Origin of the sequence: Pseudomonas schmalbachii, from assembly GCF_017589465.1 — a bacterium.
GTDB lineage: Bacteria > Pseudomonadota > Gammaproteobacteria > Pseudomonadales > Pseudomonadaceae > Pseudomonas > Pseudomonas schmalbachii.
This window is the reverse complement of record NZ_JAELYA010000007.1, coordinates 279457-335022: the sequence shown is the minus strand read 5'-3', so window position 1 is coordinate 335022 and position 55566 is coordinate 279457. Positions and strand designations below refer to the sequence as shown.

At 66.3% G+C, this 55566-nt stretch carries 50 protein-coding genes, 1 tRNA gene, 1 pseudogene and 1 riboswitch (1 of these 53 only partly in view); of the genes and pseudogenes, 15 read left to right on the top strand and 37 right to left on the bottom strand.

Annotated elements, in window-relative coordinates:
- Positions 1 to 202, bottom strand: partial view of an ATP-dependent DNA helicase gene (locus JFY56_RS19045; RefSeq protein WP_208315603.1) — the 5' portion only. It extends 2075 nt beyond the left edge of the window; the window shows 202 of its 2277 coding nt (coding positions 1-202); its start codon is at positions 200 to 202; the stop codon falls past the left edge of the window.
- Entirely contained in the window at positions 199 to 1851 is a 1653-nt protein-coding gene (locus JFY56_RS19040; RefSeq protein ID WP_208315602.1) for a VRR-NUC domain-containing protein, read from the bottom strand. The genes JFY56_RS19045 and JFY56_RS19040 overlap by 4 nt, the downstream gene beginning before the upstream one ends.
- Positions 1852 to 2124: 273 nt before the next feature.
- Here JFY56_RS19040 and JFY56_RS19035 point away from each other — a divergent pair, with 273 nt between their 5' ends.
- Positions 2125 to 3486 carry an alpha/beta hydrolase gene (locus tag JFY56_RS19035; RefSeq protein WP_208315601.1) on the top strand — a complete coding sequence of 454 codons (1362 nt, stop codon included), beginning with the start codon at positions 2125 to 2127 and terminating at the stop codon, positions 3484 to 3486.
- Between the two features lie 184 nt (positions 3487 to 3670).
- Here the strand turns inward: JFY56_RS19035 and JFY56_RS19030 are convergent, their stop codons facing one another.
- From JFY56_RS19030 to JFY56_RS19015, 4 genes are all read right to left on the bottom strand, one after another.
- Positions 3671 to 4120, bottom strand: a complete 450-nt coding sequence (locus JFY56_RS19030; protein WP_208315600.1) for a PaaI family thioesterase — start codon at positions 4118 to 4120, stop codon at positions 3671 to 3673.
- 88 nt (positions 4121 to 4208) lie between these two features.
- Entirely contained in the window at positions 4209 to 5330 is a 1122-nt protein-coding gene (locus JFY56_RS19025; RefSeq protein WP_208315599.1) for a C1 family peptidase, read from the bottom strand.
- A 79-nt stretch (positions 5331 to 5409) separates the two neighbouring features.
- Positions 5410 to 5646 (bottom strand): hypothetical protein, encoded by a 237-nt coding sequence (locus JFY56_RS19020; RefSeq protein WP_208315598.1) that lies wholly within the window; start codon positions 5644 to 5646, stop codon positions 5410 to 5412.
- Between the two features lie 68 nt (positions 5647 to 5714).
- On the bottom strand, positions 5715 to 6482 hold the full coding sequence (locus JFY56_RS19015) for an alpha/beta hydrolase (RefSeq protein WP_208315597.1): 768 nt from the start codon (positions 6480 to 6482) through the stop codon (positions 5715 to 5717).
- Between the two features lie 105 nt (positions 6483 to 6587).
- Between JFY56_RS19015 and JFY56_RS19010 the strand changes: the two genes are divergently transcribed.
- The 3 genes and pseudogenes from JFY56_RS19010 (at position 6588) to JFY56_RS19000 (ending at position 10786) form a co-directional block, all read left to right on the top strand.
- Positions 6588 to 7256 carry an ABC transporter ATP-binding protein gene (locus JFY56_RS19010; RefSeq protein WP_208315596.1) on the top strand — a complete coding sequence of 223 codons (669 nt, stop codon included), beginning with the start codon at positions 6588 to 6590 and terminating at the stop codon, positions 7254 to 7256.
- 1 nt (position 7257) lies between these two features.
- A pseudogene (locus JFY56_RS19005) lies at positions 7258 to 9723 on the top strand (FtsX-like permease family protein).
- Positions 9713 to 10786 (top strand): lipocalin-like domain-containing protein, encoded by a 1074-nt coding sequence (locus tag JFY56_RS19000; RefSeq protein ID WP_208315595.1) that lies wholly within the window; start codon positions 9713 to 9715, stop codon positions 10784 to 10786. The pseudogene JFY56_RS19005 and the gene JFY56_RS19000 overlap by 11 nt, the downstream one beginning before the upstream one ends.
- Positions 10787 to 11167: 381 nt before the next feature.
- Here the strand turns inward: JFY56_RS19000 and JFY56_RS18995 are convergent, their stop codons facing one another.
- From JFY56_RS18995 to JFY56_RS18980, 4 genes are all read right to left on the bottom strand, one after another.
- The gene (locus JFY56_RS18995) at positions 11168 to 11983 is read right to left on the bottom strand and encodes a gamma-glutamyl-gamma-aminobutyrate hydrolase family protein (protein WP_208315594.1); all 816 of its coding nucleotides are present in this window, start codon (positions 11981 to 11983) and stop codon (positions 11168 to 11170) included.
- A gap of 377 nt (positions 11984 to 12360) precedes the next feature.
- Entirely contained in the window at positions 12361 to 12708 is a 348-nt protein-coding gene (locus JFY56_RS18990; RefSeq protein ID WP_208315593.1) for a cupin domain-containing protein, read from the bottom strand.
- Between the two features lie 56 nt (positions 12709 to 12764).
- The gene (locus JFY56_RS18985) at positions 12765 to 14177 is read right to left on the bottom strand and encodes an NAD(P)/FAD-dependent oxidoreductase (protein WP_208315592.1); all 1413 of its coding nucleotides are present in this window, start codon (positions 14175 to 14177) and stop codon (positions 12765 to 12767) included.
- Between the two features lie 95 nt (positions 14178 to 14272).
- On the bottom strand, positions 14273 to 15016 hold the full coding sequence (locus tag JFY56_RS18980; protein ID WP_208315623.1) for a helix-turn-helix domain-containing protein: 744 nt from the start codon (positions 15014 to 15016) through the stop codon (positions 14273 to 14275).
- Positions 15017 to 15277: 261 nt separating this feature from the next.
- On the opposite strand from JFY56_RS18980, the gene JFY56_RS18975 reads away from it, so the two are divergent.
- Positions 15278 to 16372, top strand: a complete 1095-nt coding sequence (locus JFY56_RS18975) for a polyamine ABC transporter substrate-binding protein (protein ID WP_208315591.1) — start codon at positions 15278 to 15280, stop codon at positions 16370 to 16372.
- A 13-nt stretch (positions 16373 to 16385) separates the two neighbouring features.
- Here the strand turns inward: JFY56_RS18975 and JFY56_RS18970 are convergent, their stop codons facing one another.
- Positions 16386 to 17015 carry an START domain-containing protein gene (locus JFY56_RS18970; protein WP_208315590.1) on the bottom strand — a complete coding sequence of 210 codons (630 nt, stop codon included), beginning with the start codon at positions 17013 to 17015 and terminating at the stop codon, positions 16386 to 16388.
- A 412-nt stretch (positions 17016 to 17427) separates the two neighbouring features.
- Between JFY56_RS18970 and JFY56_RS18965 the strand changes: the two genes are divergently transcribed.
- Positions 17428 to 17739, top strand: coding sequence for a DUF4258 domain-containing protein (locus JFY56_RS18965; protein ID WP_208315589.1), 312 nt, complete (start codon positions 17428 to 17430; stop codon positions 17737 to 17739).
- Position 17740: 1 nt separating this feature from the next.
- Complete coding sequence (locus JFY56_RS18960) at positions 17741 to 18172, top strand: helix-turn-helix domain-containing protein (RefSeq protein ID WP_208315588.1); 432 nt, start codon at positions 17741 to 17743, stop codon at positions 18170 to 18172.
- 100 nt (positions 18173 to 18272) lie between these two features.
- Here the strand turns inward: JFY56_RS18960 and JFY56_RS18955 are convergent.
- Positions 18273 to 18346: transfer RNA gene (locus JFY56_RS18955), tRNA-Gly, on the bottom strand.
- Positions 18347 to 18484: 138 nt separating this feature from the next.
- Positions 18485 to 19378 carry an alpha/beta fold hydrolase gene (locus tag JFY56_RS18950; protein WP_208315587.1) on the bottom strand — a complete coding sequence of 298 codons (894 nt, stop codon included), beginning with the start codon at positions 19376 to 19378 and terminating at the stop codon, positions 18485 to 18487.
- Between the two features lie 697 nt (positions 19379 to 20075).
- Here JFY56_RS18950 and JFY56_RS18945 point away from each other — a divergent pair.
- Positions 20076 to 22964 carry an HD domain-containing phosphohydrolase gene (locus JFY56_RS18945; RefSeq protein WP_208315586.1) on the top strand — a complete coding sequence of 963 codons (2889 nt, stop codon included), beginning with the start codon at positions 20076 to 20078 and terminating at the stop codon, positions 22962 to 22964.
- Between the two features lie 137 nt (positions 22965 to 23101).
- On the opposite strand, the gene JFY56_RS18940 is transcribed toward JFY56_RS18945, so the two are convergent.
- From JFY56_RS18940 to JFY56_RS18895, 10 genes are all read right to left on the bottom strand, one after another.
- Complete coding sequence (locus JFY56_RS18940; RefSeq protein WP_208315585.1) at positions 23102 to 23842, bottom strand: murein L,D-transpeptidase catalytic domain family protein; 741 nt, start codon at positions 23840 to 23842, stop codon at positions 23102 to 23104.
- 68 nt (positions 23843 to 23910) lie between these two features.
- Positions 23911 to 24957 carry a L,D-transpeptidase gene (locus JFY56_RS18935; RefSeq protein ID WP_208315584.1) on the bottom strand — a complete coding sequence of 349 codons (1047 nt, stop codon included), beginning with the start codon at positions 24955 to 24957 and terminating at the stop codon, positions 23911 to 23913.
- A gap of 257 nt (positions 24958 to 25214) precedes the next feature.
- Positions 25215 to 25910 carry a pseudouridine synthase gene (locus JFY56_RS18930; RefSeq protein WP_208315583.1) on the bottom strand — a complete coding sequence of 232 codons (696 nt, stop codon included), beginning with the start codon at positions 25908 to 25910 and terminating at the stop codon, positions 25215 to 25217.
- Positions 25910 to 26119 carry a cysteine-rich CWC family protein gene (locus JFY56_RS18925; protein WP_208315622.1) on the bottom strand — a complete coding sequence of 70 codons (210 nt, stop codon included), beginning with the start codon at positions 26117 to 26119 and terminating at the stop codon, positions 25910 to 25912. The genes JFY56_RS18930 and JFY56_RS18925 overlap by 1 nt, the downstream gene beginning before the upstream one ends.
- A gap of 176 nt (positions 26120 to 26295) precedes the next feature.
- Positions 26296 to 29982, bottom strand: a complete 3687-nt coding sequence (uca, locus tag JFY56_RS18920; RefSeq protein WP_208315582.1) for an urea carboxylase — start codon at positions 29980 to 29982, stop codon at positions 26296 to 26298.
- A gap of 286 nt (positions 29983 to 30268) precedes the next feature.
- On the bottom strand, positions 30269 to 30904 hold the full coding sequence (locus JFY56_RS18915; RefSeq protein WP_208315581.1) for an urea amidolyase associated protein UAAP2: 636 nt from the start codon (positions 30902 to 30904) through the stop codon (positions 30269 to 30271).
- A 10-nt stretch (positions 30905 to 30914) separates the two neighbouring features.
- Positions 30915 to 31643, bottom strand: coding sequence for an urea amidolyase associated protein UAAP1 (locus tag JFY56_RS18910; RefSeq protein ID WP_208315580.1), 729 nt, complete (start codon positions 31641 to 31643; stop codon positions 30915 to 30917).
- Positions 31644 to 31655: 12 nt separating this feature from the next.
- The gene (locus JFY56_RS18905; protein ID WP_208315579.1) at positions 31656 to 32456 is read right to left on the bottom strand and encodes an ABC transporter ATP-binding protein; all 801 of its coding nucleotides are present in this window, start codon (positions 32454 to 32456) and stop codon (positions 31656 to 31658) included.
- Positions 32453 to 33268, bottom strand: a complete 816-nt coding sequence (locus JFY56_RS18900) for an ABC transporter permease (protein ID WP_208315578.1) — start codon at positions 33266 to 33268, stop codon at positions 32453 to 32455. Before JFY56_RS18900 ends, JFY56_RS18905 begins: the two co-directional genes overlap by 4 nt.
- 177 nt (positions 33269 to 33445) lie before the next feature.
- Positions 33446 to 34510, bottom strand: coding sequence for a putative urea ABC transporter substrate-binding protein (locus JFY56_RS18895; RefSeq protein ID WP_208315577.1), 1065 nt, complete (start codon positions 34508 to 34510; stop codon positions 33446 to 33448).
- A 58-nt stretch (positions 34511 to 34568) separates the two neighbouring features.
- A riboswitch (guanidine-I (ykkC/yxkD leader) is annotated at positions 34569 to 34667 on the bottom strand.
- Between the two features lie 356 nt (positions 34668 to 35023).
- On the opposite strand from JFY56_RS18895, the gene JFY56_RS18890 reads away from it, so the two are divergent.
- Positions 35024 to 35227: a hypothetical protein gene (locus JFY56_RS18890; protein WP_208315576.1), complete on the top strand. Its 204-nt coding sequence runs from the start codon at positions 35024 to 35026 to the stop codon at positions 35225 to 35227.
- A 145-nt stretch (positions 35228 to 35372) separates the two neighbouring features.
- On the opposite strand, the gene mmsB is transcribed toward JFY56_RS18890, so the two are convergent.
- The 5 genes from mmsB to JFY56_RS18865 form a co-directional block, all read right to left on the bottom strand.
- A complete protein-coding gene (gene mmsB, locus JFY56_RS18885; RefSeq protein ID WP_208315575.1) occupies positions 35373 to 36257 on the bottom strand; it encodes a 3-hydroxyisobutyrate dehydrogenase in 885 nt (294 codons plus the stop codon).
- Positions 36258 to 36471: 214 nt separating this feature from the next.
- Positions 36472 to 37575: an enoyl-CoA hydratase/isomerase family protein gene (locus JFY56_RS18880; protein ID WP_208315573.1), complete on the bottom strand. Its 1104-nt coding sequence runs from the start codon at positions 37573 to 37575 to the stop codon at positions 36472 to 36474.
- Positions 37576 to 37591: 16 nt separating this feature from the next.
- Positions 37592 to 38410 carry an enoyl-CoA hydratase gene (locus tag JFY56_RS18875; RefSeq protein WP_208315571.1) on the bottom strand — a complete coding sequence of 273 codons (819 nt, stop codon included), beginning with the start codon at positions 38408 to 38410 and terminating at the stop codon, positions 37592 to 37594.
- A 222-nt stretch (positions 38411 to 38632) separates the two neighbouring features.
- Positions 38633 to 39796: an acyl-CoA dehydrogenase family protein gene (locus JFY56_RS18870; RefSeq protein ID WP_208315570.1), complete on the bottom strand. Its 1164-nt coding sequence runs from the start codon at positions 39794 to 39796 to the stop codon at positions 38633 to 38635.
- Positions 39797 to 39838: 42 nt separating this feature from the next.
- Positions 39839 to 41332, bottom strand: coding sequence for a CoA-acylating methylmalonate-semialdehyde dehydrogenase (locus tag JFY56_RS18865; RefSeq protein WP_208315566.1), 1494 nt, complete (start codon positions 41330 to 41332; stop codon positions 39839 to 39841).
- A gap of 164 nt (positions 41333 to 41496) precedes the next feature.
- On the opposite strand from JFY56_RS18865, the gene JFY56_RS18860 reads away from it, so the two are divergent.
- Positions 41497 to 42378, top strand: coding sequence for an AraC family transcriptional regulator (locus JFY56_RS18860; RefSeq protein ID WP_208315564.1), 882 nt, complete (start codon positions 41497 to 41499; stop codon positions 42376 to 42378).
- Here the strand turns inward: JFY56_RS18860 and JFY56_RS18855 are convergent.
- Entirely contained in the window at positions 42323 to 43240 is a 918-nt protein-coding gene (locus tag JFY56_RS18855) for an HDOD domain-containing protein (RefSeq protein WP_208315562.1), read from the bottom strand. The genes JFY56_RS18860 and JFY56_RS18855 overlap by 56 nt on opposite strands.
- 80 nt (positions 43241 to 43320) lie before the next feature.
- On the opposite strand from JFY56_RS18855, the gene ung reads away from it, so the two are divergent.
- Complete coding sequence (gene ung, locus JFY56_RS18850; protein ID WP_208315560.1) at positions 43321 to 44016, top strand: uracil-DNA glycosylase; 696 nt, start codon at positions 43321 to 43323, stop codon at positions 44014 to 44016.
- A 292-nt stretch (positions 44017 to 44308) separates the two neighbouring features.
- Here ung and JFY56_RS18845 read toward each other — a convergent pair whose 3' ends face one another.
- The 5 genes from JFY56_RS18845 to JFY56_RS18825 are packed head-to-tail and all read right to left on the bottom strand — an operon-like array spanning position 44309 to position 49684.
- Positions 44309 to 45349: an AbrB family transcriptional regulator gene (locus JFY56_RS18845; protein WP_208315558.1), complete on the bottom strand. Its 1041-nt coding sequence runs from the start codon at positions 45347 to 45349 to the stop codon at positions 44309 to 44311.
- Entirely contained in the window at positions 45342 to 46859 is a 1518-nt protein-coding gene (locus JFY56_RS18840) for a tripartite tricarboxylate transporter permease (protein ID WP_208315556.1), read from the bottom strand. Before JFY56_RS18840 ends, JFY56_RS18845 begins: the two co-directional genes overlap by 8 nt.
- Positions 46860 to 46875: 16 nt before the next feature.
- Positions 46876 to 47346 (bottom strand): tripartite tricarboxylate transporter TctB family protein, encoded by a 471-nt coding sequence (locus JFY56_RS18835; protein ID WP_208315554.1) that lies wholly within the window; start codon positions 47344 to 47346, stop codon positions 46876 to 46878.
- Between the two features lie 47 nt (positions 47347 to 47393).
- Complete coding sequence (locus JFY56_RS18830) at positions 47394 to 48371, bottom strand: Bug family tripartite tricarboxylate transporter substrate binding protein (protein ID WP_208315552.1); 978 nt, start codon at positions 48369 to 48371, stop codon at positions 47394 to 47396.
- 26 nt (positions 48372 to 48397) lie between these two features.
- Positions 48398 to 49684 (bottom strand): OprD family porin, encoded by a 1287-nt coding sequence (locus tag JFY56_RS18825; RefSeq protein ID WP_208315550.1) that lies wholly within the window; start codon positions 49682 to 49684, stop codon positions 48398 to 48400.
- 215 nt (positions 49685 to 49899) lie between these two features.
- Between JFY56_RS18825 and JFY56_RS18820 the strand changes: the two genes are divergently transcribed.
- Positions 49900 to 50571 (top strand): response regulator, encoded by a 672-nt coding sequence (locus JFY56_RS18820; RefSeq protein ID WP_208315548.1) that lies wholly within the window; start codon positions 49900 to 49902, stop codon positions 50569 to 50571.
- Positions 50564 to 51976 carry a sensor histidine kinase gene (locus JFY56_RS18815; protein WP_408004434.1) on the top strand — a complete coding sequence of 471 codons (1413 nt, stop codon included), beginning with the start codon at positions 50564 to 50566 and terminating at the stop codon, positions 51974 to 51976. Before JFY56_RS18820 ends, JFY56_RS18815 begins: the two co-directional genes overlap by 8 nt.
- Positions 51977 to 52301: 325 nt before the next feature.
- Here the strand turns inward: JFY56_RS18815 and JFY56_RS18810 are convergent, their stop codons facing one another.
- From JFY56_RS18810 to arsC, 3 genes are read right to left on the bottom strand one after another with little or no spacing between them, the layout of a single operon-like run.
- Positions 52302 to 52721 (bottom strand): DUF2069 domain-containing protein, encoded by a 420-nt coding sequence (locus JFY56_RS18810; RefSeq protein ID WP_208315543.1) that lies wholly within the window; start codon positions 52719 to 52721, stop codon positions 52302 to 52304.
- Positions 52722 to 53318 carry an NAD(P)H:quinone oxidoreductase gene (gene wrbA, locus JFY56_RS18805; RefSeq protein WP_208315541.1) on the bottom strand — a complete coding sequence of 199 codons (597 nt, stop codon included), beginning with the start codon at positions 53316 to 53318 and terminating at the stop codon, positions 52722 to 52724.
- Positions 53315 to 53668 carry an arsenate reductase (glutaredoxin) gene (arsC, locus tag JFY56_RS18800; protein WP_208315539.1) on the bottom strand — a complete coding sequence of 118 codons (354 nt, stop codon included), beginning with the start codon at positions 53666 to 53668 and terminating at the stop codon, positions 53315 to 53317. The genes wrbA and arsC overlap by 4 nt, the downstream gene beginning before the upstream one ends.
- 124 nt (positions 53669 to 53792) lie before the next feature.
- On the opposite strand from arsC, the gene JFY56_RS18795 reads away from it, so the two are divergent.
- The gene (locus JFY56_RS18795; RefSeq protein WP_208315538.1) at positions 53793 to 55022 is read left to right on the top strand and encodes a YihY family inner membrane protein; all 1230 of its coding nucleotides are present in this window, start codon (positions 53793 to 53795) and stop codon (positions 55020 to 55022) included.
- 157 nt (positions 55023 to 55179) lie between these two features.
- Positions 55180 to 55368, top strand: a complete 189-nt coding sequence (locus JFY56_RS18790; protein WP_208315532.1) for a hypothetical protein — start codon at positions 55180 to 55182, stop codon at positions 55366 to 55368.
- The last annotated feature ends 198 nt before the right edge of the window (positions 55369 to 55566 follow it).

Sequence of the window (55566 nt, the reverse complement as noted above, 5' to 3'; positions counted from 1 at the left end):
CGGCGCGGCCGCTCACCAGCAGACCCGGATATTCGCCACGCAGCGGCAGCTCGGAGATGTAGGACTCATCGCGGCGCGAGACCACGGTGGCGTGCCCGGCGATGCCTTCCTGCGCGGTCGGAGCGGGGGTGAAGCGCAGGTCGAGGTCGCCTTCCTTGGCGGTGAATTCGCAGAGTGCGCGCACGGCGATGGCATAGGTCATGGGGCGCTGCCCTCGTCGGCCCAGGTCACGTAACAGACTTCCACCGGCATGCCGTGCTCGGCGCAGAACGCCAGCCAGCGCTTCTGGTTGTCCTGCAGACGGTCGCCCGGGCCCTTCACCTCGATCATCCGGTAGCGCTGCTCGGCCGGCCAGAACTGGATCAGGTCCGGCATGCCGGCGCGGTTGGCCTTGATGTCCAGCAGCAGACGCTCGAACCAGGCCTTCAGATGAACAGCGGGCAGGCAGGCCAGCGCCTGTTCCAGCAGTTCCGCGTCGAGCAGGTCCCAATAGACGAAGGGCGAGACGATGCCGAACTTGTCGTGCCAGGTGCGGCAGATCTTGCTCGCGTATTCGCCGCTGTCGATCAGCGCGAAACTGCTGGCGAACAGCTCGGCGCGGCGCTGGGCGAAGTCGGCGCTGAGCAGGTCCGCCGGGCCGGCATGGAAGGGGTGGAAGAAGGCGCCCGGCAGCGGGGCGAAGATCGCTTCCCAGCAGAGCAGGCCGAACAGGCTGTTGATCAGCGTGTTTTCAACGTAGTGCACCGGCGCCTGGGCTTCGTTCAGATGGTCGCGCACGCACAGCTCGACGCTGGCCTCGCCCATCGGAGGCAGGCACAGGTCGAAGCGTTGTTCCGCCGCTGCCGAAGCGCGTGCCGGCCGGGGCAGTCCGAGCAGGCGATTCAGGCGCACCAGGGCGCGTTCGACCAGTTGCGCTTCTGCCTCGCTTTCCGGCGCGTTCGCCGCCATTTGCGCCAGTTCGTGCGCTTCCTGCAGGCGGGCGAGCCGTTCCAGTACGCGAATCTGCCGTTGCCGCGAGCCGGGAAATACCGTTCGCTGGTAGAGCCGCAGCGACCCTTCCAGCTCGCCTTCGCGCTCCAGTTGCTGGGCGAGGCGGAACAGCAGGCGGGCGTGGCGCGATTGCAGGAAGGGGTTGTCGCTGGCGAACTCGCCGATCAGCCCGACCACCTCGTCCACCGCCAGCCCGGCGGCGAACCGCTCGCCGCAGCGCCACAGGTGCAGGTAGCCGTCGAGGTCGGCGCGATTGCGGAATGCCCGGGAATCGGCGCTGAACGGCACCTGTTCGTAGCGATAGACACCCAGGTCGGCGAGGACGAACTCGGACCAGTCCTGCCGCAGGTTGCCGAAGAACAGCAGGCGCAGGCGGTCGCAGAGGTCGCCGATGACCAGGCTGTAGAGCGGGTCGTCGAGGTCGGGATACCACTCGGCGAAGCTGCGGCTGTGTTCGGCGTGATGGGCCAGAAGTTCGGCCAGGTCGCCTTTTTTCGGTGCAGCGGAGGGCAGTTCGTCGCGGAAGCGCGCGACCAGTTCGTCCTTGCGCAGCAGCGACAGCAGTTCCGCGAAGGCCAGCTCATGCCGGTCGCTGATCCAGCCCAGTTCCAGCAGCGGCGCGGCGGCCCGGCGGGTGCAGCCGATCTCGGCATAGTTCAGCTTGCTGGCGCGGAAGTGCGGCCCCTTGCGCATCACCAGACGCACCAGCAGCGCCTGCGAAGGCTGCTCCAGAGCGAGGAAATCGCCGATGAAATCGCGCTCGTCGGCCAGCAGCAAGGGCTCGTGCCGCTCCTCGATCCAGTCGAGGGCGGTGAGGAAGTTCGTCAGGTAATAGAAGTCGGCGACGGGCGGAAGCGGCATCACGGGCAGGGCACTGTCTCTTTATACAGTGCAAGCATGACCATCGCCGCGCACGACGGCAAGCGCGGTCTGACCGGCGTCTGTCCGGAATGGCCTCGGGCCTGTCGGGAATACCGCCGATATGGCTCTTGGCCCTGACCCGACGGTCCACTAATGTGAGCCCAAGGCCGTACCGTCGTAAGGCCATCGCGTAATTCGGGGAGGCTCCGCAACAACAAACCGCTCTGCATGTTGTGTCTTGATTCATTCGAGTTCACATACCAGGACAAAAAAATGAACAACAAGAAAGTCCGGCAGAATCAGCAAGACCAGAAAGCGGCCTCGGGTACTGCCAGCCCGCAAGCGCCGAACCAGAACGTAGGACTCCCGAAGGTGCTGCGCGCCCGTGAGCCCGATCGCGAAGCGCGGGCCATCCTGCGCATGCTCAACCTTTCACCGCAGGTTTCGCTCGACAGGCTTTCCGTGGACAGCTTCCGCAAGGGCTGGCTGCTCGCCGCGAAGGCGCTTGGACGGCGCATTCCCGTCGCCTCGGTGACCGAACAGGTGATCGTCGGTCCGGGCGGGCCGATGACCCTGCGAATTTTCAAGCCGAGCCATACCGACGAACTGCTGCCCGCCTTCCTCTGGTGCTTCGGCGGCGGCTTCGTCATCGGCGGGCTGGACAGCGCCGATTCGGTCTGCCGCAACATCGCCCACTATGCCGGCTGCATCACCGTCGCCATCAGCTATCGGCTGGCGCCGGAGCACACGATCTCGGCGAGCCGCGAGGACGTGCTGGCGGCGGTCAACTGGATCGCCGAGAACGGCGCCGAACTGGGCATCGACACCACGCGCCTGGCCCTCGGCGGCGACTCCGCCGGCGGCAACCTGACCGCTGCCATCTCGCAGGAATTGCTCCGCCGTGACGGCCCGACGTTGCGCATGCAGGTGATGGTGTATCCCGCCACCGAACTGGTGGAGAAATTCCCGTCCTACGAGGAGAACATCCACGGCCGCTACTTCCTGACTGCCGAAGCGGTGGCCTGGCTCGAAGAGCGGCTGAGCGAGTCGCTCATGACGCTGGACATCGAGGACCCCTGGTATTCCCCGCGTCGCAGTCCCGACCTGCGCGGCCTGCCGCCGGCGGTGATCGTCACCGCGGGCTTCGACCCGATCCGCGACGATGGCCTGGATTACGGCGTGCGTCTGCGCGCTGCCGGCGTGCCGGTGGAGATGCTGCACTACGCCGGGCAATTCCACGGCTTCATCAACTTCGACTCGGTGCTCGGCGCCGCCCGGGATGTGCTGAAACGCATCAGCGAGGCGCTGGTGGCGGCATTCGATGAGGCGCCGGCGGCCGACCGCACCATCGAGATCGCCGATGAGCCTTCGCCGGCCGGTTCGGGCCTGCGTGCCGCGGGAGAGCTGACCACCGCCACCGTGACCGTCTGGGCGGCCACCGTGCGCTGGCGCGACATGCTGCTGCGCATGGCTTCGCCGAGGGCGGCGCGTGCTACCCGGTTGCTGCTGAAACCATGGTCGCTGCCGACTGCGCTGCTCCGGCGCCGGATCAACAGCCGCCTGGATACGCTCAGCGCGCGCCAGACCTATCCACACGCCTGCACCTGCCCAACGAAACAGCGAAAAGCCGCGTAGGTCGTGGCACCGCTGGCGCTCGTAGGTTGGCGCTGAGCTTGCGAAGCCCAACGCTGCCATGGCCAGTGTTGGGCTCCACGTAGGTTGGCGCTGAGCCTGCGAAGCCCAACGGTGCCACCGGCTCGGCAGATGTTGGGCTTCACTTCGTTCAGCGCCAACCTACGTGAAGCCGGCCAGCGCTGGATCAGCAGGCGTTGCTTGGTTTGCCGACGTATTTGAAGATGGCCGAAGCGGTCGCCACCAGGTCGCCCGCCTCGGTGCGGATCTCGCCGTCGCAGAAGGCCAGGGACTTGCCGGCCGAGCGCACCTTGCCGCTGGCCACCAGCACGTTACCGGCGGCGCCGCCCGGGCGCATGAAGTTGGTCTTCAGTTCCACGGTGACGCAGCCGCGGCCATCGCCATGCTGGCGCGTGCTCCAGGCCAGGACAATATCCATCAGCGTCATCAGCACTCCGCCGTGGGCGCTGTCATGGCCGTTCATGTGGAACGGCTTCAGTTCCAGGCGAATGGTCGAGCTTTCTTCGTCGACCAGCGGTACACCGAAGATTCCCAGGTGGGTCAGCAGCGGATCGAGGCCCTGCTGGGGCAATGTGCTGACTTCGTGGTGAGTTGCTGCTGCGCTGCTTTCCGCCATCTTGGCTGTATCCCTGACTGCGAACCGAAGCCTGCATCCTAACGGCGCAGCCGCGCCGGTCAATGCTGCAAAGGGATGAAGCGGGCGATCAGCGAGCGGTGGGCTCCAGCCAGAAGATCGCCTCGGGTTCGTAGAACGTCCGGTCGAGCAGCGGCCGCGCGCCGATCCAGCCGTCGTCGTTGTCTGCCTGCCAGGATGCGCCCCAGGAATTTACGATCTGCAGCGAGTCGCGGCAGCGGCCTTCCTTCGTGCAGACCAGGCGATAGCCGGTGATGACCGCCGTATGCCCGTAACCGCTGGCGCGGCCGTTGACGCTGATCTTGCCGCAGCTCTTCATCGAGGTGGCCCTGAGGTCGTCTTCGGCGCAGAAGTTGATGCCGAGCGGGCGCTTGCTGGCGAGCACTGCGCGGATCTTCGCCAGCAGCCGGTAGTACTCGGACTTGCCGTCCAGCCGGTCCGGGTAGTTGGCGATCCGCCAGCCGCCGACCAGCCGCATGAAGTTGTCCGACGTGCGGCAGACCTGCGGAATCAGCAGGCGGTCGAGGAATTTCGAGTAGCTGTCCTGCGCGAAGGCGGCCGCCAACTCCCGGTCGGAAACGGCGAGATCGTAGCGCCGGCGTATCTCGTGGATGGCATGGTCGATGGCGACGGCTGCGCAGTTGCCGCAGCGGGCGACCATGGGCTGGATTCTGCGGTAGGCCCTCTCGATGGCGCTGATATTGCGGATATCCAGGATTGTGGCGATTCGCCGGCTCTGGATATCGCTGGTCAGGCGCTCGAAGGGGGCGCAGGACTCGCGCACGATGGCGTTGGTGCGGATCGCGCCGTTGTACAGGCTTTCCTCCGGGCTGCCGCCGTAACGCAGGCCGCTGTAGCTGATGCGCTGGGCGCGGTCGGCGTCGTCCGCCGGCTTCCTGCCGAAGCGCGCGAGGTCGAGCACGGAGGCTTTTTCGCTGTCCGGAACGGCGGCGCAGTTGGCCACGTTGCGCGCCGAGCAGTTGGCCTCGTCGATCAGCGTCGCGGCGACGAACGAGTAGCAGAAACCCAGGCCGCCCTGGCTGCGCACGCGCGGCATGTTGTCGATCTGCAGGATGCTGTCGGGCCTGGCGCGGTACTCTCGCGGAATGAGCTCGAAGGTCCCCTCCGCGTGCGCTTCCTGGGCAAGCGGCGCGCAAATGAGGAGCAGGACGAGCCCACGCGCCATCGACATGGATGTACCCACCGGAATCTGGTCGGTATCGCTCAAATTATCACGGCTGATGTGCGGCAGGCGGCGTGCAGACGAGCGTTCACGGGGACTTGCCGCTGCGCTCCGGCTGGTCTTCGGCGTTGCTCTTCAGGCGGGCGTTTTCTTCGCCCAGCAGGCGGTTGAGGATTTCCAGCCGGTTGCCTTCGTCGAGCAGGATTTCGTTGGCGGTTTCAAGGCCGGCCTTCTCGTCCACCAGCCGGTAATAACCCCTGGCCATGGAGAGCATGAGGGCCAGCGCCAGCAGTACCCCCAGCATTCGCAGGATCTTTCGCCACATGTCGCGCAACCTCCGCCGCCACCGTCATGAAGTGTGGCCTATGGCGCATGGCCCCGCCTGCCGGTCGATCAGGGCAGCGCCTGGCCGAGCAGACGCAGGTAGTCGGCGCTGGCGGAAATGTCGTTGTGGCCGCGCCCGGCGATCACTTCCAGCTTCGCCACGCCCGGCTTGAACTGGCGGTAGAGCTTCATGCTGCTCCAGCGCGGGATCACCTCGTCGTGTTCGGCGATCAGCACCAGCGTCGGCACTTCGATGTGCGATACGTAGCGCCAGGACTGGTACTTGTCCTGCAGCAGCCAGCGTATCGGGAGGATCGGGAACTGCTTCTGGCCCAGTTCCTCGATGCTGTTGTACGGGGTGATCAGCACCAGCCGCGCGGCCGGGCGCTGGCTGGCCAGGCTGATCGCCACGCCGCTGCCCAGGCTGCGGCCGACCACGGCGATTTGCGGATGACTGGCGTGGACCAGGTCGAACAGGGTGAGGGCGTCGCGCTGGATCGCCTCCTCGGAGGGCGAGCCGCCGCTGCCGCCGTAGCTGCGGTAGTGCAGCAGGTAGATGGCATGCTCGGGGAAGGCTTCGGCGAAGGAGGGCAGGTTCTGCGACACGTCCTCGGCATTGCCGCCGAAGTAGACCAGCGCCTTCGGCCCGGCGTGCGGGCGTACCGTCACCAGCACCGTGGCATCGGCGGTCGGCAGCGCCATCAGGTTTTCCGCTCCACCGACGGCGCGCGGCTGCGGCAAGTAGATCAGCGAGCGCTGGAAGGCATACAGCGCGATACACAGGCCCAGGTACGCGGCCAGGGCCAGGAGGACGACGGTGGTCACAGTCCTGCGCATCGTCGGCTGCCGTGGCGGGTCTTGGGCATCGTTCCTCTCCTCGGGCGTTGTCTGGCGTATGTCGAGCAATACTAGTCAATGCCGTTATCACGGGATCGCAGGCCGATGCTGAACATCCAGGGGCTATGCAAGAGCTACCCGACGCCGCAGGGACCGCTGCCGGTGCTGCGCGGTGTCGACCTGGAACTGGGCGCGGGGCGCAGCCTGGCGCTGATGGGCGAATCCGGCAGCGGCAAGAGCACGCTGCTGCATCTGGTCGCCGGACTCGACCGCTTCGACGGCGGCAGCATCCATGTCGACGGCCAGTCGCTGGCGGAGTTGCGCGAGCACCAGCTGGCGGCCTGGCGGCGTACGCGGATCGGCCTGGTGTTCCAGCAGTTCAACCTGATCTCCAGCCTGCGCGTCGCCGACAACCTGGCGTTCCAGGCGCGCCTGGCGGAGCGCCACGATCCGCACTGGGAGGCCGAGCTGATACGCCGCCTGGGCCTGGGCGAGTTGCTCGGGCGCTATCCCGAGGAGCTTTCCTGGGGCCAGCAGCAGCGGGTCGCCCTCGGTCGAGCGCTGGCCGCCCGGCCGAGCCTGCTGCTGGCCGACGAACCCACCGGCAGTCTGGACGAGGCGACCAGCGACGAGGTGCTGGACCTGTTGCTGGACCTGCTCGCCGGCAGCTCCACCAGCCTGCTGATGGTCACCCACAGCCCGCGTATGGCCGCGCGCCTGGAGCGTCGCGTGGTGCTGCACAACGGCGTCCTGCTCGAACCGGACGAGGTTTGAGATGCGCCTGTTGCTGCGGACCTTGCGCGGCCTGTGCAGCCACTGGCGGCGGCATCCCGCGCAGTTCTTCAGCGTGCTCACCGGGCTGTGGCTGGCCACCGCGCTGTGGACCGGCGTGCAGGCGCTGAACGCCCAGGCCCGGGACAGCTATGCGCGGGTCGAGCGGCTGCTCGGCGGGGCGGAACAGCAGCAACTGGTCGCCCGCGACGGCGGACTGTTCCCGCAGGACGACTTCATCGAACTGCGCCGCGCCGGCTGGCCGGTCTCGCCGCTGCTGCAGGGCCGGGTGCGCCTGCAGGACAAGGCCGCGCACCGCCTGCAACTGATCGGCATCGAGCCGATGACCCTGCCGGCCGCCTCGGCTCCGGCGGGCTCGACGGTGGAGCGGGACGAGCTGACGCGCTTCCTCGGTCCGCCCGGCCGCACGCTGATCGCCGCCGATACCCTGGCGGATCTCGGCTTCCGTGCCGGTGACCAGCCGCTCGACGAGTCCGGCACGGCGCTGCCGCCGCTGGAGGTGCGCACGCAACTGGCGCCCGGCGTGCTGCTGGTGGACATCGGCGTCGCCCAGCGGTTGCTTGGCGCGCCGCAGCGGTTGTCGGGGATGCTGGTGAGCAAGGATTTCGCCCGGGAGTTGCCGGCGCATCTGGCCGGGCAACTGCAACTGACTCATCGCAGCGAGGCCGCCGACCTGGCCGGCATGACCGACAGCTTCCATCTCAATCTCAGCGCCCTTGGCCTTCTGGCGTTCGTCGTCGGGCTGTTCATCGTCCATTCCGCCATCGGCCTGGCGCTGGAGCAGCGCCGCCCGCTGCTGCGCACCCTGCGCGTGTGCGGGGTGAGCCTGCGGCTGCTGGTCGCCGCGCTCGCCGTGGAGCTTGGCGCGCTGGCGCTGCTCGGCGGGTTGGCTGGGGTGGTCAGCGGCTACTGGCTCGCCGGCCTGCTGCTGCCCGATCTGGCCGGCAGCCTGCGCGGCCTGTACGGCGCCGAGGTGGCCGGACATTTGAGCCTGGATTGACGCTGGTGGCTGGGCGGGCTGGCGATCAGCCTGCTCGGCGCCTTGCTGGCGGGCGCCGGCAGTCTGCTCAGGGCCGCGCGCCTGCCGGTGCTGGCTCTCGCCCAGCCGGAAGCCTGGCATAGGCAACAGGCGCGCTGGCTGCGGCGTCAGGCGTTGCTGGCCGGCGCGTTGGGGTTGCTGGCGCTGATCGCGCTCATGTGGCACAGCCTGCTGGCGGGTTTCGTCCTGCTGGCCGCGCTGCTGCTGGGGGCGGCGCTGCTCTTGCCGCTGTGCCTGGACCGGCTGCTGGAGATTCTGCTGCCGCGTTGCCGCAGGCCGCTCGCACAGTGGTTCGTCGCCGACTGCCGCCAGCAGTTGCCGGGCCTGTCGCTGGCGCTGATGGCCCTGTTGCTGGCGATGGCGGCGAGCATTGGCGTCGGCAGCATGACCGAGGGCTTCCTCCGCACCTTCAGCGACTGGCTGGACCAGCGCCTGGCCGCCGAGCTGTACGTCACGCCGCGCGATCCGCAGCAGTCGCTGGCCATCGGTGACTGGCTGCGCGGGCGAAAGGAAATCGACAGCGTGCTGCCGTCCTGGCGGGTCGAATTGCGTATGGGCGATCGACCGGCGCAGCTCTACGGCATCCTCGACCACCCGGCCTACCGCGCCCACTGGCCGCTGCTGCGCGCCAGTCCCGACGCCTGGGAACGGCTGGCTCGGCAGGAGGCACTGATGCTCAGCGAGCAACTGGCGCGCCGGCTGGACGTGGATCTCGGCGGGCGGGTGACGCTGCCCACTCCGCAAGGGGACTGGAATCTGGAGGTCGCCGGCATCTATGCCGACTACGGCAATCCGAAGGGGCACCTGCTGGTCAATGTGGAGGGATTGAAGCGCCACTGGCCGGGGCTCACGCCGCTCAGCTACAGCCTCTATCTGCCATCCACGGCAACCCCGGCGCTGATGGCGGCGCTGCAGGCGGAATTCCGGCTCGACAGCAGCCGGATCGTCGACCAGGGCGAGCTCAAGTCGTGGTCGACGCGGGTGTTCGAGCGCACCTTCGCCGCCACCACCGCGCTCAACTGGCTGACCCTCGGCGTGGCCGGCGTCGCCCTGTTCATCAGCCTGCTGACCCTCGGTACGGACCGCCTCGCCCAACTGGCGCCGCTCTGGGCGCTGGGCGTGCAGCGCTCGCGGCTGGCGCTGCTCAGCCTCGGCCAGACGCTGCTGCTGGCGTCGATCACCGTGCTGCTGGCGATTCCGCTGGGGCTGCTGCTGGCCTGGTGCCTGGTGGCGCTGATCAATGTGCTGGCGTTCGGCTGGCGCCTGCCGCTGCACATCTTCCCCGGACAGATCGGGCAACTGCTGGGCATGGCGCTGCTGGTCACTCTATTGGCCGCCGCGTGGCCGCTGTGGCGCCTCGGCCGCAGCGTGCCGGCCGACCTGCTGCGGAGCTTCGCCGATGAACGCTAGATGCCGTGCGTTGCTCGCTGGCCTGCTGCTCGCCGGCTGCGATGGCGCGCCGCCGCCGGAGCAGGGCTTCGCCGGGCTGGCCAGCGACCCGGCGAACTTCGCCCAGGCGACGCCGGGCGGGACCATCGTCTTCCCCGCCGACCACGGCGCGCACCCGGACTACCGCATCGAGTGGTGGTACGTGACGGCCAATCTGCGGGACGAGCAGGGGAGGCCGTGGGGCGTGCAGTGGACGCTGTTCCGCAACGCTCTGCAGCCGGGGTCCAGCGAGCCCGGCTGGGACAATCGCAACCTGTGGATGGCCCATGCCGCAGTGACCGGCGCCGATACTCATCGGGTCGCGGAAACCTACGCGCGCGGCGGCATCGGCCAGGCCGGCGTCGAGGCTGCGCCGCTGCGGGCGTGGATCGATGATTGGCACCTGAGCAGCCGCACGGCGGACAACAGCGGACTTGGCGAGCTGGACCTGCATGCCCGCGGTCGCGACTTCAGCTACAGCCTGCGCCTGACCAGCAGCCAGCCGCCGGTGCTGCACGGCGAACGCGGGCTCAGCCGCAAGTCCGGGCAGGGGCAGGCGTCCTGGTACTACAGCCAGCCGTTCTTCCAGGCGCAGGGGGAGATTCGTCTGGGGGACCGCATCTTCAAGGTCCAGGGACCGGCCTGGCTCGACCGCGAGTGGACCAGCCAATACCTGGCGCCGGACCAGCGGGGCTGGGACTGGTTCTCCCTGCACATGGACAGTGGCGACAAGCTGATGCTGTTCCAGCTGCGCCATGCCGATGGCCGCCACTATTTCGCCGGCACCTGGATCAGCGCGTCGGGCCGCACGCGTGTGCTTGGGGAGGGGGATATCGAGATGAAGGTTCTGGAACAGAGCAGCATCGCCGGCCGCCGCCTGCCGACCCGCTGGTCGCTGCGCGTGCCCGTCGAAGGACTGGACATCACCACCACGCCGCTACGCGAGGACGCCTGGATGGGCACGCGCTTCGCCTACTGGGAAGGACCGATCCGCTTCAGCGGCAGCCATGGCGGCGTGGGGTATCTGGAGTTGACGGGGTATTGAGGCAGCGAGGGGAAGAGCCATTCGTAGGATGGGTTGAGCTTGCGATACCCATCATTGCCGAACCCGCATGGGTATCGCTTCGCTCAACCCATCCTACGAAATCACACGCGCCGCCGTACCGTAGGAGCAACTGTCTTGCACCCTGCGTAACTACGTGGATGGGCCAGAACTCACGTAGGTTGGTGCTGAACGCAGTGAAGCCCAACGATGGCGATGTTGGGCTTCGCGCTGCTCAGCGCCAACCTACGGTGGACATTGCCGCCCGGAGCGGGCCATGCCCGCGATCGCGCGCATGGCGCGCTCCTACAGGGGAGCTGTGCTGCTGCAGCCCAAATGAAAAAGCCCGACCAAGGGTCGGGCTCTCTCCAGAACGCTTCTACATCACGCCGCGTTGTTGAACGTCCGCGCCGGCGACTTCTTCAGCACTTGCTGGCGACATGCTTCGCCGAAGGCTTCGAAGATCTTCACCGAATCCGGGTTCTTCGCAGCCTGCCATTCCGGGTGCCACTGCACCGCGAACAGGAACGGCGAAATGCCCGGGGCGTGGATGGCCTCGACCAGGCCGTCTTCCGCACGGGCCAGCGCCTCGATGCCCTTGCCGAGGGTTTTCAGGCCCTGGCCGTGCAGCGAGTTGACGCGAATCTCGTCGGTCTTCAGCAGCTTGTGCAGCCAGGAGTCCTTCAGCAGACGCACGCCATGCACGGCGCTGTACTGCACGTCTACCGGGTCTTCCGGGTTCTCGCGGTGATCGTTGAAGCCCGGCTCGGCATAGAGCTTCTGGTACATGTCGCCGCCCAGCGCCACGTTGATTTCCTGCATGCCGCGGCAGATGCCGAAGATCGGCAGGCCACGCTTGATCGCCGCGTGGATCAGCGGCAGGTCGAACAGGTCGCGATCCCTGTCCTGGGCTTTCTCGGGGGTGAGGTTTTCCTGGCCGTAGAGCGCCGGATCGATGTTGCTGCCGGCGCCGGTGAGGTACACGCCATCGGCCATGTCCAGGTACTGCTCGAGGTCTTCGGTGCCGCAGCAGGTCGGCACCAGGACAGGCACGCATCCGGAGTGTTCGACCAGCGGGACGATGTATTTGTGGGTCATTACCTGGTAGTCGTGACCCTTGCGTTCCTGGCTGCCCATGGACATCAGGACGACGGGTTTGCGGATTTTCTGATTCTTGTTGCCAATGTTGCTGTTGGACATATTTCACCTTGGGACAGGCTCGCCTGTCGTTGTTGTGCAGGCGCGCGCCGCGGCTGCGCTGCCTGGGGTTCCGAGCACTGCCGGGAAGCTGGCGAGAGTGCCGCTCCACGGTCGAAACCTGCCCACAAGCCTGACAGAGCCGTTGGATATGTCAAACGAAATCGGCGGAAAACGTAAAAAATAATGGCCGATAAGGCATGAAGGTTATTATATAACTTATTGATTTTTAATGGATATTTTTGTGTTTTGCGACACCTGTTGGTCCAATATATTGGACGCCTGCCCGGGATGGTGGATTCCGGTTGTTCGATATCGAATACACCCCGAGGCCGATTCCGAACAGGTGGCACGCCTGCGTCAGGCGCGCCACTGCTGCCTCAGTCGCGCAGGATGATCACGTAGGTCTTGCGCACGGTTTCCTGGATATCCCAGACACCCACGCTGTTCTCCGGCAGCAGGAAGGCGTCGCCGGCCTGGAATTCGATGGTCTCGCCGCCGTCCGGGGTGAAGCTGCCGCGACCCTGGATGAAATGGCAGAACTCCTGCTCGACGATCTGCCGCCGCCAGCGGCCGGGCGTGCATTCCCAGATGCCGGTTTCGACGCGATCCGGGCGTTCGATGGCTTCCACGCGGGTCAGCGAAACGGGTTCGCCGAGCGGCACGGCGACCGGGTTGGCCTCGCCGAGCGCGGCGTTGGCGGTGTTCTTCAGGTGAGTGATGTTCATCGGGGACTCCAGGGTGGGATGTTCAACTGCGGCGCGCCGCACGTTCGGAAATTCGATCAGCCGACCATCAGGCCTTCCATGGTCGCGGCCAGCTTCTCCGCCAGGCGGCGGCGCCATAGCGGGCTGCGCGGGTTGGCCAGCACTTCGTCTTCGAACACGAAGCTGCGGATGATCGCGTTGTAGCCGAGCCAGCGGCAGGGCTCCGGTTCCCAGCCGCGCAGGCTGTCCTGCAGCGGGCGGTCGCGGATGACCCAGGGCTGGCGGGTGAGCAGGGTGTCCTGGCCGAGGATCAGGTCGGCCAGGGTGCGGCCGCCGAGGTTGGTCGCGCCGACGCCTTCGCCGCCGTAGCCGCCGGAGAGGGCGATGCCGTTGCGGCGGTCGATCAGCATGTGCGGGTGGAAGCGCCGCGCCATGCCGAGGTTGCCGCCCCAGGTGTGGGTGATGCGGGCGTTCTTCAGCTGCGGGAAGAGTTCGCCGAACAGATAGCGGCGCAGCTCCACTTCGTCGTCGGTCAGGCTGAAGTCGGTGCGCAGCTTGCCGCCGAAGCGATAGCCGCCGCGCGCGCCGAAGGCCAGGCGGTTGTCGAGGGTGCGCTGGCCGTAGGTGACCTGCCGGCTGTTCTCGCTGAAGGCCTGGCCGCGTTCCAGGCCGATCTCCGCCCAGACCGAGTCGGGCAGCGGCTCGGTGGCCACCAGCAGGCTCTGCACCGGCAATTGATAGTTGCCCAGCGGCGGCATGGCGGCGGCGTAGCCTTCCACGGCCGGCACCACCCACTGCGCGCGCAGCTCGCCCTTGTCGGTGCGCAGCAGGCCGGGGCGCCAGTCGGTGACGCGGCTTTTCTCGAACAGCTGCACGCCCAGGCGTTCGACGGTACGCGCCAGGGCGCGGGCCAGCTTGGCCGGCTGGATGGTCGCGCAATGGGGTGTGTTGATCGCTCCGAGCGCGCCGGCGATACGCAGTTGGCCGCCCAGTTCGGCGGGCGACAGCCAGCGGTAGTCGGCTTCGCCCAGGCCTTCGCCATGGAGGTGGGCGAGATACTCGCGCAGCCGCCGCTCCTGCTCGGGATAGCGGGCGGCGCAGTACAGCACGCCGCCCTTGCGGTAGTCGCAGTCGATGCCTTCGTGCTGCAGCACCCGTTCGACTTCATCCGGAATGTCGTGCAGCAGGCCGTAGGATTCGATGCGCTGTTCACGGGGCAGGCCGGCGAGCAGGCGATCCTCGCCGAGCAGATTGCCCATCAGCCAGCCGCCATTGCGCCCCGAAGCGCCGAAGCCTGCGGTTTCCGCCTCGACGATGGCGATCTTCAGGTGCGGTGCGCGGGTCTTCAGGTAATAGGCCGTCCACAGGCCGGTATAGCCCGCGCCGGCGATGGCCACGTCGACGTCCAGCGAGCCTTCCAGGGAAGGGCGCGGGACGAGGTCGTCGTCCAGTTGGTTCATCCACAAGCTGATATGACGCCATGCCGACATGGGCGACTCCGAATTCGGTGGTGGGGAATGTCAGCAAGGCTAGAAGCGCGGCGCGGAACTGTCGTGCGCGCGGGTACGCGGAGAAGAAAGCTAGGTCAGTCCTGCGCCCGCAATTGCCGCATGTACTCGCGCGGCGATTTCCCGGTGTGCTGGCGGAAGCAGCGGTAGAACGCCGAGAGCGAATTGAAGCCGGCGGAGAAGGCCATCTCGTCGATGCGCTCGGGCAGCGGCGGGTGCAGTTGGCCGAGCAGGTGCTGCAGGCGCGTCTGGTTGACGTACTGGTAGAAGCTCAGGCCCATCACTTGGTTGAGCAGGTAGGAAATCTGGTTGCGGGTGTAGCCGGTGGCGCTGGCCACCTGGCTCAGGTCGAGGTCCGGGGCGAGGTAGGGCTGGGCCTTGCGGAAGTAGTCTTCCAGGTCGTTCGCCAGTTGGCTGAGCTGCCGCGCGGAAAGGCCGAGGCGGCTGGTCGCGGTGCGCGAGTCGCCGCTCTGCTGGCGCGTCGCGCTGCCTTCGCGCACCAGCGAGGCGTACTCGTTGATCCGCCAGATCAGGCCGTCGCGCACGGTGATCGCTTCGCTGGAGTGGAACACGGCGAGGCTGCCGCTGAAGGTGATCGCGGTACGGTACTGGATGAAGGCGGTGTCGCCGTCGACGCGGATGCGGTCGATGTGGTCGAGGAATTCGTCCTGCCGGCTGGGCATGGTCGCCTTCACGTAGTCGCGCAGGTCGGCAAGGCCCATCCGCAGGTTCTGGAAGAAGTCGTTGTACTCCACCTCGGGATGGTAGAGCGCGAGCACGGCGTCGAGGTCGCGGCGCTTCCAGCTATGGTGATAGCGCAGGACCACGTTGCGGGTGCTTTCGGTGAGATGGCTGTCCGCCGGCGGGAGATCGTTCGACTGCATGGCTCGTCATGATGCCGCAGAGCGCGGCGCCAGGGTAGGGGAGGCGATTCCTGTCTGCGGACCCGCAGACAACCGGCGCCCCTCCACAGGTCCGGGCAATCCGGTTAAATCTTGCACAACGAGCGGCGACACTCGCCGTTCGACTCGAATGGGCGCGGTCCGACGGGCCGTTCCCGAAAGCAGTCAGGAAGCAGAACAATGAAAACATCCGCCCCGTTGCTCAGTACCCTCGCCATCGCGATCTCCCTTTCCGCCGGCGCCGCCCAGGCCGAAACGGTGAAGATCTACAACTGGTCCGAATACATCGCCCCGGAAACCGTGCCGAACTTCACCAAAGAGACCGGTATTCAGGCGAGCTACGACGTCTACGACAGCAACGAGACGCTGGACGGCAAGCTGATGACCGGCAAGTCCGGCTACGACATCGTGGTGCCGTCCAACCACTTCATGGCCAAGCAGATCCAGGCCGGCGCGCTGAAGAAGCTGGACAAGTCCCAGCTGCCGAACTGGAAGAACCTCAACCCGGTGCTGCTGAAGGCGCTGGAGGTGAACGATCCGGGCAACGAGCACGGCTTCCCCTACCTGTGGGGCACCACCGGCATCGGCTACAACCCGGCCAAGGTCAAGGCGGTACTCGGCGACAACGCACCGCTGGATTCCTGGGACGTGTTCTTCAAGCCGGAGTACATGGAGAAGCTGAGCAAGTGCGGCGTCGCCGTGCTGGACAACGGTCCGGAACTGCTGCCGATCACCCTCAACTACCTGGGCCTGCCGCATCACAGCAAGAGTCCCGAAGACTACAAGAAGGCCGAGGAAGCGCTGGGCAAGGTGCGGCCGTACATCCGCTACTTCCACTCCTCGAAGTACGTCAGCGACCTGGCCAACGGCGAGATCTGCATGGTGGTCGGCTTCTCCGGCGACGTGCTGCAGGCCGCCACCCGCGCCAAGGAAGCCAACAACGGCGTGGAAATCCAGTACTCGACGCCGAAGGAAGGCTCGCCGCTGTGGTTCGACATGGTCGCCATGCCGGCCGACGCCCCGGACGAGAAGGCCGCCTACGCGTTCATGGACTACCTGCTGCGCCCGGATGTGATGGCCGGCATCAGCAACTCGGTGCACTACGCCAACGGCAACCAGGCGGCCGATCCGCTGGTCGACGCGGCAATCAAGGCCGACCCGGCGATCTACCCGCCGCAGGACAAGATGGCCAAGTTGTTCGCCCTCGAAGCCATGCCGCTGAAGATCGACCGCGTGCGCACGCGCATCTGGAACACCATCAAGACCGGCAAGTAAGCCCGCCGCGCGGTCACGGATAGGAGGCCCGGGTGGGTTGCCGCTCCGCCACGGCGCGCAGCGTGCGCAGGGTCTCCATCGGTGCATCGACCACGAAGCTGTTGGACAGCCACGGCGGCACGCTGCCGCCGGGCTCGCCGCGCATCTGGTAGATCACCTCGGTGGTGCCGTTGCTGCGCGGCGACATCGTCCATTGGCCGATCAGCTCCGGCACGCGAATCTGCCCCTGCACCGGCGGCATGTAGCCCGGCACTGCGTTCAGGCTGCGGACCAGTCCGCCATTGTCGGTGCGCTGGGTGTTGACGTGGATGACCATGTCGCGCGAGATGACCGGCCACGGCAGCTGGAGTGTCATGTAGACCCAGGTATCGTCGCCGTCATTCTTCAGCAGGCGCAGTTCCTTGCAGGCGTACAACCACTTGCAGGCGACCCGCAGGTTTTCCTGCAGGTCGTTGAGGGTCTGCACGTCGGCCTTGATATCGATGACGCCACGGAAACTCTTGTACTTCGAGCCGGGCACGTCCTTCAGATAGACCTTGATGCCATCTTCGTTCTTCGCCAGTTGCCAGTCGTCGGCAACCGCTCCCCCGCAAATCCCCATGCTTGCGACGAGCAGGATGGCCAAACGTAGCGTGCCGTTCATGCTGTAACTCCTGCGGCTGAGCGAGAGCCTGTGGCTCGTGGAGTCCGCCTCCCTACTTTACGTCGATTCCGCGCCCGCGATGACAAGCAGTTGCTGGTCATTGATGAAGCGTAGCGGTTGTTGATGGGGGCGTAAGGGATTGGCCGTCTGCCTGGACGTGCTGCCCATGACCTCCGTCCAACTGCCGAGGCGGCAACCCTGTCATGTGCTTCGCCACACATTTGCGAGTCATTTCGTGATGGACGGGAGCCTCATTGTCACGCTGCAGAAGGTTATCGGGCACGCTTCCACGTCGATGTCCCTGTCGCAGGAGCATTTTGCCGAAACGGCTCGACTGGTTGATCCATGCCAGGGGCAGTCCACGGGCTGCTCCTGAATGAATTGACCTATAAAATTTACAGGCTGTTAAACTATGCATCAGTTGCCAATGTCGTTGGCGGACCTGGAGCGATTGATTCACCAGATCGCCCAGGACTCTTCCAATGTGCGTTTCACCGTGCATTGCCAGGAACGTCTGGCTCAACGGGGCGTGACCTTGCTTGAGGCCCTGCGCTGCCTGCGTCGGGGAAGCATCCAGCGACCTCCGGCGTTCAACGCTGACAAGGGTTCCTGGGAGTTCAGGATGAGCGAAGCACCACCCCGCGATATCGTCTGCCTGGTGGGCGCCATCTGTCTCGATCCGCTGACGCACCAGGTCGTGGCGATCACTGTTTGGGAGGTCTGATATGTACGAATACAAAGCCTGCGGTCTGGAAGGCATCTTCCTGAAGAACGGTTACCTCGTGGAGCAGACACCCTATGGCGAAACGGTGTCCATTGCCGATCTGGAAGGGCTTCACCGTGCCATTGCCCTGGATATCGTTCGTCAGCCCCGCCCGATGACTGGCCACCAGTTCCGCTTCCTGCGCAAGGAGCAGGACATGGTGCAGGAGGAGGTGGCAGCACTCTTCCGTGTCGATGTGCAAACCATTGCCAACTGGGAAAAGCGCGGTAAGAACGAGATTCCCGGCCCGGCGGATATTGCCATGCGTGCCTTCTACACCACATATCTGGATATGCAGTTCCAGAGAGTGATGGTCGCCGTCGGCGCGCAATCTGATGAAAGCGCCACCTTCGCCCTGGAGAATGATCACTGGATCGAGGCAGAGGCTGCCTGACGACCGAGCTCCCTGTTCGTTCGCCGCTCGATACTTTCCGAACCCCAGAAACGCAAAGCCCCCGAAAACTCAACGCTTTCAGGGGCTTTACTGGGAATTCTGGAGCGGGCGAAGGGAATCGAACCCTCGTCATGAGCTTGGGAAGCTCAGGTAATGCCATTATACGACGCCCGCTTGGGGGTGCCTTTTTACCAGAAGGCGGGGGCTTAGTGAAGCCTTGGTAGCGCGGGCCGGGGGCGAGTTTTGGTCCGGCGGGAGGTATGAGGGGCCTTGCGTCCTGGCTCGGCCCCTGTCAGGCGGTGGTCATGGAGGTCAACCGGCCATTGCGGCGAGCGGCACGCCCTGGGATACCGGCACGTAGCTGGGCGTGATCACCGGCTGGCGTTGCGGGCGGAGGAAGCCCAGCAGCGCATCCCGGGTGTCCAGCCAGCCCTGCTTGGTTTCCACATCGATGAAGTGTCCGGCGTTGCTGATGGTGCGGAATTCGCAATCGCGAATCAGCTGCTGGAACATCCGGGCGTCAGCGGCGGTGGTGTAGGCGTCCAGTTCGCCGTTGACGAACAGCAGCGGGATGTCGATGTTGGCGAAACCGTCCATATAGCTCTCGGAGCTGAGCTTGAGCACCTGGCAGATGTGGAAGTGCATTTGCAGGTACTCGTGCTCGTCCAGACTGCTGCAGTGGCGGAAGTTGTAGCGCTTGAACAGGTTCGGCAGGTAGCGGCCGATGGTGTCGTTGACCAGGTTGCCGACGTTGGTCCGGTCGCAGGCGGCCAGGTAGTCCAGCCCGCGATGCAGGTAGTCGAGCATGGCGGCGTTGAACACCGGCGAGAAGGAGTTGATCACCGCCTTCCTGATGCGGCTCGGGCGCTGCGACAGGGCCAGCAGGGTAGAGACGCCGCCCCAGGAGAAGGACATCACCACGTCGACGCGGAAGTGCTCGATCAGTCCGAGCAGCAGTTCGGCCTCGTACTCCTTGGTGATGAATTCCTTGCACGGGTTGTGCGGTTTGGAGCGGCCGGCGTATGGCTGGTCGAACGCCACGACGTTGAAGTGCGGCTGCAGGTATTTCACCGTTTGCGCGAAGGAGGCGGTCGTAGACAACGAGCCGTTGACCAGGATGATGGTCTGGCGGGCTTCCCTGTTGGCGTAGAACTCCGTGTAGATCTTGTGATCATGAATCTCGACGATGGCGGTTTCTGGCCTCATGTCGTTTCCTCCGGACGCAGCTCAAGTAATGCACCCAGCAAATGGATGCGAGAGGACTACCAGGCAGAGGAAAGCGCCTTGAGGTGACAGCTTCGTGTCACGTGGCGAAGTTTAATAATTTCTTAATTTTCAGGCGGTTAGGATATCAAAAGGTCTTTGCCGAATGCGTAGGCGCAGCCGGCTCGGTCTCTTGATCTGGGCAGGGAAGGGACAGCGCGGAACGCTGTAACCGCGGAAAAACTTTCTTGGACGTTGCGTATGACTCGTTGGTCACACTTGGCTCAAAGTTAAGCAGTTCTGCCCTATCGCTGCAACCTGCATTTTTCGTGCGTGAATGCGAAATCCGACGAAATGCAGCTTCCAGCGGCGATTCTCCGGCACGTTGCCAAATGCCGATTACACTTCGTTGAAACGCAAAGAGTTCTCCTGCTCGATTGCATTCGGGGGACGAGCCACCCACCGCTCGCCCCCGGGCTCTGTACCGCGAGCGAGCCGGCTCCATGGCTCGGTATCCGTCGCTTTCAGGATTGCTGTCCCCATCAGGCACATGGCTGTCGTGGCGCCGGGGAGTGCCTGATGGACGGTCTCTCCAGGCCGTGCGCATGGCCGGGATCGTGCATTGCAATGACCGCCGGAGGCAGCGGCGAATCTTCCCGACAGTGTTTTCCGCAACGTATCGATGGAAGGGGCTGGTGAAATGAAGCTATGTAGACGCGGTATTTCGCTCCAGCCCCTGGTCGCCGGGGCCATCATCCTGAGCATGCTGGTGTTGACGGGGGCCCTGCTGATCCAGGGCTATCGCGGCATCCAGGGTGTTCTGGTGGCGGCCGCCGGCGAATCCGCCAGCCAGCTCGGCGCCACCATCAACGAATGCATCCGGCGTCTGATCGACCCGGCCGAAGGGACCCTGCGGCTGCTGACCCACGATCCGATTTCCAGCAGCAAGAACCTGCCGGACCGCCTAGAGCGCCTGCCCGTGCTGGTGGAGAACCTGCGCTCCAACCCGACCCTGAGCGCCGTCTATATCGGCTACCCGAACGGCGAGTTCCTGCTGGTGCGCGGCCTGCGCGACGAAGAGCTGAAAAAGAGACTGGAGGCCCCGGAAAAGGCCGGTTACCTGGTGCAGAGCATCACCATCGACGCCCTCGGTCGCTCCCACGGCGAGTGGCGTTACTACGACAAGGACCTGCGCCTGCTCGGCGCCCACGACAAGGCCGACTACCGTTTTGACCCCCGCCAGCGCAAATGGTACAGCGATGCCCACGAGCACGACCGCACCGTCCTGACCCTGCCATACGTGTTCTACACCACCCGCGAAATCGGCCTGACCATGGCGCGGCGCAGCGTCGACGGCGGCGCGGTGATCGGCATGGATGCCTCGGTGCACGACGTTGGCAGCGAGATGGGCAGCCTGCGCAAGACTGCCGGCACCGAGTTGGCACTGGTCGATGGCCGGGGCACGGTGATCGCCTATCCGGACCTGGACCGGCAGATGGTCCAGAACGAGGATGCGGTTCGCCTGGCCACCCTCGACGAACTGGGCGTGGCCAGCCTGAAACGCCTGGCCGGCCTGAGCATTCCGGCCGGCAAGCCGCAATGGTTCGAGGAGGCCGGGCGGGAGTGGTACGGCATCTGGGTACCGCTGGCCGACTTCGCTTCCGAGGAAGTGCGCGTGCTGATCGCCATTCCCTCCGACGAACTGCTCGCCGGCGCCCGCCAGGTTCTGTGGCACCAGGCCCTGTGGGGGCTGGCGGTGCTGCTGGTGCTGCTGGCGATCGGCTGGTACTTCGGCCAGCGCATTGCCCGGCCGCTGACCACCCTGGCCGAACAGGTCAGCGCGCTGGCTTCCTTCGACTTCGCCCGGCCGGTGGGGGTGGAGTCGCGGATTACCGAGGTGCGCGACCTCAGCCGGGTGCTGCACAGCATGTCGCGCACGATCCACAACTTCCAGGCGATCACCCTGACCCTGAGCCGAGAAACCCGCCTGGAGAGCATGCTCGACGGGGTTCTCTCGCGCCTGGTGGAGGCCACCGGCGTGCAGGGCGGCGCGGTCTACCTGCTGCAGGAAGAGGATTCGCGCCTGAAACTGGCCTGCTCGGTGAGCGGCGAGCAGTACCCGCAGTCGATGCTCATCGAAGGCTTCGCCGAGGAGCAGCTGGAGAAACAGGTCGCCCAGGCGCTGGCGCGGGATGGTCATTACCTGGCGGTTTCCCTGCGCAACCGCAGTGAGGAGCTGCTCGGCGTGCTGGTCCTGCAGTTGCAGGAAGAGGGCTGCCACGGCCGCAAGCCGTTCAACCGCTTCGTCGAGGAGCTTTCCGGCGCCGCCGCCGTGGCCATCGAGACGCGCCAGTTGATCGAGGCCCAGCAACGCCTGCTGGATGCGATCATCAAGCTGCTCGCCGACGCCATCGACGCCAAGAGTCCCTATACCGGCGGGCACTGCGAGCGCGTCCCGCAGCTGGCCGACATGCTGCTGCAGCAGGTGATCGACGCGAAGGACGGCGAGTATGGCGCCTTCGGCATGAGCGACGCCGAGCGCTACGAGTTCCAGATCGCCGCCTGGCTGCACGACTGCGGCAAGATCACCAGCCCGGAACACGTGGTGGACAAGGCGACCAAGCTGGAGACCCTGTACAACCGCCTGCACGAGATCCGCACGCGCTTCGAAGTGCTCTGGCGCGACGCCGAGATCGCCTACTGGCGCGGCCGCATCGAAGGGGGCGACGAGGCGACCCTGGCCGCTCGCCGCGATGCCCGGCACAAGGCACTGCTCAACGACTACGACTTCGTCGCCCGGGCCAACATCGGCGGCGAGTTCATGAGCGACGAGGATGTCGAGCGCCTGCGGCGGATCGGCGAACAGCGCTGGTGGCGGCATTTCGACAATCGCGTGGGCATTTCCTACGAGGAAACCGAGCGCCTGCAGAGCGTGCCGGTGCCCGAACTGCCGGCGCTGGAATACCTGCTCGCCGACAAGCCCGAGCACCGCGTGTCCTGGGGCGAGCGCAAGCCGCCGGTGGACAAGCACGATCCGCGCAATATCTGGGGCTTCGACATGCGCCTGCCGCCGTGCGCCAGCAACTTCGGGGAGCTGTACAACCTCAGCGTGCGGCGCGGCACGCTGAACGAGGAGGAGCGCTTCAAGATCAACGAGCACATCGTCCAGACCCTGATGATGCTCACCACGCTGCCGTTCCCCAAACACCTGCGCCGGGTCCCGACCATCGCCGCCAGCCACCACGAGAAGATGGACGGCAGCGGCTACCCGCGCCGCCTGACCCGCGACGACATGAGCATTCCCGAACGGGTGATGGCGATCGCCGATATCTTCGAGGCGCTGACCGCCGCCGACCGCCCGTACAAGGCGCCGAAGACGCTATCGGAGTCGCTGCGGATCCTCGCCTTCATGGCCCGCGACCAGCACGTCGACGCCGGGCTGTTCCGCCTGTTCCTCACCAGCGGCGTGTATCGCGTGTACGGAGCGCAGTTCCTCGCGCCGAACCAGCTGGACGACGTCGATGTGGCGGAACTGCTGGCGATGCTCGAACCGGAAGTGGTGGGGCACCGACATTGGGGAAGTGCGTGAGGGGTGGCCCGCTTCCGGGGATTGCTTCACGCTAAGGTTCTTCCGCGTCGACTCCGTAGGGCGGGTGAAACCCGCCATCACGCCCACGGATTGGCGGGTTGCACCCGCCCTACATACCGATACGCACCCGCCGCCTTTCAGCGACGAGCGAGGTCGGGGGACAGGGTGCTGTTGCGCGCCATCACCGAGCAACTGCTGCCGGCGAGGAATTGCGAGGTTTTCAGCCAGTCCTTCTGCGGGTAGTAGGCGAATACGTAGCTGCCGTTCTGCAGCGTATCGATCAGCCTCTGCGCGACCGCCGGACGCACCGCTGGGCAACCCTCGCTGCGGCCGAGCCGGCCGAGGGCGGGCACGACTTTCGGATCGGCATAGGCGGCGGCGTGCATGACGATGGCGCGGTCCATGCTGTTGTCGTTGAAGCCCGGTTCCAGGCCCTGCAGGCGCAGCGAGCGGCCATGCTTGCCGCGATAGGTCTCGCCGGTCTGGTACAGCCCGATGGACGACTGGTAGCTGTTCACCCGGTTGGAGAACGAGGTGGCCAGGTCGTCGCCGCTGTTCTTGCCGTGGGTCACCCACTCCTCGAAGAGCAACTTGCGCTGGCGCAGGTCGAACACCCACAGGCGTTTGTCGCGGGACGGTTTCGAGTAGTCGATGACGGTCAGCAGCTCATCGGAACCGCCGAGGCGGGCGCTCGCGCACTGGTAGGCGTTCAGCGCCAGGCGCAGGGCGGAGAGGCTGCTGGCCGGCGCCAGGCGATGCAGTTCCTCGGCGCTCGGCAGTTGGCCGGCGTGCGCCGCTTTCCAGCCGCCGAGACTGAAGAGCGCGGCGCTGGCGATGGTGATCCGGAAGATCCCCCAAAATTTTCTGATTGTCGGCATGAATGCAACGTTCCCATGGAGTTCGTGTGGTTTTTTCAGGGAAGTGAAGCATTGTGCGTGATTTTTGATCAGTCCGCTGCTTGATTTTTAACCGTTTCCTGCGTCACTGGTCGGTTATTCGTGCTGATGACCGTGAAATCAGGATTGCTGCGCATCTCGCGGATCGATGGCAGGTCGGTGATCACCAGGGTGCTTCCGATATCCATCGCCATCAGCAGGGAACGCAGGAACTGGCGGTCCATGCTGAACTTGCCGAGCTGCTCCGCAGGCGACAAACCGTGCTCCGGATTGCTCACCTGCACTGTTGTCCAGCGTAGTACAGGATTGTCGCTGTCGATCTGTTCCGGGCCGGGCTTCTGCAGCAGGGAGAAGGCCGCTACACCGGTCTTCTCCTGCGGATTGTCGAAGGCCACCGGCGCCGAACCGATCTGGATGCCGCCCCGATAGACGTAGGCGCGGTGGTCGGCACGGCTGATCAGCACGGACAGCGGGCCCTGCTCGGCACCGGGATCGCTCCAGAATGGCTCTATCGGAGAAGTGTGCGGACCGCCCGGCCGGCCATCGCTGACGGTCGGGGCGAGCAGGCCGGGATGATAGACCTCCACCGGCGAACTGGTGGCATCGGAAATGATCACCGTGGTCGAACTGAAGCCGGTGACCGCGTAGAGCTTCTTGGCGAAGGCCAGCGGCAGGCGGATGCAGCCGTGGGAGGCGGGATAGCCGGGCAGGTTGCCGGCATGCAGGGCAATGCCGTCCCAGGTCAGGCGCTGCATGTAGGGCATCGGTGCGTCGTTGTAGAGGTTGGAGCGGTACTCGACCTTCTTCTGCAGGATGGTGAACACCCCGGTCGGGGTGTCCTTGCCCTTCTTGCCGGTGCTGACCGTGGCGATGCCGATGGCGATGCCGTTGCGATAGACGAACACGCGCTGCTCGGTGAGGCTGACCACCAGGGTGACCGGGCCCTGCGGGGAGATTTCCGGATACCACAGGTATTGCCCGGGCTTCAGCGACTTCACGGCCTTGCGCAGGTCGCTGAGGGGCGAGGCCTTGTTCGGCGAGGCAACGGCCAGGCTGGCAGCCAGTCCGAAGGCCAGAGCGGTCAGCAATCTCTTCATCGTCACCTGTCCTGCGGGGCGCGGTTGTTAAGGCAGCTTAACTGCGAGTTGTGACTCTGCAAACTATCCGACTTCGGCCCCGGCGCAGGGTGGACAACGCTCCGCTTGTCCACCGCCTTTCGTGATTCGAAATGGGCGGTGGAAAAGGCTTCGCCGTTTTCCACCCTACGGCTTGCCGCACCTTGTAGGAGCGGGCCATGCCCGCGAAATTCCGGCGCCGCCGATGTCGCGCGCATGGCGCGCTCCTACAGGGGCTGTCAGCCGAGAGCGTTGATTTCCGCGGCGGTCAGGGACCGGTATTGTCCGGGCGCCAGGGCCGGGTCGAGGCGCAGGCTGCCCATGCTTTCGCGGTGCAGGCGCGTCACCTTGTTCTGGAAGTGGCCGAACATGCGCTTGACCTGGTGGTAGCGGCCTTCGTGCAGGGTCAGCCGCGCCGCGCGCGGGGCGAGGATGTCCAGTTGCGCGGGGAGGGTGGTGAGGTCTTCGAAGCGGAAGTACAGGCCCTGGGCGAAGGTGTCCGCGTAGTGCGCCTCGATTGGATCTTCGGTCTCGACGTAATACACCTTTGGCAGCTTGCGCCCCGGCAGGGTCATGCGCCGCGACCACTGGCCGTCGTTGGTGATCAGCAGCAGACCGGTGGTGTTGTAGTCGAGCCGGCCGCCGATGTGCAGTTCGTGCTTGTCCGGCTCGTCGAGCAGGTCGAATACGGTGCGGTGCTCGGCGTCGCGGGTGGCGCTGACGCAGCCCTGCGGTTTGTGCAGCATGAAGTAGCGCGCCGGCTTGCCAGCCTGCAGCGTTTCGCCGTCCAGTTCGACGCGGCTGAACTCGCGTACTTCGTGGCGAGCATCGCGCACCGCTTCGCCATCCACCCGCACACGGCCTTCCGCCAGGGCGCGGAGGGCGTCCTGGCGGTTGAGATGCGGCAGATTGGCGAGGAAGCGGTCGAGGCGCATCAGTCGTTTTCGGGCGGCAGATTGGCGGCGCAGCGCGGGCACAGGCAGGTCCGGTTGCGCTGCTCGGGTGAAATACGTTCCAGCGCGGCGGGATCGACACGGGCCTCGAAACACCAGCACGACTCGCCCTGGCGCTCGGGATCGGCCTGGGTGCAGCGGTTGCTCTGGCCGCAGAGCGGGCAGCGGGTGGGGTCGAGGGTGTCGCTCATGTCGGTGGCGGGTGATTGCGCGGGGCGCATAGGGTGGAGCGCTCTGCGCCTCGCTGCAAGGGCTTTCGGACCGTGGGATCGTAGGATGGGTTGAGCGAAGCGATACCCATCGCCTTCGCCACACGAATGATGGGTATCGCAAGCTCAACCCATCCTACGGTCACGGTACTCGCGAATCAGGCTTCTTCCATCACCACTACACGCTGCCCCGCCCGCACCGGCGAACCGGGCTGTACGCGCACCTCGCGGATCACCCCGTCGCGTGGCGCGGTGAGGGGGATTTCCATCTTCATCGACTCGAGGATCACCAGGATATCGCCGGCCTTCACGCTGGCGCCTTCCTCCACCTGCACCTGCCACAGATTCCCGGCGATATGGCTTTCGATGGCGTGCTGGCCGTCGCCGAGCGGAGCGTCGTCGCCGAGTTCCGGGGCCACGTCGTCGCTCTCGAAATGCGCCTGTCCCGAGGTGACCCAGCGTTCGCGCTCGGCGTTGAACGCGGCCTGCTGTTGGTTGCGGAAAGCGGCGATGCCTTCCGTTTCCTCCGTGAGGAACGCCTGGTAGTCGGCCAGGCACAGCTCGCTTTCCTCGATGCGCAGCGGATAACGGCCGAGCGGGAAGTCGCGGCGGATGCGCAGCAGTTCGTCGGCGCTTACCGGGTAGAAGCGGATCTGGTCGAAGAAGCGCAGCAGCCACGGCTTGCCGCCGAACGCCTCGACCGCGCGGTAGCGATTCCACATCTGCAGGGTGCGGCCGACGAACTGGTAGCCGCCGGGACCTTCCATGCCGTACACGCACATGTAGGCGCCGCCGATGCCCACCGAGTTCTCCGCCGTCCAGGTGCGCGCCGGGTTGTACTTGGTGGTGACCAGCCGGTGGCGCGGGTCCAGCGGCGTGGCGACCGGCGCGCCGAGGTAGACGTCGCCCAGGCCCATCACCAGATAGCTGGCGGCGAACACGGTGCGGTGGACCTCGTCGAGATTCGGCAGGTCGTTGATGCGGCGGATGAACTCCAGGTTGCTCGGGCACCAGGGCGCGTCCTTGCGCACCGTGGTCATGTACTTCTCGATGGCCAGCTGGCAGGCCGGATCGTCCCAGGACAGCGGCAGGTGGACGATGCGGGAGGGGACCTTGAGATCCTTCGCGGCGCACACCGCGTCCCAGAGGCCGGCGACGATATCGAGCAGCGTCTGCAGCGGCAGGGTTTCCGGCTGGTAGTGGACTTGCAGGGAGCGGATGCCCGGCGTCAGGTCGATCACGCCGGCGAGGTTCTTTGCTTCCAGCGCCTGCATCAGGGCATGGGCGCGGAAGCGCAGGACCAGGTCCAGCTCCGGCTGGCCGATTTCCAGCAGCAGGTGGGTGTCGCCGGAGAGGCGGGCGACCAGGCGGGTGTCGGCCTGGCCTATGTCCAGAACGATGGGCGTTGGGCGGCCCTCACCCCAACCCTCTCCCGGAGGGAGAGGGGGCTCTACGGTGCAGGTGGAAACTCCGTATTCCCCGGCGACTCCGGACAGCCCCCTCTCCCTCTGGGAGAGGGCGGGGGGTGAGGGTGTTAGGTCCAGCTCGGACTTCCGCCCCTTCGCCAATTCCCGCGCCGTGGCGATATCCACCGCCTCGAAGCGCACCTTGTCCCCCGCCTTCAACTGCCCCAACTGCCACAGGTCCGCCTCGATCACCGTCACCGGGCAGACGAAGCCGCCCAGGCTCGGGCCGTCCGGGCCGAGGATGACCGGCATGTCGCCGGTGAAGTCCACCGCGCCGATGGCATAGGGGTTGTCATGGATGTTCGACGGATGCAGGCCCGCCTCGCCGCCGCTGTCGCGCACCCATTCCGGCTTCGGGCCGATCAGGCGCACGCCGGTGCGGCTGGAGTTGAAGTGCACTTCCCAGTCGGTGGCGAAGAAGGTTTCGATATACGCCGGGGTGAAGTATTCCGGCGCGCCATGCGGACCGTAGATCACGCGGATGCGGCGCAGCGCCGGCAGCGGTTCGCAGAGTTCGGCGGGCAGGCTGGCGCCGGCTTTGGCGTTCTCCAGCGCCGGCAGATGCAGCACGTCGCCGGCACGCAGGGCGCGGCCGCCGTGGCCGCCGAACTGGCCGAGGGTGAAGGTGCTCTTGCTGCCCAGATAGTCCGGCAGCTGGATGCCGCCGCGCAGGCACAGGTAGCTGCGCGCGCCGGCGCCGGCGATTGTGCCCAGGCTCAGGGTGGAGCCGGCCGGGACGAACAGCGCGGCATTCATCGGCTGCGCGACCCCATCCAGGCTCAACGGAATCGGCGCGCCGGTCACGGCCACCACGGCATCGGTGTTGAAACGCAGGGTCGGGCCGCTCATGGTGATTTCCAGCGCGGCGGCGCCTTCCTCGTTGCCCAGCAGGCGATTGCCCAGGCGCAGCGCGCGATCATCCATCGGACCCGACGGCGGCACGCCCACCGCCCAGTAACCGAGGCGTCCGGGATAGTCCTGCACCGTGGTCTGGGTGCCGGCGGACAGCACCTCGAAAGTCGTCGCGTGGTAGCGCAGGTTCTCCAGGCAGCGGGTCCAGGGCGAACCGCTGGCGAAGGGCGCATCGGCGAGAATCTGCCGCAGGTAGTCGCGGTTGCATTCCACGCCGTAGAGCAGGCTGTCGGCCAGCGCCTTGTCCAGCGCCGCACTGGCGTCGCTGCGGGTCGGCGCCCAGGCGATCAGCTTGGCGATCATCGGATCGAAGAACGGCGGAATCTCGCAGCCGGCCTCGACCCAGGTGTCGATGCGCAGCGCCTTGCCATCGGCAGGCGGGAATTGCACGGCGGTGAGCAGGCCGGGGCAGGGCTGGAAGTCGCGGCCCGGGTCTTCCGCGTAGAGGCGCGCCTGGATCGCATGGCCAGCGGGTTTCAGGTTGGCTGCCAGTTCGGCCAGCGGCGGCAGGTCGCCGGCGGCCAGTTCGATCATCCAGCGCACCAGGTCGACGCCCCACACCTGTTCGGTAACGCCATGCTCGACCTGCAGGCGGGTGTTCACTTCGAGGAAGTAGAAGCGCTCGGCCTCGCTGTCGTAGACGAACTCGACGGTGCCGGCGCTGCGGTAGCTGACCGCCTTCGCCAGCTTGATCGCCGCCGCGCAGAGTTCTTCGGCCATGCCGGCCGGCAGGTTCGGTGCCGGGGTTTCCTCCAGCACCTTCTGGTTGCGCCGCTGCACCGAGCAGTCGCGCACGCCGAGGGCGATCACCTCGCCACGGCCGTCGCCGAACACCTGCACTTCCAGATGGCGGGCGCGCTGGATGTACTTCTCGATGAACACGCCGGCATCGCTGAAGTTGTTCTGCCCTAGGCGCTTCACCGCTTCGAAGGCATCGCTCAGCTCCGCCGCCGAACGGCACACGCGCATGCCGATGCCGCCACCGCCGGCAGTGCTTTTCAGCATCACCGGGTAGCCGACCTGCTCACCGGCCTTGAGTGCCGCGTCGAGGTTTTCCAGCAGTTCGGTGCCTTCCAGCATCGGTACGCCGTGCTGTTTGGCGAGGGCGCGGGCGGTGTGCTTGAGGCCGAATACGCGCAGCTGCTCCGGCGTCGGGCCGACGAAGGCGATACCGGCGGCTTCGCAGGCCTCGGCGAAGGCGGCGTTCTCTGAGAGGAAGCCGTAGCCAGGGTGGATCGCGGTGGCGCCGCTTTCGCGGGCGGCGGCGAGAATCTTGTCGACCACCAGATAAGTGCTGGCGGTGGGGCCTTCGCCGAGGCTGAAGGCTTCGTCGGCCTGCTGGATGTGCAGGCTGGCGGCGTCGGCTTCGGAGTAGACGGCGACGCCGCCTACGCGCAATTCATGAAGAGTACGCAGGATGCGGCAGGCGATGGCGCCGCGGTTGGCGATCAGGAGTTTTTCAAACATGGAGATTGCCCCATGCAGTGGCGGGCCGTCCCGCCGCTATTCGGTCTGCACCACGGTCGTCCGTGGAGGAAATCGTGTCCGGCGCTTCGTAGGTTGGCGCTGAGCTTGCGAAGCCCAACATCTGTCCGGCGTGGCACCGTTGGGCTTCGCTGCGCTCAGCGCCAACCTACGCATTGCCCCGATCGGCTCTGGCAGATCAGGAAGAGCCATTGGCGGAACGTCGTAGGGCGGGTGCAACCCGCCACCGGGCTCGCATGATTGGCGGGTTGCACCCGCCCTACGGGTCTCAATTCCATACCAGAAGCTCCGCAGGGGTCGGGTTGTAGGCGTTGCATGGGTTGTTCAGCTGCGGGCAGTTGGAGATCAGCACGATGACGTCCATGTGCGCGACCAGTTCGACGTACTTGCCGGCGCCGGAGATGCCGTCCTCGAAGGTCAGCCCGCCTTCGGCGGTGACCGGCACGTTCATGAAGAAGTTGATGTTGTGGCCGATATCCGCCTTGCTCAGGCGGCCGTCGTGCAGGCAGGCGCGCAGGAAGTTGTCGCGGCAGCTGTGCATGTAGCGCTTGTCCAGCGCGTAGCGCACGGTGTTGCTTTCCTGGGCGCAGGCGCCGCCGAGGGTGTCGTGGCGGCCGCAGGTGTCGGCGACGATGCTCAGCATCGGGTTGCCGAGGTTGGAATACAGCACGCTGCCGGTGCTCAGGTAGACGCGGCCCTGTTTGCGCAGGGTGCGCTGCACGTCGTAGCGCTCGCGCGGGTTGGCGGCGCTGTAGAACAGGGTGTCGACGGCCTGGTTGCCTTCCAGGTCGAGGATGCGCAGGGTCTGGCCGGCCTTGAGTTCGGTAAGGCTCGGTTCGCCGGCCGGGATGAAGGTACGCGAGACGGCGGCTTCGGGGTGTTTTTCGCTGTGGACGATGGTCATCTCGCGCTCCTCAGACGTACAGGCGTTCGGTGTTGTGGAAGCCGCGGCCGTTCTCCGGGCGCGAGGTGCGGCAGAGCACGCTGATGCCGTCGCTGTCGACCTTGTGCCAGGACAGGCCGATGGGCTTCGGCGCGTACTGCGGGTTCGGGTCCAGCGGGTGCTGCAGGGCGGTGAGCACCACCAGGGCGTCCATCGGTGCGTACAGTTCGACGTAGTCGCCAGCCTTGGAATTACCCGGGGCGAAGTGGAAGCAGCCGTCGTTGTCCACGTCCACGCGGCTGAACAGGTTCAGGCACATCAGCAGGTCCTGCAGGCGCATGTCCCACTTGCCCATTTCCACCAGCAGGTTGTCCACGCCGTTGCGGAAGTAGCCGTTGCGCAGTTCCTGGTAGCGGCCCTGGCCGTACTTCTCCAGCACCTCTTCGGCGTTCAGCACGCCGCCGAAGCTGTCGTGCCAGCCGCAGGTGTCGGCGGTGATGGCGGCCAGCACGCGGCCCATGTCGGAGTACAGGCAGTGGCCGCTGGTGAGCTTGGCGGTGTGCTGGCATTTCAGGCTGTCCGGCAGGTTCAGGCGCTCGCTCTTCTCGGCGGCGTTGAACAGCAGGACGCTGGCGTTGCCGCCGCCCTCGATGTCGGTCAGGCGCAGCAGCTGGCCGCGCTTGAGGACGAAGGAGGTGTGGCCGCCGCCGGGGACGGTTTCCTCGTAGAGCGTTGGGCGCAGGGCAAGGGAGGCAGTCATGTCGATCTCCTTTCAATAGGCGGGCGTGAGCACCGGCGGCGGACTGACGATGCGTTGCGGCAGCGCTTCGAAGGCGGCGCGGGCGGCCAGGCGGTCGGCGTTCAGCGGGATGTCGTAGGTGATGCGCGCGCCGTAGGCGTTCGGCGCGTGCGGGTCGTGGCGGACCTTGTCGAAGACCAGCAGGCGGGTGCCCAGGCTGAAGCCTTCGGAGAGGTCGTGGGTGACCATGAATACGGTGAGGCGGGTTTCCCGCCACAGGGCCAGCAGCAGTTCGTGCATGTCCTTGCGGATGCCCGGATCGAGGGCGCCGAAGGGCTCGTCGAGCAGCAGCACACGGGGTTTCATCACCAGTGCCTGGGCGATGGCGAGGCGCTGCTGCATGCCGCCGGAGAGCGCTGACGGATAGCGATCGAGCGCATGGCCGAGGCCGACCTTGTTCAGCAGCTCGGCAGCCTGCTCGCGGGCCTCGCGCTTGGCTGTGCCGAACAGCCGGCCGAGCAGCGTCGAGCGCGGCAGTTCCAGGCCGAGGGCGACGTTGTCCAGCACCGACAGGTGCGGGAACACCGAGTAGCGCTGGAATACCACGCCCCGGCTCGGGTCCGGTTCGCCGGGCAGCGGCTGGCCGTCGAGGAGGATTTCGCCGCGGCTCGGACGTTCCTGTCCCAGCAGCATGCGCAGGAAGGTGGACTTGCCGCAGCCGGAGGCGCCGACCAGGGTGCAGAACTCGCCTTCCTCAACTTGCAGATTCAGGCGTTCGAGAATCACGTTGTCGTCGTATTGCTGCCAGACATTCTTCACGTCGATGAAGCTCATGCCTTGCCTCCTTCGTACCAGGGGAACGCCTTGCGGGTGAGCAGGCGCAGGCCGTAGTCGAGCAGCCAGGCGAGCAGGGTGATCCACACCACGTAGGGGAGGATCACGTCCATCGCCAGGTAGCGGCGCACGAGGAAGATGCGGTAGCCGAGGCCGTTGGTGGAGGCGATGGCCTCGGCGGCGATCAGGTAGAGCCAGGCCGAGCCGAGCATCAGTCGCAGCGAGATCAGCAGGCGCGGCAGCAGTTGCGGCAGCACCACGCGGAGGATCAGCGTCCAGGTGTTGGCGCCGAGGGTCTGTGCCTTGATCAGCAGCTCGCGGGGGATTTCCCGGGCGCGCTGCTCGATGTCGCGGGCGATGCAGGGCGTGATGCCGATGACGATCAGCACCACCTTGGACAGCTCGCCAAGACCGAACACGATGAACAGGATCGGCAGGATCGCCAGCGGCGGAATCATCGACAGCACCGCCAGCAGCGGCGACAGCGGCGCGCCGAACAGCGGCACGCTGCCCGCGGCGATGCCCAGCACCAGGCCGAGCAGGGCGGCTATGCCGAGGCCGAGGCCCAGGCGGGTCAGGCTGGAGGCGCTGTCCTTCCAGAACAGCACGTCGCCGCTGCGCTTGTCTTCGCTGAAGGCCAGGCGGTTCACCGCATCGGCCATCTGCACGGCGCTGGGCAGCAGCTTGTCGTTGGGGTTCTCCGCCAGCCGGCTGGCCGAGCCGCTGAAGTAGGCGAACAGCAGCAGGGCGAAGGGCAGCAGCACGAGGAACAGGCGGCTGCTGCGGTCGGGGTTGCGGTTGATCAGGCGCATAGTCCTTACCTTGTAGGAGCCAGCTTGCTGGCGATCCGCGGGTTCATTCGGCATCGGCGTGGCCGGTGGGGTCGGTGATCGCCAGCAAGCTGGCTCCTACGAAAAGCCGGTCAAAGTCGTAGGGCGGGTGAAACCCGCCTTGGGGCACGTGGCGGGTTGCACCCGCCCTACGGTCGGTTACAGCTTCCCTTCGGCCGCCATCTGCACGTAGGTCGGATCGAAGCGCAGCTTGAGGTTGCCCTGGTCGCCGCTGGCGAGGCCGTTGGCGAAGCTCATGCCGACCGCGCCGGCATCCTGTGCACCTTCGCCGAGCAGGCCGTGTTCGAAGGAGAACTGCGCGACCATCTCCATCATCTTCGGCAGTTGCGGATCGGTGGCGAAGGCCAGTGCTTCCTGCGGCGTGTAGAACAGCTTGGTGGTGGCCAGTTGCGCCTGGTAGCCGGCGAGGTCGGTGCCGGAGGTCTTGGCCATGTGTTCCAGCGCAGCCTTGCCTTCGGCGCTGTCGCCGCTCATCAGCGCCAGGGTTTCGAACCAGGCACCGGTCAGCGCCTTGCCGAGGGCCGGGTTGTCCTTCAGGGTCTGCGAGTTCACCACCATCATGTCCATGATCTCGCCGGGGATCTGGCTGGAGTCGAACACCTGGGTGGCACCGGGCTTGGCGGTGATTTCCGCGAGCATCGGGTTCCAGGTGGCGACGGCCTGCACGTCATTGGTGTCGTAGGCGGCGGCGACGTCGGCGTCGGAGGTGTTCACCACCTTCACGTCCTTCTCGCTCATGCCGGCCTTTTCCAGGGCGCGGGCGAGGAAGTAGTGGGAGACGGATAGCTCGACCAGGTTGATCGGCATGCCCTTGAGGTCGGCGAGGGTCTTGCCTTCGCCCTTGATCACCAGGCCGTCGTTACCGTTGGAGAAGTCGCCGATGATCAGCGCGGTGGAATCCACGCCACCGGCGGCGGGGATGGTCAGGGCATCCATGTTGGTCATGGCGCAGCCGTCGAACTGGCCGGCGGTGTACTGGTTGATCGACTCGATGTAGTCGTTGAGCTGGGTGACCTTGATCTCGATGCCGTACTTCTTCGCCCACTTGTCGACGATGCCGTGGCTGGCGGCGTATTCCCACGGCATCCAGCCGGCGTAGATGGTCCAGCAGAGGTCGAAGTTCTTCTTCGGCGCGGCGCCGGCGGAGAGGCTGAGAGCGGCGAGGCCGGCGGCCAGCAGGGCGGTCAGGCGGGACTTGCGCATGGGAGAATCTCCAGTTCGATTGTCGGGCGGGCAGGAGTCGGCGGCGCATGGCGCTCTCGTCTCCCGGGCTTTTGTCCCGCCGTGTAACCTCGCTGGAGGTCGATAGCTCTCGGACCAGTCACTCGCCACGCGAGCCGGAACCCTAGCCATCCATTTTTCGTTCTGTCGTGGTGCCGCTTTGGACCCGGCGGACCGGGGCGGCTCCTGCACGCCAATCACTTAGCGAGCGGCGTGCCAATTCTCCGTAATGCCCGTTCCAGAGCGGTTCGTGGTTTCTTGCGGCTGCGGATGAGGGCTGTGCATGCCCTCAAATGATGCGTCCCTGCCGCATCCCGGTGCGCGGGCGGATACGCCGAAACGCCCGGGAAGTTCCGTCTCGATTATGTAAATTGATGATTTACAAAGGATTTACCTTGGGGTGCGGCACCCGCTGGAGACGCCCGGGTCTGATCCTGTGAGTCCGACAAGCCATAGCCCTGCACTCCCGCACGGCAGCCGGACCCAGGAGGCGCCATGCGTCGCATACTCGCTGCAATACTGCTGTTCCTTCCCCTGACCGGCTGCGTGGTCCACGAGCACGATCACTACCGCGACAGAGACCGCGATCGCGGCTGGCGCGGTGGGCAGCACTATCATCGTTCGGCGCCGCCGCCGGGTTACTACAAGCGGGATCGCGACCGGGACTGGGATCGTGGCCGCAACTACCGCTGGCGTTGATGTAGGTTGGCGCTGAGCGCAGCGAAGCCCAACGATGCCAACGCGGAGCAGCCTTCGTAGGTTGGCGCTGAACGCAGTGAAGCCCAACAATGCGAAGCCCAACACCGTGCGATGTTGGGCTTCGCAGGCTCAGCGCCAACCTACGTTAGGAGTTGAAGAGCTTCTGCACCGAGGAGAAGTCCTTCTCCGCGAAGCCCTGCTTGAGCAGCATGCGGTACAGGCTGAGCGCTAGGCTGCCCATCGGCGTGCTGTTGCCGCTGACCTGCGCGGTTTCCTGGGCCAGGCCGAGGTCCTTGGCCATCAGCGCGGACATGAAGCCGCCCTCGTATTCGCGCGAGGCGGGGGCGTTTTCCATCACGCCGGGCCACGGGTTGTAGACCTCCAGCGCCCAGTTGCCGCCGGAGCTACGGCGCATGATCTCCGACAGCACCTTCGGGTCGAGTCCGTTGGCGACGCCCAACGCGAGGGATTCGGCGGTGCCGATCATCAGGACGGCGAGCAACTGGTTGTTGCACACCTTGGCGACCTGCCCGGCGCCGTCGCCGCCGGCATGGAAGATATTGCGGCCCATGGCTTCGAACACCGGCCGGGCCTTTTCCAGCACCGCTTCGTCGCCGCCGACCATGAAGGTCAGGGTGCCGGCCGCCGCGCCTGCCGTGCCGCCTGAAACCGGCGCGTCGAGCATCTCGATGCCGCGTTCGGCGGCGTCATGGTGGACCTTGCGCGCCGACACCGGGGCGATGGTCGAGCACTCCAGCACCAGGGTGCCGGGAGCGATGTGCGCCAGCAGGCCTTCGTCGCCGAGGTAGAGGCTTTCCACATGGTGGCTGGCTGGCAGCATGCTGATCACCACGTCGGCGCCCTGCACCGCGTCGCGGGCACTCCGGGCGGCGCTGGCGCCCTGGGCGACGGCGGTGTCGATGGCGCTCTGCACCAGATCGAACACGCGCAGCAGGTAGCCGGCCTTGAGCAGGTTGGCGGCCATGGGCGCGCCCATGTGGCCGAGTCCGAGGAAGGCGATCTGTTTCATCTTCGTTCTCCTGTCAGGTAGGAGAAGTGTAGATAGCTGGCCGGAGGACGAGGGGCATGGCCCGCTGGTATGTCGTAGGGCGGGTGAAACCCGCCATTGCGGTTGTTTGCGTATTGGCGGGTTGCACCCGCCCTACACCGGCGGATCGTAGGGTGGAAAACGGCGAAGCGGATGGCCGCCCCGCCTTTCCACCGTCGACGTTCGCTCAGGCGGATCAGAGATCCGCCAGCGGATGCTCTCCCTCCCACGTCGGCGCGAAATGCGCTTCGATCACCGCCGCCGGAATGGCCGTCACGTCCGGCCAGTGCCAGTTCGGCTTGTTGTCCTTGTCGATCAGCCGGGCGCGCACGCCTTCCGGGAACTCTGGGTGGCGGCAGCAGTTCAGGCTCATCGCGTATTCCATGCGGAATACCTCGGCGGTGGACAGGTGACGGGCGCGACGGATCTGCTCCCAGACCAGATGCGCGGTCAGCGGGCAGCCAGCTTTGAGGGTCGAGGCGCCACGGGCGATCAGCGGGTCGGCGTCGTCGACGCAGGCAACCAGTGCCTGCCAGGCATCGGCCAGGTTGGCGCAATCCAGCAGCGCATCGATGCGTTCGCGGCGTGGCAGCAACTGGGCTTCCGGCAGTTCGGCGCGGGCCTCGTGTTCCAGCGCCTTGAGCAGGCTGTGCAGTTGCACGTCGGCCTGTTCCTGCCAGTTCAGTTGCACCAGCCCTTCGAGCAGGTCGTCCTGCTGCGAATCGAGCAGGAAGCGGTCGGCCAGGTCGAGGTCGAGGGCGTCGCGGGCGTTCATCTGCGTGGTGGTGAGGCCGAGGAACAGGCCGAGCTTGCCGGGCAGGCGGGCGAGGAACCAGCTGGCGCCGACGTCCGGATACAGGCCGATGTTCATCTCCGGCATCGACAGCCGGCTCGACGGGGTGACGATGCGCACGCCGGAGCCCTGCATCAGGCCCATGCCGCCGCCCATCACGTAGCCGTGGGCCCAGCAGATCAGCGGCTTCGGATAGGCGTGGATGGCGTAGTCGAGGCGGTATTCGTCGGCGAAGAAGCGGCGGGCGAGGGCGGGGACTTCGCCCGGATGCTCGCGGCAGGCATCGACCAGCTTGCGCACGTCGCCGCCGGCGCAGAAGGCCTTGGCGCCGTTGCCGCGCAGCACTACGCAGGCGATCTGCGGGTCCTTCGCCCAGGCGCCAAGGCGTTCGGCCAGCGCCTCGATCATCGGCAGGCTGAGGGCGTTCAGGCTCTTCTCGGCGTCCAGGGTGGCGACGCCGATGCGGAAGCCGTGGAGGCTGGGGCGTTCTTCGAACACTACGTTCATGCTGTCAGCCTCGTCGTTACTTGTTGCGCCATTGCGGTTCGCGTTTTTCCAGGAAGGCGTTGACGCCCTCGCGGGTGTCCTCGGCGTCGAACAGATCGACGAAGCGCTCGCGCTCCTCCGGCAGCCAGCTGTTCGGGCCGCGCTCGCGGGCGCCCTGGATCAGCGGTTTGATGGTGCGCACCGACACCGGGCTCTGCCGCGCCACCTTGGCCGCCAGCAGCAGGGCGGTGCCGCGCGCTTCGCCGCTGTCCACCACCTGCTCGACCAGGCCGATGCGCAGCGCGGTCTCGGCGTCGATGCGCTCGCCGCAGAGGATCATGCGCTTGGCCCAGCCTTCGCCGACCAGCCAGGACAGCGCCTGGGTGCCGCCGGCGCAAGGCAGCAGGCCGACCGCGGCTTCCGGCAGGGCCATCTGCGCCTGGCGCTCGGCGATGCGGATGTCGCAGGCCAGCGCGCATTCCAGCCCACCGCCCATGGCGTAGCCGTTGATCGCGGCGATGGACACGCCACGGAAGTCGCGCAGGGTTTCGAAGGCCTCGCCGAAGCGGCGCGCCATCTCGCGGGCGCGGGCCTTGTCGCCGTCGGCGAACATGTTCAGGTCGGCGCCGGCGGAGAAGAATTTCGGGCCCTGGCCGGTGACCACCAGGGCGTAGATGTCATCGTCGCGGTTGAGATGCTCGACGACCTGGCGCAGGCCGATCAGCGATTCGCGGTCCCAGGTGTTGGCCGGCGGATGGTTGATGGTGATCAGCGCGGTGTGGCCGTGCTTTTCCACGGTCAGCTTGTGGGTGAGGTCGAAGACGCCGGGCTTGTAGGGTTCGACGGCATTGCTCATGACATTCTCCTGGTCTCGTGGCCGCGCCGGGCGCGGGCAGGGTAGTGTTTGCGACTGTAGGCAGCGGGTGGCTGCCGGTCTATGTCCGATCTGTCCAGATTCGCCAGCACGCGGCGGGCGGTTTTTCCAGTGACTCGTAGGTTGGTGCTGAACGCAGTGAAGCCCAACATCGGTGTTGGGCTTCGCAGGCTCAGCCCAACCTACGGAAAAGCCCGCAGGGCGTTACAACAACCGATCCAGCATCCCACCCTGGTCCAGCAGGCGGCGGGCGACGATCACGCGCATGATCTCGTTGGTGCCTTCGAGTATCTGGTGCACGCGGCTGTCGCGCACCCAGCGCTCCAGCGGGTAGTCGTTCAGGTAGCCGTAGCCGCCGTGCAGTTGCAGCGCCTCGTTGCACAGGGCGAAGCAGCGGTCGGTGGCGAAGCGCTTGGCCATCGCGCAGTACAGCGTCGCCTCGCCGTCCTTGTGGTCCAGCTTGTGCGCGGCCAGGCGGACCATCTGCCGGCTGGCGGTGAGGTCGGTGAGCATGTCGGCGAGCTTGAACTGCAGTGCCTGGAACTCGGCCAGTGCCTTGCCGAACTGCTTGCGTTCCTCGACATAGCGCAGCGACTGCTCCAGCGCGGCCTGGGCGGCGCCGAGGGAGCAGCTGGCGATGTTCAGGCGGCCGCCGTCCAGCCCCTTCATGGCATAGATGAAGCCCTGGCCTTCCGGGCCGATGCGGTTGCCCGCCGGGATGCGCACGCCCTCGAAGGTGATGGTGCGGGTCGGTTGGGCCTTCCAGCCCATCTTGTCCTCGTTGCGGCCGTAGCGGATGCCCTCGGCCATCGCCGGCACCAGGAAGCAGGAGATGCCCTTGGGGCCGTCCTCGCCGGTGCGCGCCATGACGATCAGCACGTCGGTGCTGCCGGCGCCGGAGATGAAGGTCTTGGCGCCATCCAGCACGTATTCGTCGCCCTCACGGCGGGCGCGGGTGCGCAGGCGCGCGGCGTCGGAGCCGGCATCCGGTTCGGTCAGGCAGTAGGAGGCGAGCAGTTCGCCGCCGATCAGGCCGGGCAGCCATTGCTCCTTCAGCGCCGCATCGCCGAACGTGGCGAGCATCCAGCTGGCCATGTTGTGGATGGTGATGTAGGCGGTGGTGGCGACGCAGCCGGCGGCCAACTGTTCGAAGATCAGCGACGAGGACAGCCGCGACAGGCCCAGCCCGCCGTCGTCCTCGCCGATGTACAGGCCGAGGTAGCCCTGCTCGGCGGCGCGGCGGATCACGTCCACCGGGAAGTGATGCTGGCGGTCCCAGTCCGCGGCGTGCGGCGCCAGCTCGTGGGCGGCGAAGGCGCGGGCGCTGTCCACCAGCAGGCGTTGTTCCTCGGTAAGGTCGAAATTCATGCAGCTTCCTCTTTCTTGTTCATAGGCGATGCACTCGCCGGCTTATTTCAAATGGATGGTCATGTTCGGCCCGCTGACCGGCGAATCGTCGAACCAGCGGGTGGTCACCGTCTTGGTCTCGCTGTAGAAGCGCACCGCCTGCTTGCCGTAGGCGTGCAGGTCGCCATAGAAGGAGCCTTTCCAGCCAGTGAAGGAGAAGAACGGCAGCGGCACCGGGATCGGCACGTTGATGCCCACCTGGCCGACTTCCACCGCGTGCTGGTAGTGCCGCGCGGCGCCGCCGGAGCGGGTGAACAGGCTGGTGCCGTTGCCGTACGGGTTGGCGTTGACCAGGGCGATGGCCTCGTCGAGGGTGTCGACTTCCAGGCAGATCAGCACCGGGCCGAAGATTTCCTCGCGGTAGATGGTCATCTTTGGCGTCACCCCGCGGAACAGTGTCGGGCCGAGCCAGTTGCCGTCCGGGAAGCCTTCCACCCGGCACTGCGAACCGTCGAGCAGGCATTCGGCGCCTTCCGCCTTGCCTTCGGCGATCAGGCGCAGCACGCGCTGCTTTGCCTGCGGGCTGATCAGCGGGCCGTAGGAAGCGCCCTGGTCCTTCCAGTGGCCGGGCCTGAGTTCGGCCATGCGTTCGGCCAGGTCCGGAATCCACTCGCGCGACTCGCCGACGAACACCGCCGTGCTGATCGCCATGCAGCGCTGGCCGGCGGCGCCGCAACTGGAGCCTATCAGGTTGCTGATCACCTGGTCCTTGTGCGCGTCGGGGAGGATCACCATATGGTTCTTCGCCCCGGCGAAGGCCTGCACGCGCTTCAGGTGCGCGGTGCCGGTGCGGTAGACGTGCTGGCCGACCGCGACCGAGCCGACGAAGGAGATGGCGCGGATGTCCGGGTGGGTGAGCAGGGCGTCGACCTGTTCGCGGCCGCCGTGGATCACCTGCAGCACGCCCTTCGGCGCACCGGCCTCGATGAACAGCTCGGCCAGCCAGTTGGGCGTCAGCGGGTCCTGCTCGGAGGGCTTGAGGACGAAGGTGTTGCCGCAGGCGATGGCCATCGGGAACATCCACAGCGGGATCATCGCCGGGAAGTTGAACGGGGTGATCCCGGCGCACACGCCGAGCGGCTGGACCCAGCTGGCGGTGTCGATGTCGCGGGCGACGTTTTCCACCGTCTCGCCCATCATCAGGCTGGCGACGTTGGCGGCGTGCTCGACCACCTCGATGCCGCGCCAGATATCGCCCTTGGCGTCAGCGAAATTCTTGCCGGTCTCGCTGGCAAGCAGTTCGGCCAGGTCGTCGTGGTTTTCCTTGAGCAACTGCTGGAAGCGCAGCATCAGCCGCGCGCGCTCGGGAACCGGCACTTCGCGCCATTCGAGGAAGGCCTGGCGGGCGCTGGCCACGGCGGCCTCGATTTCCTCGGTGGTGGCCTTGGGCGCCAGGGCCAGCACTTCCTGGGTCGCCGGGTCGGTGGCTTCGATCAGCTCGCGGGAGCGACTCTGACGCCACTCGCCGTCGATCAGCAGGGGAATGGTCCTGGCCATGGCAGCCTTCCTTCCCGGTTAGCCGGGTATTGTCATTCGCGGGAATACGCCTGCAGGCGCTTTGTTGTTGTTTATAGCCGGCCCGGAGAGCGATGTGGATTGACGATCTTGCGTCATGGATGGACGATCTTGCTGTTGCAAAGGTTTCCGGAGACTCGCCTGCCATGGCCCGCAGCCCCCTCACATCCACCTGGCCGCTGCCGCAGGACGGCGTGCGCTTCATCACTCCACCGCGCCTGCGCCGTGCCCTGGCGCGGCACCCGCTGGGGCAGGGCTGCTATCCGCTGGCGCTGGGGTACTACCCGAGCGCCAGCGGGCACCGCATGGAGCGGCAGGCGCCGGACGACTACCTGATGATCTACTGCCGCTCCGGACAGGGCTGGCTGGAAACGCCGGATGGACGATTAGAGGTGGCGGGAGGCGATCTTCTGCTGCTGCCGAAAGGCCAGCCGCATGTCTATGGCGCCGATGAGCGGCGTCCCTGGTCGATCTTCTGGATACATCTGGACGGCACGCTGATCGAGGAATACCTGCGCCCGCTGGGCAAGGCGCCGCGCCTGCGCATCGGCGTACAGCCACGCCTGCTCAGCGAGTTCGATGCGCTGCTGGCGCTGCGCCGCCAGGGCCTCAGCCTGCCGCACTTCATCCACGCCGCACACCTGCTGCAGAGCCTGCTGACCTCGCTGGCGCTACGTCCGGTGCGGGCCAGCCTGAAGTCCGGGCGGGTGCTGGATATAGAAGCGGTGCAGGCGATGATGCGCGACCACCTGCACGATGCCCTCAACCTCGACGACCTGGCGGCGCGCTTCAAGCTGTCGCGCTTCCACTTCGCCAAGACCTACCGCGCGCTCACCGGCCAGGCGCCGATCCAGGACTTCATCCGGCTGAAGATGGCCCACGCCTGCCGACTGCTCGACGAGGGCAACCTGGAAGTGCGCCAGGTCGCCGAGCAACTCGGCTATGCCGATCCGTACTACTTCTCGCGGCTGTTCAAGCGCGTGGTAGGAATGGCGCCGACCCATTACCGGGCGCTGCACCAGGGCTGACAGACATTCTGCTGCCGAGCAGCAGTCGCCAGCGCGCCAGTCCATCGACCAGCGTTTCGACGAGCTGGGATGGATCGCGCGGCAGGCCCGGGCAGGTTTCGCGCAGGCGCTGGAAGGCGGGGAGGGTGGCCAGCGGCTGTTCGTCCACCGGCGCGGCGAGATGGCTGGCGACCTGCACCAGATCGGCCAGGTCAGCCTTGCCGATATGCTCGCGCGGCCAGTTCCGTCGATGACGCGCGCATTCAATCATCACCGTGGGCAGCTTCCAGACGGTCATCACCACCACGCCGACATCGCCGGAAAGGTGCTCGCAGAGTTCATGCAGGGCGGCTTCCCCACGGGGCTTCTGCGGCCATCTCTCCAGTTCGGCGAGCAGCGGCAGGCTGCCGACATCCTGCAGCAGGCCGGCGAGCAGGGCGTCATCGACTTCCGCCAGCCCGCTCGCCTCGGCCAGCGCGGCGGCGTAGGCGGCGCGTTCCAGCGCAGCCTTCCAGCGGGCGCGGAAGACGCGCTGCAGTGCAGGTTCCTTGCCGATGAACAGGTTGCGCATGCCGAAGCACAGCACCAGGTTGTGCAGCCTGCGCGTGCCCAGGCGGCTGAGGATGTCGCGCAGCGACGTGCACGGGCGGAATCCCAGCAGCAGCGGGCTTTCGGCATATTGCATGAGCCAGGCGGTCAGCGGCGGATCGCTGTTGATGGTGCGGGCCAGGCGTTCCAGCGAGGCATGCGGGTCGTTCAGCAGGCGACGCACGCGCAGCAGGGACTCCGGCATCTGCGGGACTTTCGCTTCGCCCTTGAGGAAGCGGTTGTACAGAGCGAACCGCAGGGCTTCAGGGGCGAGTGACGTGTTGGGCGCTTCCATTCGGCTCTTCACGGTACGCTGGATTGACAAGGGGGGCGGGCTTTCTTAGGGTGCGGCGGCCATATTCCGTAAGGTGCGCCATGAACCCGAGCGACGATCGTATCAAACTGGAACCGAGTTGGAAGGAAGCACTGCGCGACGAGTTTGACAAGTCCTACATGAAGGAACTTGGCGAATTCCTCCGCACGGAGAAGGCTTCCGGCAAGGTGATTTACCCGCCCGGACCGCTGATCTTCAACGCGCTCAATTCCACGCCGCTGGACAAGGTCAAGGTCGTCATCATCGGCCAGGACCCCTACCACGGCCCGGGCCAGGCCCACGGCCTGTGCTTCTCGGTGCAACCGGGCGTGCCGGTGCCGCCGTCGCTGCAGAATATCTATAAAGAGCTGCAGCGCGACCTGAACATCGACATTCCCTCCCACGGCTATCTGCAGCACTGGGCCGACCAGGGCGTGCTGCTGCTCAACACCTCGCTGACCGTGGAGCACTCGCGGGCAGGTTCCCATGCCAACGCCGGCTGGCAGCAGTTCACCGACAAGGTGATCGAAGTGGTCAGCCAGCGCCGCGACGGCTTGGTGTTCCTGCTCTGGGGCTCCCACGCGCAGAGCAAGCAGAAGCTGATCGACCCGCAAAAGCACCTGATCCTCAAGTCGGCGCATCCGTCGCCGCTGTCGGCTTATCGCGGCTTCCTCGGCAACGGGCATTTCAGCCGGACCAACAAATTCCTCGAACAGCACGGCGAGCAGCCGATCGATTGGTCCTTGCCGCCGGTTTGATCGGATGCCTGTCTTGGCGTCGGCGTGGTGCTTCCCCTCACCCTAACCCTCTCCCGGAGGGCGAGGGAACCGTTCGGCATTGCCGGTTTGCACGGTGTCCATTCCGACGCCGATGTGCCCCCTCTCCCTCCGGGAGAGGGCGGGGGTGAGGGACTTGGCAACTCCGGGCTTTCCATGGAAGCGCACTGCACCCGTAGGATGGCGTTGAGCGAAGCGATACCCATCGCTCAAAAAAAGACCCGCACAAGGCGGGTCTGAAATCGCCAGGCAATCTCCTGGCGAGCGTGGTTGATCAATCGAGCGCTTCCGCCCGCCGCTGCCAGAGCCGGAAGCACGGCTCGGCCAGAAACAGCACCAGCAGCAGCCGCAACACCTGCAACGCCGTCACCAGCGGCACCGAAAGCTGCAATGCCTCGGCGGTAAGACTCAGCTCGGCAATACCGCCCGGCATCATCCCCAGCAGCAGCGACTGGTGATCCAGCGTGCCGAGCCAGCCGAGCAGTTCGGCGACCAGCGCCGCCGCCAGCATCATCCACAGGGTGCAGACCAGGCTGCGGCCGACGAAGGCCGGCGCGTTGCGGAAGAACGCGCGATTGAAATGACAGCCCAGCGCACTACCAATCAGCCACTGGCCGACCGCACTGGAACCCTGCGGCAGGCCGATCTGCAGGTCCCAGCCGATGGCGGCGATGGCGCTCACCAGCAGCGGGCCGAGCAGCCAGGGATTGGGTTGGCGCAGCTTCTGCCAGACCAGCGCGAGCAGGGCGCCGGCCGGCAGCAGCAGGGCCAGCCAGTGCCAGTCGACATGCGCCGTGTGCGCTTGCGGTGGAGGCGTATCGAGGAGGAACTTGAAGGCCGCCGGAATCAGCAGGACCACCAGCAGCAGGCGCAGGCTCTGCGCCGCGGCGACCCGGCTGAGCACGGCGCCGTGGCGCTGGCCGATATTGACCATCTCGCTGGCGCCGCCCGGCATGCTGGCGAAGAACGCCGTGGCGCGGTCCTCGCCGCTGCGGCGCATGACGATGATCGCCAGCACGCTGGAAACCGTGGTGGCGAGGGCGCCGACGAGGACGATGCCACCGTGGGCGAGCACCTGCTCGACCACGGCGGGGGTGAAGTGCAGGCCGATGCCGGTGCCCACCAGCCATTGCCCGCATTTACGCGCGCCCGGGACTTCTCCCAGGCGCCAGTCGAACAGGCAGCGGGCGAGCATGACCGCCAGCAGCGAGCCGATCATCCATGGCAGCGGCCAGCCGACCAGACTGGCCAGCCAGCCGCCGAGGGCGCCGATCAGGGGCGTAGCCCAGAACAGGCGCCAATCGGCCTTACGCATCGGCCAGATTGCCCATGTTGCGGCGGGCGCGCTTGCGCCAGGCGCGGTACAGCGGCAGGCCGAGCATCAGCGCCACCAGCGCCCAGGTCACCAGGGTGATCGGGCTGGACCAGAGGATCGACAGCTCGCCGCTGGAGATCGACAGCGCGCGGCGCAGGTTCTGCTCCATCAGACCGCCGAGGATGAAGCCGAGCAGCAGAGGCGACAGCGGGAAGTCCAGCTTGCGCAGGATGTAGCCGAGGATGCCGATGGCGACCATCAGGAACAGGTCGAAGGTAGTGGCGTGCACGGCGAACACCCCGATGGCGGTGATGATCGCGATGGCCGGCACCAGCGCCCAGTTCGGCACCGAGAGGATGCGGGTGAACACCCGGACCATCGGCACGTTGAGGACGATCAGCATGATGTTGGCGATGAACAGCGAGGCGATCAGGCCCCAGACGATCTGCGGCTGCTCCTGGAACAGCAGCGGACCGGGGGTGATGTTGTACAGCGACAGCGCGCCGATCATCACCGCCGTGGTGCCGGAGCCGGGCACGCCGAGGGTCAGCATCGGCACCAGCGCGCCGCAGGCGGAAGCGCCGATGGCCGTTTCCGGGGCCGCCAGGCCGCGCATGTCGCCCTGGCCGAACTTGCCCGTCTCGCCGGCGTACTTCTTCTCGGTCATGTAGGCCACCGCGCTGGCCAGCGTCGCGCCGGCGCCGGGCAGCACGCCCATGACGAAGCCGAGCAGGCCGCAGCGCAGGTTGACCACCGCCACCGAGGCCGCTTCCTTGAGGTTGAACAGCATGCGCCCGCTGGCTTCCACCGCCTTGTGGCCGTGGTGGGTCTTCTCCAGCAGCAGGAGGATTTCGCTGACTGAGAACAGGCCGAGCACCAGCACGACGAACTGGATGCCGTCGGAAACATGGATGTTGTCGAAGGTGAAGCGGTACACGCCGCTGTTGGCGTCGATCCCGACGCTGGAGAGGAACAGCCCGAGCAGGGCGGCGAGCAGCGTCTTCAGCGGCTTGTTCCCGGCCAGGCCGCCGAGGGCGACGATGGCGAACACCATCAGCACGAAGTATTCCGCCGGGCCGAAGGCGATCGCCCATTTCGCCAGCAGCGGGGCGAACAGCACCATGCCGCAGGTGGCGATGAAGGCGCCGATGAACGAACTCCACGCCGACAGCGACAGTGCCACGCCGGCCATCCCCTGGCGCGCCATGGGGTAGCCGTCGAGGGTGGTCATCACGGTGGAAGCTTCGCCGGGAATGTTCAGCAGGATCGAGGAAATCCGCCCGCCGTATTCGCAGCCGAGGTAGACGGCGGCGAGCAGGATCAGCGCCGATTCCGGCGGCAGGCCGAGGGCGAAGGCCACCGGGATCAGCAGGGCGACGCCGTTGATCGGGCCGAGGCCGGGCAGCAGGCCGACGACGGTGCCGATCAGGGTGCCGATCAGCGCAGTGATCAGGTTGTACGGGCTCAGGGCGACGCCGAAGCCCTGGCCGAGATAGCTCAAGGTATCCATCAGGCAGACCTCTGCATCAGAACGGGAGGAAGTCGAGGACGCCCAGCGGCAGCGGGACGTCCAGGGTGCGGTCGAACAGCAGGTACAGGCCGACGCTCAGCAGCGAGGTGGTGACCACGCTGTGCAGCGGCCGGCCGCCGTAGATCAGCGCGATGAAGCTGCCGACCAGGGCGCTGGAGAGGATGAAGCCGAGCGGCTCGAACAGCCCGGCATACACCAGCAGCAGGGCGACGCAGGCGATCACCTTGCGCAGCAGCGCGCCTTGCAGCGGCGGTTCGTCCTCGTCGCGGTGGATCGGCGTCGGCCGCACGATCAGCCAGGCGAGGCCGGCGGCCATCAGGCCGAGGCAGAGCAGCGGATAGGCGCGCGGGCCGACCGGCTCGTAGGAGAACGGCGCCTGGTAGTTCCAGGCGATCAGGGCGAAGGCGACGCAGGCGAACAGCCAGGCGCTAGCGAACAGCCGTTGGTAGAGGCTGGTCTGGGACATGGGAATTCTCCTGGCGGCACCGGAGTGGCGGCGCCGCCGTAGGGGCATTACTGGATCAGGCCGAACTCGCGGGCCAGTTGCTTGTACTGGGCGACCTGCTGCTTCACGTAGGCGTCCAGCTCGGGACCGGTCATGGCGAAGGGGAACAGCTCGCGCTGGTCACGCAGCTTGGCGAAGTCCTCGGAGGCCAGCAGCTTGTCGAAGGAGTTCTTCCAGAACGCATAGTCCTCGTCGCTGACCTTCGGCCCGACGTAGAAGCCGCGCACCACCGGCCAGACGATGTCGAAGCCCTGCTCTCTGGCGGTGGGGATGTCGGCCATGCCTTCGTCCTGCAGGCGCTCCTCGGCGAACACCGCGAGCAGGCGCATCTTGCCGGCGCGGATGTGCGGCATGGAGTCGGAGATGTCGGTGCTGCCGACCTGGATGTGCCCGCCGAGCAGCGCCGTGGCGATCTCGCCGCCGCCTTCCAGGGCGACGTAGCGCAGTTTTTTCGGATCGATGCCCGCCGCCTTGGCGATCAGCGCGGTCTGCATCCAGTCCTGGCTGCCAATGGTGCCGCCGGAGCCGATCACTACCTTGCCCGGGTCGGCCTTCAGCGCGGCCACCAGGTCGCCAAGGTTCTTGTACGGCGAGTCGGCGCGTACGGCGATGGCGCCGTAGCTGGTGCCGACCGCCGCCAGCCATTTCACCGCGCTTTCGTCGAAGCGGCCGAACTTGCCTTGCGCCAGGTTCAGCAGCGAGCCGCTGGAAAAGGCGGTGATGCTGTTGCCGTCGGCCGGGCGCTGGGCGACCACCGCGTTATAGGCCACCGCACCGACGCCGCCGGGCATGTAGGTGACGCGCATCGGTTTGGCCAGCAGCTTGGCATCGAGCAGGGCGCTCTGCGCCAGCTTGCAGGTCAGATCGAAACCGCCGCCGGGGGACGCCGGGGCGATGCATTCGGGGCGCTTGGGTTCGGCGGCCAGGCTGCCGGCGAACAGCAAGGCGGCCCCGGCGAGGGTGAGAGAAAGCAGCTTGCGAGACATGTGGATTTCCTCTTGTTGTTATCGGCTTACCAGATCGGCAGGGAATAGCTGATATAGAAGCGGGTTTCGTCGACGTCGCGGGCAAAGTTGGACCGATAGGTGGCGTTGCGCAGGCGCAGGGCCAGGTTCTTCAGCGGGCCGCCCTGGAACACGTATTTCAGGTCGGTGTTGCGCTCCCATTCCTTGCCGTCGTCGGCCAGCCCGGCGATTTCGGCGTTGTCGCCCTTGACGTAGCGGTTCATCAGGGTCAGCCCGGGAATGCCCAGGCCGGCGAAGTCGAAGTCGTGGCGTAGCTGCCATGAGCGCTCGTCGGCATCGGCGAAGTCGCCGACCTGGACGAAGTTGACCAGGTACGGGTTGCTGCCATCGATGTAGGGGAAGCCGGTGTCGCCGCTCATCTTCTGCAGGCCGAGGCTGAACTTGTGCGCGCCGATGGCGTAGCCGAGCATGCCGTTGAGGGCGCGGTTGTCGATCTTGCCGCCACGCGCCTCGCCCTGGTCGTCGCTGATCGCCAGGCGCAGGTCGGCGCTGAATTTGCCGGCGCCGAGCTTGTGGCTGGCGAGCAGGCCGACGAAGTGCTGGCGGTAGACCTCGTCGAGCTGGGCGAAGTGGTAGCGCCCGGTGAAGACGTCATTGAACTTGTAGTCGCCGCCGGCCAGGTCGTAGTGCTCGCCGGCCACGCTGCCGAGGAATCGGCGGTTCTTGTTGTTCAGCGCCAGGTCCTGGTCGTCGGTGGAGTCGCGGTCCTTGAACTTTTCCAGGCGGCCGCCGGTGAAGTTCAGGCCCGGCAGGTCGGTGGAATTGAGCAGGCCGCCTTCGAAGGTCTGCGGGAACAGGCGGCTGTCGTTGGGCTGCAGGGTCGGCAGGTCGGGGACCAGGGTGCCGAGCTTCAACTCCGTTGCGGAGACCTTGAACTTGGCGGTCAGGCCGAGCTTGCTGTACTCGTCCGCCGCGCGGCCGTCGTCGTGGGTCGGCAGCAGGCCGCTGCCGGTGCGGTCCGGGCTGGAGTCGAGCTTGAGGCCGAGCATGCCCAGCGCGTCGAGGCCGACGCCGATGGTGCCGGGGGTGTAGCCGGACTGGAAATCGAGGATGAAGCCCTGCGCCCATTCCTCGCGCTTGGACTGGCCATTGCCGTCGCGGAAGTCGCGGTTGAAATAGATGTTCTGGGTCTGCAGGGATAGGCTGCTGTCTTCGATGAAGCCTTCGGCATGGGCGAGTGGGGCGAAGCCAGCGAAGGTTACGGCAGCGGTGATGCCCGCGGGAGTGAATCGGGCAGGGGTGCGAAGCGCTACAGCCGTCTTGGCAGTGAGCATCGTGTGGTCTCCATTTTTGTTGTTGTCGCGAAAGCGCACCACGCTGCCTTCCGCTCTGGGGTCGGTCTTTGCCGCCTTGATGCGATGCTATCGGGCTAAGCTTTCGCCAGGCTTTCAACACGCTTTCGCATGTCTTTCGCCGTATTTCGTTCATTCACAGCGGCGTACAGGCGGGTAAACTGCGCGCCCGATCCCACTGTCGAGGAGGTTCCTGCGTGCGCATCCTTCTGGTCGAAGACCATCCCCAGCTAGGCGACAGCGTCGCTCAGGCGTTGAAAGGCGCCGGTTGGACAGTGGACCTGCTGCGCGATGGCGTGTCCGCTGATCTCGCCCTGGCCAGTGAGGAATACGCCTTGGCGATCCTCGACGTCGGCTTGCCGCGCATGGATGGTTTCCAGGTGCTGGCGCGCCTGCGCGAACGTGGCAAGACCGTGCCGGTGCTGATGCTCACCGCGCGCGGCGAGGTGAAGGACCGTGTGCACGGGCTCAACCTGGGGGCAGACGATTACCTGGCCAAGCCCTTCGAACTGAGCGAACTGGAAGCGCGGGTCAAGGCGCTGCTGCGGCGTAGCGTGCTCGGCGGCGAACAGCAACAGCGCTGCGGTGAACTGATCTACGACCTCGATGCGCGGCGCTTCAGCCTGGCCGGCCAGGTGCTGAGCCTGACCTCTCGCGAGCAGGCGGTGCTGGAAGCGTTGATCGCCCGGCCGGGCCGGGTGATGAGCAAGGAGCAGCTGGCCGGCCAGGTGTTCGGCCTGGACGAGGAAGCCAGCGCCGACGCCATCGAGATCTACGTCCACCGCCTGCGCAAGAAGCTCGAAGGCAGCGCGGTGCGCATCGTCACTTTCCGTGGCCTCGGCTACCTGCTCGAGGCGACCGATGGGTGAGTTGCGGCTGCGTCTCGGGCTGCTTGGCGCCGGCAGCCTGCGCGGACGCCTGCTTCGTCGCCTCGCCGCGATGCTGGCGATTCTCCTTGTGCTGGGCAGCCTGACGACTTATCGCAGCGCTCGGCATGCCGCCGACGTGGCCTACGACCGAACCCTGCTGGCTTCGGCACGGGACATTGCCGACGGCCTGCACACTCGCGACGGGCGCTTGCGCGCGGATATCCCTTACATTGCCCTGGACAGCTTCGCGTTCGACAGCGAGGGGCGCATCTTCTACCAGGTGATCGACCCGAGAGGGCAGTTGATCTCCGGCTATGAGAACCTGCCGGCGGCGCCCCAAGGTACACCGCGTACCGAGGACTATCCGGCGCTGGCGCGCTTCTATACGGCCGAATACCAGGGGCAGGGGGTACGGGTGGTCAGCCTGCTGCAGCCGGTCACCCAGCCGGAGCTCAACGGCATGGCGGAAATCCGCGTGGCGGAGACCCTCGGCGCGCGCGAACGGCTGGCGCGCAACCTGCTCGGCGACACCCTGCTGCACCTCGGTCTGTCGGCACTGGCTGCGCTGCTGATGGTCTGGTACGCGGTGAGCGCCGGGCTGCGTCCGCTGGAGCGCCTGCGCGAAGCAGTGGAGGAACGCCAGCCGGACGACCTGCGGCCGCTGCCGCAGGTGGCGGTACAGCGCGAACTGCGGCCGCTGGTCGGTGCGCTCAACCATTTCACGGTGCGTCTGCGCGGGCTGTTCGAGCGGCAGACACAGTTCATCGCCGATGCCTCCCACGAATTACGTACCCCGCTGGCCGCGCTCAAGGCTCGTCTGGAATTGGGCCTGCGTCAGCAGGAAGCGCAGGCCTGGCGCGAGGCGCTGGCGGATGCGGTGGAAAGTGTCGACCGCCTGACCGGCCTGGCCAATCGTCTTCTTTCGCTGGCGCGCATCGAGAGTGGTGCCCATGCCATCGCCGAAGGTGGCGGCGAGTCCTTCGACCTCACTCGGCTGGCCCGTGAGCACGGCATGGCCCTCGCGCCGCTGGCCCATGCGCGGGGCGTGGCGTTGGCGCTGGAGGCGGAGCAGGAGGTGTGGATCACCGGCGACCCGACGCTGCTCCACGAACTGCTGAACAACCTGGTGGACAACGCCATGGCCCACGCCCGGGGCAACGTGGTCATCCGCGTCGCGCAGCCGGCCCGGCTGGAGGTCGAGGACGACGGCCCGGGGATTCCGGAAGAGGAGCGGGAGAAGGTGTTCGAGCGCTTCTACCGCCGCCGCCAGGAAGGCACCGGGCTGGGCCTGGCCATCGTCGGCGAGATCTGCAGTGCCCACCGCGCCAGGATCGAGCTGGCACAGGGCGAACTGGGCGGGCTGCGGGTGCGTGTCAGTTTCCCGGTCGACGGAGACCTCCCGTAGGTTGGCGCTGAACGCAGTGAAGCCCAACATCCGTGCTACGCCCGACAGATGTTGGGCTTCGCAAGCTCAGCGCCAACCTACGCGGTCCGCCAAGCCCTTCGTAGGATGGGTTGAGCGCAGCGATACCCATGGGCTGAGAGGACTGCGGGTGCGTGTCAGTTTCCCGGTTGAGGGAGACCTCCCGTAGGTTGGCGCTGAACGCAGTGAAGCCCAACATCCCTGCCACGCCCGACAGATGTTGGGCTTCGCAAGCTCAGCGCCAACCTACGCGGTCTGCCAAGCCCCTCGTAGGATGAGTTGAGCGCAGCGATACCCATGGGCCGGGTCAATTCTCCCCCGCCAGCTTGCGGTCGTACTGGAAGCGCCAGCGCGTATAGAGCAGGGCGGCGCAGAACAGCGTCAGGCTGAGCGCTGTTTCCGCCCAGCCGTAGATGGTGCGGGCCGGTTCGAAGGCGGCGAGGATGCCGAGGATGAAGTACAGGTTGACCACGTAGCAGGCCCAGGCATGGCCGCGGGCGCTGCCGATCAACAGGCCGGGCGCGATGATCAGCAGCGGCAGCAGCTTGAAGCCGAGCACCAGCCACGGCACCCATTGCGCCGCACCGTGGGCGTCGGCGAACAGCACATCCCAGGTGACGATAAGCAGGATCAGACCGGCAAAACTGCCGAGGGTGACGGCACGACTGGCGGCCATGCGGGGCTTCAGCCAATCGATTGCCGGCAGCGGTTTGTTCTTGCGGGCCATTCAGCTCTCCAGTTTGAGCGCAACTTCCGCGAGGCGTTTGCCCAGGGCGCGGCAGAGGGTGATTTCGTGTTCGTCGAGACGGCGCTTGCCATCGGCCCCGGCGAAATGGCTGGCCCCGTAGGGCGTGCCGCCGCCGAGGGTTTCCAGCAGCGCGGGTTCGCTGTAGGGAATGCCGGTGATCAGCATGCCGTGGTGCAGCAACGGCAGCAGCATGGACAGCTGGGTGGTTTCCTGGCCGCCATGCAGGCTGGCGGTGGAAGTGAAGACCGCCGCGGGCTTGCCGACCAGTCCGCCGGTCAGCCACAGGCTGCTGGTGCCGTCGAGGAAGTACTTCAGCGGCGCGGCCATGTTGCCGAAGCGGGTCGGGCTGCCGAGGGCCAGGCCGGCGCAGTCCTTCAGGTCGTCGAGAGTGGCGTAGAGCGCGCCTTCCTCGGGAATCTCCGGAGCCACCGCCTCGCATTCGGTGGAAACCGGCGGCACGGTGCGAATCCGTGCCTCCAGGCCGCCCTGCTCGATGCCACGGGCGATCTGCCGCGCCATCTCCTCGGTGGAGCCGTGGCGGCTGTAGTACAGCACCAGGATATAAGGTGTGCTCACGGCAGGATCTCCAGGACCTTCTCCGGCGGCCGGCCGATCACCGCCTTGTCGCCGGCGACCAGGATGGGGCGTTCGATCAGCTTCGGATGCTCGACCATGGCCTGGATCAGCGCGTCTTCGCTGAGGCTCGGGTCGGCCAGGTTGAGGTTCTTGTACTCATCCTCGCCGCTGCGCAGAAGTTGGCGGGCGCCGATGCCGAGCTTCTGCAGCAGGGACTTCAGTTCGGCGGCGCTGGGCGGGGTTTCCAGGTAGCGCACGATCTGCGGCTGCAGGCCGCGGGCTTCGAGCAGTTCGAGGGCGCCACGGGATTTCGAGCAGCGCGGATTGTGGAAAAGTGTCAGTTGGCTCATGTGCAGGGACTCGCAGGGCCGTTAAAGTGGCGGGTATTCTAACCGGCTCCCCGGAATTGACTGAACCGCTGTCGTTCAGATGAATCCCAAGGGATTGATTGAGTCGCGAATCCAAGGACATTCCATGCAAGAGCGTGTGCAGGGACTGATCGATTTCTGGCACTACCTGGTCCGGCGCTTCATGGCGGACAGCGCGCCGAACAAGGCCGCCGCCTTGACCTACACCACCCTGTTCGCCGTCGTGCCGATGATGACGGTGAGTTTCGCCATGCTCTCGGCGATTCCGGCCTTCGAAGGCATGGGCGAGCGCATCCAGGTGTTCGTCTTCCGCCATTTCGTGCCATCCACCGGCGAGGCGGTCGAGGAGTACCTGCGCAGCTTCACCACCCAGGCGCGGCACCTGACCTGGCTGGGCGTGGCGTTCCTGGTGGTGACCGCCTTCACCATGCTGGTGACCATCGAACGGGCGTTCAACGAGATCTGGCGCGTGCGCCAGCCGCGCAGGGGCGTGGCGCGCTTCCTGCTGTACTGGGCGATCCTCAGCCTCGGCCCGCTGCTGCTGGGCGCCGGCTTCGCCGTATCCACCTACATCACTTCGCTTTCCCTGCTGTCCGGCCCGCATGCCCTGCCGGGCGCGGCGACCCTGCTGAAGTTCATGCCGCTGACGTTCAGCGTGGCGGCCTTCACCCTGATCTATGCGGCGGTGCCGAACGCGCGGGTACCGATTCGCCATGCGCTGCTTGGCGGCCTGTTCACCGCAGTGCTGTTCGAGGCGGCCAAGTCGCTGTTCGGTGCGTACGTGAGGCTGTTCCCCGGCTATCAGCTGATCTACGGGGCGTTTGCCACCGTGCCGTTGTTCCTGCTGTGGGTCTATGTGTCCTGGCTGATCGTGCTGTTCGGCGCGGAACTGGTGTGCAACCTGTCGTCCTCGCGGCTCTGGCGCCATCGGGCAATGCCGAGGCTGCTGGTGGTGCTGGGCGTGCTGCGGGTGTTCTTCGATCGCCAGCGGAAGGGACAGGCCACCCGGTTGACCGACCTGCACCGGGAGGGCTGGTTGCTGCCCGAGGACGAGTGGGAGGAGCTGCTGGACTTTCTCGAACGGGAGCAACTGGTTTGTCGTTCGGGGGGCAGCAACGCTTCCTGGGTGCTTTGCCGGGACATGGGCAGCTACAGCCTGCACCATCTGATCAATCGCAGTCCCTGGCCGCTGCCTCATCCGGATTCGTTGCCGAAGGAGCTGAACGAGCCCTGGTATCCCGTGTTGCGCGTTGCCCTGGAGCGCTACCAGTTGGAAAGGAAGTCCCTGTTCGGGGCAAGTCTCGCGGAATGGTTGACTCGGTCACATTCCGAGTGACGTAAATCGTCAGTTTGCGTCGAATCAGATTCCTTGAATCCGCCGTAGGCCATTGAGAACGCACGGATTTCCTGAGTGCTGCGCTTGGCACGTTTCTAGCTTGAAGCGGTCGTGGACAACGGTCCTCGGCAGAAGTTCCCAAGGTCAGCGCAAAAAAATGGAAAGAAGTCAGAACAACGTAGTACATCTGCATCAGCGCGACCTCATGGGCGCCTTGGAGCGCCTCAACCTCATCACCGGATTGCAGTTCAGCCGCTGGCCCGAGTCGTTGTCCCCTGCTGCGCAGCAGGATCCCGCCCCGGCGGCCGATTTTGCTTCGGATGCGCCGTTTCGCCAACTGGGCTGACGCGTTCCGCACCTCACCTGCCGGGGCGGCAGCGGGCATGCCCTGCACGCACAGGCCATGCCAGTTCATCGTATGGATATCTCGTTCCCGCCGTTTCGCCAGTAGATCGACTGGCGTTTACGCGTGGCTGGGGTTCTCCCGGCAGGAACGCTGCTGACGGATTTGTGCGATCCTTCCTGTATGACTTTTTGTGGCTTA

Bases quoted from the DNA above. Each gene is read 5' to 3' on its own strand.
- JFY56_RS19040 (WP_208315602.1), bottom strand. From the start codon at position 1,851: ATGCCGCTTCCGCCCGTCGCCGACTTCTATTACCTGACGAACTTCCTC.
- JFY56_RS19035 (WP_208315601.1), top strand. From the start codon at position 2,125: ATGAACAACAAGAAAGTCCGGCAGAATCAGCAAGACCAGAAAGCGGCC.
- JFY56_RS19030 (WP_208315600.1), bottom strand. From the start codon at position 4,120: ATGGCGGAAAGCAGCGCAGCAGCAACTCACCACGAAGTCAGCACATTG.
- JFY56_RS19025 (WP_208315599.1), bottom strand. From the start codon at position 5,330: ATGTCGATGGCGCGTGGGCTCGTCCTGCTCCTCATTTGCGCGCCGCTT.
- JFY56_RS19020 (WP_208315598.1), bottom strand. From the start codon at position 5,646: ATGTGGCGAAAGATCCTGCGAATGCTGGGGGTACTGCTGGCGCTGGCC.
- JFY56_RS19015 (WP_208315597.1), bottom strand. From the start codon at position 6,482: ATGCGCAGGACTGTGACCACCGTCGTCCTCCTGGCCCTGGCCGCGTAC.
- JFY56_RS19010 (WP_208315596.1), top strand. From the start codon at position 6,588: ATGCTGAACATCCAGGGGCTATGCAAGAGCTACCCGACGCCGCAGGGA.
- JFY56_RS19000 (WP_208315595.1), top strand. From the start codon at position 9,713: ATGAACGCTAGATGCCGTGCGTTGCTCGCTGGCCTGCTGCTCGCCGGC.
- JFY56_RS18995 (WP_208315594.1), bottom strand. From the start codon at position 11,983: ATGTCCAACAGCAACATTGGCAACAAGAATCAGAAAATCCGCAAACCC.
- JFY56_RS18990 (WP_208315593.1), bottom strand. From the start codon at position 12,708: ATGAACATCACTCACCTGAAGAACACCGCCAACGCCGCGCTCGGCGAG.
- JFY56_RS18985 (WP_208315592.1), bottom strand. From the start codon at position 14,177: ATGTCGGCATGGCGTCATATCAGCTTGTGGATGAACCAACTGGACGAC.
- JFY56_RS18975 (WP_208315591.1), top strand. From the start codon at position 15,278: ATGAAAACATCCGCCCCGTTGCTCAGTACCCTCGCCATCGCGATCTCC.
- JFY56_RS18970 (WP_208315590.1), bottom strand. From the start codon at position 17,015: ATGAACGGCACGCTACGTTTGGCCATCCTGCTCGTCGCAAGCATGGGG.
- JFY56_RS18965 (WP_208315589.1), top strand. From the start codon at position 17,428: ATGCATCAGTTGCCAATGTCGTTGGCGGACCTGGAGCGATTGATTCAC.
- JFY56_RS18960 (WP_208315588.1), top strand. From the start codon at position 17,741: ATGTACGAATACAAAGCCTGCGGTCTGGAAGGCATCTTCCTGAAGAAC.
- JFY56_RS18950 (WP_208315587.1), bottom strand. From the start codon at position 19,378: ATGAGGCCAGAAACCGCCATCGTCGAGATTCATGATCACAAGATCTAC.
- JFY56_RS18945 (WP_208315586.1), top strand. From the start codon at position 20,076: ATGAAGCTATGTAGACGCGGTATTTCGCTCCAGCCCCTGGTCGCCGGG.
- JFY56_RS18940 (WP_208315585.1), bottom strand. From the start codon at position 23,842: ATGCCGACAATCAGAAAATTTTGGGGGATCTTCCGGATCACCATCGCC.
- JFY56_RS18935 (WP_208315584.1), bottom strand. From the start codon at position 24,957: ATGAAGAGATTGCTGACCGCTCTGGCCTTCGGACTGGCTGCCAGCCTG.
- JFY56_RS18930 (WP_208315583.1), bottom strand. From the start codon at position 25,910: ATGCGCCTCGACCGCTTCCTCGCCAATCTGCCGCATCTCAACCGCCAG.
- JFY56_RS18925 (WP_208315622.1), bottom strand. From the start codon at position 26,119: ATGAGCGACACCCTCGACCCCACCCGCTGCCCGCTCTGCGGCCAGAGC.
- uca (WP_208315582.1), bottom strand. From the start codon at position 29,982: ATGTTTGAAAAACTCCTGATCGCCAACCGCGGCGCCATCGCCTGCCGC.
- JFY56_RS18915 (WP_208315581.1), bottom strand. From the start codon at position 30,904: ATGACCATCGTCCACAGCGAAAAACACCCCGAAGCCGCCGTCTCGCGT.
- JFY56_RS18910 (WP_208315580.1), bottom strand. From the start codon at position 31,643: ATGACTGCCTCCCTTGCCCTGCGCCCAACGCTCTACGAGGAAACCGTC.
- JFY56_RS18905 (WP_208315579.1), bottom strand. From the start codon at position 32,456: ATGAGCTTCATCGACGTGAAGAATGTCTGGCAGCAATACGACGACAAC.
- JFY56_RS18900 (WP_208315578.1), bottom strand. From the start codon at position 33,268: ATGCGCCTGATCAACCGCAACCCCGACCGCAGCAGCCGCCTGTTCCTC.
- JFY56_RS18895 (WP_208315577.1), bottom strand. From the start codon at position 34,510: ATGCGCAAGTCCCGCCTGACCGCCCTGCTGGCCGCCGGCCTCGCCGCT.
- JFY56_RS18890 (WP_208315576.1), top strand. From the start codon at position 35,024: ATGCGTCGCATACTCGCTGCAATACTGCTGTTCCTTCCCCTGACCGGC.
- mmsB (WP_208315575.1), bottom strand. From the start codon at position 36,257: ATGAAACAGATCGCCTTCCTCGGACTCGGCCACATGGGCGCGCCCATG.
- JFY56_RS18880 (WP_208315573.1), bottom strand. From the start codon at position 37,575: ATGAACGTAGTGTTCGAAGAACGCCCCAGCCTCCACGGCTTCCGCATC.
- JFY56_RS18875 (WP_208315571.1), bottom strand. From the start codon at position 38,410: ATGAGCAATGCCGTCGAACCCTACAAGCCCGGCGTCTTCGACCTCACC.
- JFY56_RS18870 (WP_208315570.1), bottom strand. From the start codon at position 39,796: ATGAATTTCGACCTTACCGAGGAACAACGCCTGCTGGTGGACAGCGCC.
- JFY56_RS18865 (WP_208315566.1), bottom strand. From the start codon at position 41,332: ATGGCCAGGACCATTCCCCTGCTGATCGACGGCGAGTGGCGTCAGAGT.
- JFY56_RS18860 (WP_208315564.1), top strand. From the start codon at position 41,497: ATGGCCCGCAGCCCCCTCACATCCACCTGGCCGCTGCCGCAGGACGGC.
- JFY56_RS18855 (WP_208315562.1), bottom strand. From the start codon at position 43,240: ATGGAAGCGCCCAACACGTCACTCGCCCCTGAAGCCCTGCGGTTCGCT.
- ung (WP_208315560.1), top strand. From the start codon at position 43,321: ATGAACCCGAGCGACGATCGTATCAAACTGGAACCGAGTTGGAAGGAA.
- JFY56_RS18845 (WP_208315558.1), bottom strand. From the start codon at position 45,349: ATGCGTAAGGCCGATTGGCGCCTGTTCTGGGCTACGCCCCTGATCGGC.
- JFY56_RS18840 (WP_208315556.1), bottom strand. From the start codon at position 46,859: ATGGATACCTTGAGCTATCTCGGCCAGGGCTTCGGCGTCGCCCTGAGC.
- JFY56_RS18835 (WP_208315554.1), bottom strand. From the start codon at position 47,346: ATGTCCCAGACCAGCCTCTACCAACGGCTGTTCGCTAGCGCCTGGCTG.
- JFY56_RS18830 (WP_208315552.1), bottom strand. From the start codon at position 48,371: ATGTCTCGCAAGCTGCTTTCTCTCACCCTCGCCGGGGCCGCCTTGCTG.
- JFY56_RS18825 (WP_208315550.1), bottom strand. From the start codon at position 49,684: ATGCTCACTGCCAAGACGGCTGTAGCGCTTCGCACCCCTGCCCGATTC.
- JFY56_RS18815 (WP_408004434.1), top strand. From the start codon at position 50,564: ATGGGTGAGTTGCGGCTGCGTCTCGGGCTGCTTGGCGCCGGCAGCCTG.
- JFY56_RS18810 (WP_208315543.1), bottom strand. From the start codon at position 52,721: ATGGCCCGCAAGAACAAACCGCTGCCGGCAATCGATTGGCTGAAGCCC.
- arsC (WP_208315539.1), bottom strand. From the start codon at position 53,668: ATGAGCCAACTGACACTTTTCCACAATCCGCGCTGCTCGAAATCCCGT.
- JFY56_RS18795 (WP_208315538.1), top strand. From the start codon at position 53,793: ATGCAAGAGCGTGTGCAGGGACTGATCGATTTCTGGCACTACCTGGTC.
- JFY56_RS18790 (WP_208315532.1), top strand. From the start codon at position 55,180: ATGGAAAGAAGTCAGAACAACGTAGTACATCTGCATCAGCGCGACCTC.